Below are 57,671 nucleotides of genomic sequence, written 5' to 3'. Positions count from 1 at the left end.
CAGGTTTTCTAATAAAAATACCAGCTTTCGTAAAAACGACCATGCGGGAAAAAGAAAAAGCGATACCTTGGGATGATCCCGGCACCGCTTTTCCTGATTATGTATGTGCATAATTGCTTTCGCAGCTTTTTCAGCCGCCCGCCAACAACTGCTATCCATACAAATAATAGGATAACCAATGTCTGACGAAGCAGCATGGAAATTACCGTTGGATTACACCTCATTCGATGGCTTCAGTTCAACTACCAGGGGCAGAACGGAGAAATCGATGGCCTCTTGATCCTCTAGAACCGGCTGCGCATTACGCAAGTTCCGATTGCAGTAAATCAGGATGAAGTCAGCTGTCACTTAGACTATCATGAGCAGCACGACGTTCCCGGTAAACTCTTGGAGAGCTGCCGTATTTCCTTTTAAAGCAGCGATAAAAATACGGATAGCTGTCGAAGCCGCAGCTTTCGGCAATTTGCTCCAAAGTCAGCCAGCTGTATTCCATGCGCTCTAAGGCGATAGACAGCCGAACGTTCAGCGCATAACGTACTGGCGTTTCGCCAAACGCAGCCTTAAATAGTCTTGTCGCCCTGGAGGGGCTGAGCAGCGCATGGCGGGCCACTTCCTCGATGGACAGCATGCGTGTCGCATTCAACTCGATGTACCGCTTCATCTGATAAGCGGCAACCTGTTTATTCCCGCCAGCTCCCTTGCTCTTGCTGGAACTGCTCATCGCCAACGTAATGGCAGAACACAGCGCGCGAAGCAAGTAATCGACCAAGGCGCCATGATTCTCTCCGATTCGGCGCCTCTGTAGAATGATCAGCTTCCAGATATCGATGAGGTCTTCCATCGCATAAACCCGGCCACGCCGCTGCTGTAAGCTCACCCCCCACCATCGATCCAGCCACTCCCCGCGGCAAATAACATAATAGTCGCCGCTGCCCGGTTTGTTGGACTGCCCTTCGTCTACTATTAATTGATACCACTCACCCGGGGCAAGGATGAGCAGATCGCCCGCGACGAGCTGCTCGTCGCCTATGTCCAGTCGAATCCGGCTCTTGCCTTCCGTCTGCAATCGAATTAAGTAATGCTCCCCGCTGTTCCACTCGGTTCCCCGAAATGGCTTGTCATGATAAGAGTAGCCACAGTATAGAACCTCCGTTCCCACCTTCATCTCCTCACCTTCCGCCGAAAATAGATAGGTTTTATCCAAAATGACAATTCAAAGCAAGGCGTTTTCTCCTTACAATTAGCTCATGACTTCAAAAAAGGAGTGAGACGAGTGATTACCGCCAAAATCGGATTACAGCTCTATACATTACGCGAAGAATGCAGCAATGACCTGCTCGGTACGCTCCGCCGCGTAGCTGAGCTTGGCTACGAAGGCGTGGAATTTGCCGGTTATTTCGGCATTCCCTCGAATGAGCTGCGCAGCGTCCTGCAAGAGCTAGGACTGACCGCGATCGGAAGTCATGTTGGTTTACCCGCCCTATGGGACCGGCTTCCTCAGGAAATCCAATATTTGACGGACATCGCAGGCTCTTATCTGATATGCCCAGGCGTGCCGCCTCAGGAGCATGATTCCGAGAGCTGGAGGCGCAACATCCCTAAGTTAAGGGATACGGCACGTCTTGTCACGCAAGCTGGCCTTCGGTTCGCCTATCATAACCATGCCTACGAATTCGAAATTCAATTGGACGGAGCGCCGATTTTCGAAAGACTGTTTCCGCATGAATCGCTCCACCCGGAGCTCTTATCCGAGCTCGACACTTGTTGGGCAGCCTATGCCGGATACGACCCGTTAGCCACGCTGAAGCGAATGGTCGGGCATGTCCCGTTGCTGCACCTGAAGGACTACCGGATCACGAGCCTTGGCGCGCTAGAGACCGTACCGTTAGGCGATGGAAATTGCCCGCTTGACGCCATTATCGAGACGGCAAGCGACGCCGGCGTTCGCTGGCTGATCGTCGAACAGGATGACGCCCGCGAAGCGTCCCCCTTAGCTTGCGTCGAACGCAGCATGCAATGGTTAGTCGCCAATCGATACAAAACTTAAAACCATTATAGAGAGAAGGATCGTCATGAACAAACTTAAAGTGGCCATTATTGGCTGCGGCGCCATCACTTATCATCGTTATGCACCTGAATACGCATCCCATCCCCAAGCGGAGATCGTTGCTTTCGTCGATGTTGTCCCCGGACGCGCCGAAGAATTTACAAGCCGATACGGCGGTCGCGCATACTTTGATTATCTCAGAATGCTGGAGGAAATAAAGCCCGATCTCGTTACTGTTTGCACACCGAACGTCTATCACGCCGAAATGACGATTGCGGCCGCGAACGCAGGCGCTCATGTCCTGGTCGAGAAACCGATGGCCGCCTCCGCCGAAGAAGCCGAAGCTATGATCGCGGCCGCCCGCAGTAACGGAGTGCAGCTGATGGTTGGGCAAAGCCAACGTTTAATGCCTCCGCATTTGAAGGCCAAAGAGCTGCTCTCATCCGGTCGATTAGGGCGAGTGCTGACGTTCCGCTGCTCCGCCGGCCATAAAGGCCCGGAATCCTGGAGCGTGGACGGACGAGAGAGCTGGTTTTTCCGCAAGCAGGAAGCTATTATGGGCGCTGCCGGCGATCTTGGCATCCATAAGGCGGATCTCATTCGCTGGCTGTTGGAGGATGAAGTGGCGGAGGTATCCGCATACATCTCAAACCTGGACAAGGCCGGTTCGTACGTAGACGACAATCTCGTATGCAGCCTTCGCATGAATAGCGGTGCCATAGGTACGCTTGTGGCAAGCTGGACATACTATCAGGGCGAAGACAACACTTCCATATTTTGGTGCGAGCATGGCACTCTCAAGATCGGCACCGAACCCGATTTCCCTGTCATTATTCAACTAAGAGACGGAACCATAGAGAAATATAGCGTTCCGGGCATTGCCACCAATGACAATATGCATAGCAGCGGCGTAGTTGATGTATTCATCCATGGGATTCTGGAAGGAAAGCCGCCGTTCATCCCTGGCGAAGAAGGCTTCCGCTCTCTCAAGGTGATCTTAGCAGCCTTCGAATCCGCTGAATCCGGCAAAGCCGTCGCGGTTATTTAATATCGGCGGAGAGTAGTCATACTCTCCCCTTTTCAAATTTAACCCTGCTGCATCCAATTCCAACTGCACGCAATTCGCAAAATAAGAAAAGGTCCATATCAGTCGAAATTGTCCTTGTCGAGCATGGAGTCCTACTCGTATTTCACGATTACAACCATGAGGTCCCCGTAAAATCATTTTCGATAGATATAGCAATGGATATTGAATTGCCCCCGTCAAGTAGACGGATCCGCCTGAAGACGGAGCTTCATTTCATCCGTCAGATGGTTCAGACGCGTTAATTGATCCCATATAATGAAATCGATAAGATGCTGAAAAATCGATCTAATGATTAAGGGGATATTTTATGATGAAAAGTATGCGCAAAAAAAAGGATGTCGGTATTTATGGCTTAACTGCAAAGTGGTATGACAAGAATTCTCGCAAAAGTCGAATGACTCAAATGCTAGAATATGCGAATGAAGTTACATCTTTAGTCGGCAAAAGTACAACTATTTTAGAAGTTGCACCTGGTCCAGGTTATTTATCGATCGAACTCGCCAAGAAAGGGTTTAACGTTACTGGAGTCGAGATAAGCCCGGACTTTGTGAAGATCGAAAAAAACAATGCCAATGAAGCAAATGTTACGGTTGATTTTAAAGAAGGTAACGCATCCAACCTGCCCTGTGAAAATCTTTTTTTTGATTTTGTTATTTGCAGTGCTGCATTCAAGAACTTTAAGGATCCGGTAAAGGTTTTATGTGAAATGTATCGCGTCCTGAAAGAAGGCGGAACATCCCTAATCATTGATATGAATTACGAGGCAACATCTGAAGACATTGACAATGAGATTGTACAGACAGGAATGAAAGGATTTGACAAGCATTTTGTAAAATTTGCATTTAAAACTTTCCTAAAACAAGGCGCATACACAAAACAAGATTTTGAGTCCCTTTTAAAAGAAACACCGTTTAAAAACTATACGATCAAAAAAGAGGGTATTAGTTTATTTGTCTATCTTCATAAATAGAAGGAACAATATTCATATCTTTCCTCGCTTTGTCCTTAATGCTGGTTTCCAACATTAATTGGACAACGGCTATCCTTTTTTCTCTATTACCGCCAAAATGTCGTAACGTCTGCCTTGTCCAAAATATTGAACTCGATCATCTTCTCGAGTAATGAGAAATCAACCTGGGCATTCCATTTGATACGCACCAATTCCTTAGTATGATCATAGCCAGCTTGAACAATATCATCAGAAAAACGATTAATTCCTGCCTTCTCAGGGGCAACAGCCAAATGTTGTTTAGCTGCGCTAAATCCAATAATAAAAGTGCCGTGATCAGTAAACATAGGCTGATTCCAAGCAATTTTAGGCACTAAATGAGGATACTTCTCCGTTATCCAACCAAAAATCTCTTCCGCTCGTGCCCGATGCTGCGGGTTAGCAATACGATCCAAAAATTCTGCAAATACTTCCATGCTGCAGCCTCCTAATATATAAATGATGGTATTCGTTTTACTTGCCTATTCGTACCCCTATAATACTACATTCACAAGACTATTCCATTTTCATTTCTTTTTCTTTGTTGTATCGATCTATAGCTTCCTTTGCCAAATCACGCTTTGGCAATTTCGAGTTCATTCTAAGAAGGATTGAAATAATGATGAGCAGCAAAATGACGATTACAACATCCATCCGATTCATCTCCGCCTATATTGAATTGTATATCCCTCACTTATTTTACCATATTGTATTTCGGTTCCTCGCCTTAACTAAAGGGTACCGCGGATTCTAATCCACACTTTTTACAGGAAATCTTAAAACCGTTTTCATCTTCGACGTCTCGGTCTTGCGAGGGTCGGACAAATAAATTTCCCGATGAGTCTTGTCCGTGCGCACATATCCGTTTTCCTTGCAAAATACTTCCATCCTCGCAAAGCTTTCCGGTTCATCGTCAAAACTTCCGATATGCATCATTTGGCAGCTTAAGCCATCAGTCACTTTTTTGAATATTAATTGCTCGAGGTATGGATTTGTTTTTTTCTTTTTAATCTGCTCAACGAATTTCGCGAATAACTCATCGGTAAGAAAGTCTGGCTGGCGTAGCATCATGGTGTATTTCAGATTATTTTTTTCCGTTGCGGGCTTTGACTTATCGACCAAGTCCCAAATTCCCTCAAGCGGAAAAACGGTATATTCATAGTAACCGACCGGTACATCATCACTTTTATATGACATTTTTACTGCATAAGCTACGCTATACAATGCTTCTGTCACCCGAGCAAACTCCGCTCCATTAGGGTCGCCTGTGCCACTAACCATAATAAAGGGCATCTCGGTAATGTCAATCATATCCGGGCTCGTTTTGGGCACATAAAATGATTTGTAATCTTTTTTATATTCTATTTTCCGGCTCATAACTAATCTCTCCTCTATACGCAATTGATATAAGTATAGAACGAGTAAGTGGACAGCAATATGTCTAGTTTCCGCATCTCACCAGCTTTTTCATCCCATTCACCGTAATACATGACCTCGCCGGCAACTAGATGTCACGCTCCAGCAAATATCGACCCGTAAACTGATCCGTAATCAGTACGTTCGTATAGCCTCCACGCATTGCGCCATACATCCCGTTTACCTTTTTGGCTCCGCCTGCTACAAGAATCGACTGTTCCTTGCGCTTCAGCTCATCAAGACTGATGCCGATTGTACGTTCATTAAGCTCCTCTGAGCACAGTGCGCCTGTTGAGTCGATATAACGCGAGCAAATATCCCCAGCTGCCTTCGAGCGAATAACCTCCAAATCCGAATCCGTGAAATAATTGGCCCGGATCAACACCGAATCCTCCGTTGGCGCCCCTACAGTTACGACCGCGATATTGGAGAGCATCCCCAGCTCCAAAATGTTGCGAATATGTCGATCCGATTCGATCGTCCGCTTCACGACCTCATGATCGACCAGCGCCGGCAGCGGTATAAAATACGGAATCGTATGAAACGCTTTGCCGAATAAATGAACAATTTCATAGGCATACGTATTCGTTTCGGAATGGCTGACACCACCGTTTAACTGAACGACCTTTACATCGCGAACCGGCTTGTCCTTCAGCTGCGTCGCCATTTGAAACAGTGTCGTTCCCCATGTCGTCGCGATAATGTCGCCGTCCCTAACCGTGTCATAAAGATAGGCAGCAGCTGCCTCGCCAATGTAGCGCTTGACGATACTGTCCTCGTATTGGGGGACGGAGACGATAACGGCCTTTTTCAAACCGAATTTGGTTTGCAGCCGCTCGGCAAGCACAAAGTTGTTATCGTTAGGGTGCACGATCTTAATCTGTACGTAGCCCTCGTCCTTTGCCTGCTGAAGAAACCTTGATATGGTGGGACGGGATACTCCCAGCTTCTGCGCAATTTCCTCTTGATTGAAGTTTAATTCATAATAGAGCCTTGCTGCGTCAATCATCTTGCTAAGCTTCTCATCCATTCGGTCTTCCGCCATCCAAGCTCAACTCTTTCTGTGTATAACTCTATCCGCTCTCCTTATTTCCACACAAACTATAGCAAAGCAGCATGGAAAATACAATCATGCGATCCACCCTTCCTTCACAAGCGTAAACGGCTGAAGCCGTCCTCTGGCGGCTAAGCTTACGTTTCGCGTAGAAATATAGAGAAAGTTGGCGATATGATATACTTTCCTATATTTTAAAATAAAACGCCCCGTCCCACTATTTGAAGTGGAACGGGACGTACAGCTTTAGATCGAGTTTTCAATCCGCCTCTTGCTTATATAGCGCTCTGTTTATAATCGAGCGCTGCCAGCAAGAGCGTTACGACCTCTGCTCTCGTCGCGTTCGATTGCGGAGCAAAACGGTTGCCTCCCGTGCCTTCAACAAGGCCTGCGGTCTGAGCCGCTGCAATGTAAGGATGCGCCCATACCGGAATGCTGCTTACATCGGCAAACGTTGGCTTCGCATTGGCATCAACCTTTATGCCAAGAGCACGCACGAGAATGACGGTCATTTCCGTTCTAGTCAATGCGCTTCCCGGCCTTAATGTATTGTCCTCGTAGCCTGCAATGACTTTATCTTCTATGAGCTGAGCGAAGAATGAGCGAGCCCAAGCAGGAACCTGGCTTGCATCAGCGAAATTGAGCTGCCCTCCCGTTGCTTCCAGCTTAAATGCGCGACCGACCATTGTAATAAATTGCGCTCTAGTCGCTTCATCGCTTGGCCTGAAGGTACCGTCTCCGAACCCGTTAACGAAACCAAGCGTTACGGCCTCTTCGATCGCTTTCGCAGCCCAGTGGCTGCCCACATCGCTGAATTCCGATCCTTCGTTTCCGCCAGGCGTTGGCGTCGGCGTTGGTGTTGGCGTTGGCGTCGGCGTTGGCGACGTTGTTGGCGGCGTTGGCGTTGGAGCTGCTACGCTCACGTCAACGATGCGTCCCTCGACCGCAGCTTGTATCGTTCCGAGATTATTAATGTGCTCAATGAATACCTCATAATCAACGATGTTCAGCTCATGCTGGCGTCCTGCATCCTTCGCCTGCTTCATGGAGCGGTAGAAATCTCCGCCATTCGCCATAAACGAATTGGTAGCCACAAAATAATACGCTGCTTCATCGATCGGACTATAAGAACCGTCCGCGTTTTTAAGTTCCACCTTCGTAATGCGTTGTCCCGCTTGCGTCAGTTGACCGTTTGCGTCTAGTATCTCCGGCTGCTTCTTGCTGTCATAGTAGAAGCGCATGCCTGACACCTGCGGGAAGCGGCCTTGTCCTGTAGCTATTCCGCTCACGCCGTTTTCCAGCGCCGCTATAATTTCTTGTCCTGTCATCCGCAGCGCCGTCAGGTTGTTGCCGAATGACATAACCGAAAGCAGCTCGCCTAGCGTAATATCTCCGTCTTGCTTGCCTTCTCCGCTAATCTTAATCGATTGACGGATGCCTCCGCCATTCTGAATCCCCACAAAGCCTTTTACATCATACTGCTGCAATACCGGCGTGCTGGCCACGATACTCTTCACTTTTGCGACCATACCATCAGTCACTAGATTGCCCAGATTCGTTTCTTTGGCGCGTACAGACTCGCGTGCGCCGTCAAGCAGTACGTTCGTTTTTCCAATAACTTCACGTTGAATTTCGGCGACTCCGTCACTGAACGGCTCCAGCATTTCCGTCGCTTCCGGATCTGCAGCAGAAGTTGCAATATCCAGCAGCTTGCCGTTCCACTTCGTAAGCACGCCAGCTTCATTGAATTTCAAATCCAGTCGGCCCAAATATTTGTTATAATCCTCAGCCTGAACGACCAGCGTTGGCTCCGATTCGGCATGGAACACTTTAGGTGCATCGACCTTTGTATGGCTGTGACCGCCTACAATGACATCGATACCCAATACTTGCTCAGCCAGCACCAGGTCAAAGCTATGTCCTAGATGCGTTAAGGCTACAATCTTGTTGATACCCTTGTCTTGAAGCATGTTGACCGTTTCTTTCGCTTTGGCGATATAATTCTCGAAAATAATGTTCTCGCCTGGCGATGCAAGAAACTTCGTATCCTCGGTCGTTAAGCCGAATACGCCGATTTCCTCTCCGCCTTCTTCTAGAATGATAGCATCGTAAATCTTACCGTTCCCAGCCGTTTGTCCTACCGCTTGGTCAGCCAAGAATCCGCTAAGCTCCGGCTCCTTGCTGAAATCGATATTGGAGCTAACGAACGGAAATTCCGCATTTTTAATGAAATTAGCCAGCACGGAAGGACCTTTATCAAACTCATGATTGCCAAATACCATCGCGTCATAGCCAAGCTTATTCATAAACGCCAAGTCCGCTTGGCCCAAATATTTGTTGAAAAACAGCGTACCCGAGAACACGTCACCCGCATCAAGCAGGATCGAGTTAGCCGAAGTGCTGCGAACCTGTTTAACTGCCGTGAACCGTTTGGCAACATTGGCAAGGTTGGCATGCGAGTCATTGACATGCATAATCGTTACGGCTAGACCCGCTGTGAAATCCAGCTGCGCGAGCAGCGGATCATGATCGCTTACCCGGCCATGCTCGGCTGCAAAATCAGCATTCACATGAACGACATCGATAACAGCGTTATGGCCCGTGTCCTGATCTACTAAAATGTGATCCAGCGTTTGCGAGTTGCCGTCGTAAATATAGGAATAACGTTCGGAGACGTCCAGCTTATCAACCAGATTCGTTAGCTCCGAGCCTTTCAGCTTGTTTAACGTTTCCGAGAACTGAAAATCGTTAAAATCGCCTAATACGACGACGCTTGCTTCCGAATCCTTTGCTTTCAGCTCCTGAACAAAGCCATTTATCGTCTCTGCTTGTTTCGCGCGTTGAACCTCGCTGCTGCGGATTACCGGCTGAATATTCCCCCATGGCTTGCCGTCCCCGCCCTTGGAGTTCAAATGGTTCGCAATCGCGACTACCCGCTTCCCGTTAAAAAGAAATTCCGCAACGAGCGGCTTGCGCGACGCATTGAAGGTGGACGCGTCTGCGGAGCCGATCCGTCCTGGGTTTTGTGTCAAGGTTCCATCTGCGTCCACAGCTATGGCTGACGCAAAGTCACCTTTGGTTCCTGGAGCAAGCGTAACGCGATCGGCCTTATACAAGAAGCCTACGCGGATGTTGCCTCCTGGCGCGCCGCCGTCCTTGTTATTCTCTGGAGCGATATCCGTATAGGAGTACGTAGCCCCGCCTTTTTCTTTTATCGCATGGATAAGCGTTTGGAAGCTTTGGGAAGCGTCAGTTATGCCGGTATCCTTCTCGCCGTCATTGTCCTGAACCTCCATCAAACCGATAATATCCGGCTGCTTCATGTTCGTAACGATAATCGAAGCAATTTTGCCTGCTTTTACCGTATCCGCCGCGCTGAAATTTTCGACGTTAAACGTAGCAATCGTCAGCTTCTCACCATCAGGCTGGATAGTAGTAACTTTCTGAGCGTTCGTGCTGCGCGTAATTGCCGGCAATGCTTCCGTTGGTAACAGCTTGTACAAATCGCCTGCGTATTGAATGACGCCAACGATGCTGCCGTTGAATGCATCGCCTGTTTTAATCTCTTCACCTGCCGGCTTCGAGCCGCCGATGAACAGCTTCTGAGGATTAAGGCTGCTGTCCGTGCTGTCTAAACCATTGCCTTGAAGCACGAGGCCTCCGGCAGCCGTCCGAATAGCATTTTTCGCAAAAGCGCCGTTATCGATCGCCACTGGAATTACCGCGTTCGCATAAGGTCCCGTAATCGTCGGTTTTGTTACCTCAACAAGCATGCCTTCTAGGCTTTCGAAGAAGTCAATTGCGTCAACCTCAGGATTAAAAGCGCCAAAGCTGTCTGTATCGATCATGCTCGGTACGATGCGCTCTTTTGCCTTATCCTCATTTTTTCCTAATAAAGCCGCCATAGGGAGCACGTTGTTGCCGGATACCTTTTCAATTGCAGAAGCATTGATTTGAGTAACAGTGAGAGAGGGGCTGGCGCCGTACTCTTCTACCGTTCCCGCAACGGAAACAGAATCCTTCACCGCTAAACCATGCCCAGGCTTGTACACTTGAATGGCTTCCGATGTTTTCGGATTGTCATCCTGCTTCGCATCTGGTGTCTGCATGTAGAACGAGTTCGTGCTTACGGAAGTTATGATGCCTGTTACATTGGATACTTTCACATTATTATAAATGGATGAATGCGCTTCGCCTTGGATCGTGTGGATGGCGATGCCATCTGTATTCGCGAGCACCTTGTACGTAAAGACCGCAACTTCACTCGTCTCGCCGCTGGCCGTTACGACCGCTTTGATCACAGTATCCTCGTTCAAAACAATTGGTGCCGCATAAATCGTTCCGATCGTTGCAGAAGGTGTGGCTCCATCCGTTGTATAACGAATGACTCCGCCTGCAGCTAGCGTGTTCAGTTCAATAGATGCGCCTTCATTAATATTTCCAGAAGGAATGCTGGCTTGCACGGTCAGCCTCTTCTCGACAATGTCGAGCGGCGAGCGAGGCAGAACCTCAAGCCCCACGCTGGAGTGATAGGTCATGACGCCGGTTACCAGCTCGAATGTTTTCCCAGCGACAAACGCGGCATCTGAGGAATAGATGATTATTTTGCCGCCGCTAACCGTGTCCGTTGCCGTAACAACCCCGCCTGCCGCGCTTTCAACGGTTATGTTCTCAAGCTGTACGAGACGGCCCTCGAACTGGCTGCGGTTTTCGATCGTTTTGCCAAAGCTTGTAGAATCTGCGCTTGCCGGCGCAGGTAAAGCAGTGGAACCTGTAATCTTCGTATTTTCTACGGTCGCCTCCAATTGAAGCAGACCGGAAAATTCGGTCAGCTTGCCATAGGCTTCAATGAGATTGCCGGGCTTTGCCTCGGTGCTGCTTGGAACGCGAACGATAATCCCATTACTCGCATCCTGTACGAAAAGATTGACGAACGCGCCCGAGTCAGCCCGATGCGTAACGATTCCACTCAGCGTAGCATTCGTGCCTATTGCCGCTGCGCGAGCATCGGCGATCGTACCCAGGTTCGATATGCTGTATGCAAACTCGCGCAACGGACTGCTTGTCAGCCCTTCTTTTGTGGCGTAAGCATGAACCGTTGTCGGCTCCGTTACTTCGATCGCAGAGATGCCCGGCTGGTACCAAGTGAAATCCTCAGGATCAACCTGCGTATCACCTACTCCGTATACACTGTAGTACACGCTGGCCCCTATGGTCGGGGTAGATAGCTTAATGACCGTGCCTAGCTTTACGGCTCCCGGAGTGATATCCGTCTTAACCGCCTCGACTTCCTGCGCAACTACGCCGTAAGACGAATTGCGCGGCTCGGGTGTCGCGACTTCAAAGTCCGTGCTGTTGTTATCCGTATCGAGAGCTCTATCGCCAGGAAGAAGCGACTTGCGTATTGCCGCTTTTGTTGAACTTAGCGCTCCGGTTGGTGCTGACTCCAAGGTCTCAGGGACACTCACCGTCCCGTAGCCTACAGTATCTACTACTGCAGAAGAACTGTTATACAACCTAACCTTTCCATTTGATCCGCCCATTCCGATTGTACCAATCAAATCTGGTGAGGTTAAATCTGTTGTACCGCCGTTTCCTTTCTGAAGCTGTATTAAATAGTATTGGCCTGCGCCAATTTTTCCCGATAATTCAAGTGCATCTTTTTTTTCTGGATATGCCGCAGCATCTGCTGATGCATAAGCGATATACCAGCCCGTGAGCGTTATGTCAGATGATGTAGGGTTATACAATTCCACGAAATCATTTCTAATAACCGCTCCGCTGTTTCCCCCGCCGCCAAACACTTGCGAGATGACGATATTGCCATTCTCTGAAGCAGCCTGAACGGAACCTCCGATACCGCTCAGCGCGCTCCCGGCAACGAGAACAGCTGCAAGCAGCATGCACGCTTTCTTTTGTATTCGTTTAACAAGCTTCTGCATTTTATTTCTCCTCTCTCACTCCAGATTTCATACATTGCCCTTAATATTCCAATGTAAGCGTAAAGAAAATTTGTCATCGCAATATCAGTTTGAAATTAAGTTCTAGTAAAGATGCACATTTGTTCAAGAACGACAATAAAAATCCCCTTTCTTCAAAACATGCATGACATCCTTTAACAGACTATCGCATTAATGAAGGCTGGGGATTATCGCTTTGGGCCCAAAGCAGCTAGACTTGCTCAATTTAATGTAAAGTAAACTGACATTAAACTTATTGAAGAGTATACATTGGAACAATTTCCCTGTCAATTCGTAGAAGGATGTGATTTGATAGGTAGAAATACAGGGCTATAGTCATAAAAAAAAGCACCATTCACAAGACTATTTACGTCAAGTATATGGCACCTTTTACTCATTTCACTAGAATTAGTTCGTTAGTGCGATTGATTCCGCTCTTCAAGCCTCATTCGGCATCCCTGCTGTCTCCAGCATTGCCTTCTCGCCTTTCTGAAGCTGGTACATCTTATAATACCTGCCTTCAAGCGCCATTAACGCCTCATGGTTGCCGCGCTCCACAATCTCGCCCCGATGCAGCACGAGAATTTGATCAGCCTCGCGAATGGTAGACAGCCGATGCGCAATAACGAGCGTTGTCCGCCCCTCGCTGACAACGCGGAGCGCCTGTTGGATTAGCCCTTCCGTCTCGCTGTCTATGCTCGCAGTCGCTTCATCAAGTATAAGAATGGATGGATCGAAAGCAAGCGCCCTTGCGAAGGAAATCAACTGCCTCTGCCCCGAAGACAGCGTACTGCCGCGTTCTACCACAAGCTCATCGTAGCCGCTCGGCAGCTGCTCGACAAACGGCGCGGCGCCAACATCCTTCAGCACGCTTTTGACCCGTTCAATCGTGATGTCTTTATTGTAGAGGCTGACATTGAATTTAATGTCCCCCGCAAATAAATACGGATCCTGGAGCACGATCCCCATATGCTTGCGCAGCTCTTGCTTCGAATAACCCGATATGCTGCGTCCATCGATCGATATCGTCCCTTGGTCCGGTTCATAAAATCCGAGCAATAGGTTCATAATTGAGCTTTTGCCCGATCCCGTATGGCCGACCAGCGCCACGGTCTCCCCCTTGCGAGCATCGAATGAAATCCGTTTAAGCACGTTTTCGCCTTCTTTATAAGCGAAGGTCACGTTATCGAATTTGACGACGCCATCCGGTTTTTGCACCTGATGAACCTCTTCAACCTCCATCCCTTCCATATCCAGAATAGCGAATACTTTCTCTGCGGAAACGAAAGCACGCTGCGCATTCGTCAATTGATCGAATATACCGATAATCGGTTGAAAAATGCGCCCTAAATAATCAATAAACGCGTAGAATACGCCGTACATAATAGCCGTTTCGAGGGATTGGCGGCCAAAATACCAAATTACCATCGCTGTAACAAGAGCGCCAATCGTACCTACGATATTCCTTGAGGACAAGGAAAAGACACGGAACTGCTTAATCTGATTGACATATCTGTCCTCGTTAAGCACCTCGAATTCCTCAAGCGTCACCTTCTCGCGGCGAAAAGCCTGAATAATGGGCATAACGACGATTGATTCATTAATCATGGCATTCATATCGCTAAGTCTGGCACGCATAACCGTAATATATTTTTTGGAATATTTCAGATGCACGACCATAATGAGCGCGAATAGCGGCGGAAGCAGCAAGCAGAAAAGCGCTAAGCGCACATCCAATATAAACAACGCCGTGAAGATGCCTAACAGCTGCACAAAGCTCACAACGAAGGTAGCCATGAAGCTCATAAATAAATCACGTACAGCCTCCGTGTCGTTGGCGATTCTGGAAACGATTTGGCCGATTGGCGTATTGTCGAAGTATCGCAGCGGAATCCGCTGAATATGCCGCATCAAATCCATACGCATGTTCTGTATGATGCGCAGGGCGGTCGATTGCAAAATATAGGACTGCGAGAAATTTCCAATGCTCGCTACGAGCAGAAGCCCCATATAAAGCACAAGCAGCCATAGTACCGGCGCCAGCTCTTCGCCTCCCGTAGACAAATGCTTGTCAATAATCGTTTTTATAATAAAAGGACCGCCAAGCTCGGCTCCTACCGCGCAGCAAAGAATAAGCAGGGCGCCGATAATTCTAAATTTATAGACGAGAGCATATGCGAATAGTCTTCTCGCCGTCGATTGCTTTGGCATGCTAGAACCTCCTCATTCTTCCAAGCTTGCTTCCATTTGCTGCCTATCCCACTGTTCTTTATACCAGCCCCCGAACAGCATAAGCTCGTCATGCGTTCCCTCTTCGACGATACGTCCTTCGCTCAGAACGATAATCCAGTCCGCATGGCTGACGGCCGAGAGGCGGTGGGTCGCGATAAATGTCGTTTTCCCCTCGCGCTCCAGCCTGATGTGGTGAAGGATTCGGCTTTCGGTTCGGGCATCTACCGCGGACAACGAATCGTCCAACAGCAGAATTTCAGAGTCGACAAGCAAGGCGCGCGCAATGGCAAGCCGCTGCTTCTGCCCGCCAGAGAGCATGACGCCGTTCTCGCCGACGACCGTTTCCAGCCCTTGCGGCATTTGGGCAATATCCTCCGTGAATGAGGCCATCTCGACGGCGCGAGCAATGTCCGCTGCCGTCGCGGCCGGCTTCCCAAGAGCGATATTGTCGCGGATTGACTTCGAGAGCAGCAAATGCTCCTGCGGAACATATGCCACCCAGCGCCGTATCTGATCAATCGCGATTTGCTCGATTGGGAAACCGGCGATCATGAGCAGCTCTCGGTCCAACGGATATTGCCGCAGCAGCTGCTTCAGCAGCGTGCTCTTGCCGCTTCCGGTTTTGCCTACGATGCCAAGCGTCTGTCCGCGCTCCAGCTGGAGCGTGATATCTTCCAGAGCCGGCTTGCTTGCAGACGGATAAACAAAGGTCAGCTTCCGCATTTCGATCCTGCCCGGCACGTCAACGTGCGCCAGCTTATCCGCATCTTTAAGATCCGGCTGCTGGTTCAGAGCCGTATCCAGCCGATCGGCTGAAGCGCTTCCGCGCTGCAGTACATTAATAAACTCGCCAAAGGAAATCATCGGCCAAATCAGCATGCCCAAATAAATATTGAACGAAATCAGCTGCCCCAGCGAAATCTCATCCTGAAAAACAAGATACGAGCCATAGCCGATGCCGATGGAATAGCTGATTCCTACAATTAATGAAATAATCGGCTGGAACAGGGCGTTGAGTACCGATACCCTTTTGTTTTTGAGCATAACGTCATTCGTAACGCGATTGAATGCATGCAAATCGTCATTCTCCTGCACATAAGAGCGGATTACGCGAATGCCTGAGATCGACTCCAGCGCGTGGTCATTCATTTTGCCAAAGGAGGCCTGCGCGTCCAGAAAGCGGGTTCTTACCTTTTTGCCAAGCTTGCTGATCACGACCGCAAGCAGCGGAAGCGGTATGAGTGCCGCGATCATCAGCTTGTAGCTGACTAGCGAAACCATCATAATAACAACGACGGACGCGCCTACGAGCGTGTTGACAAGCGTCATGACGCCATAGCCTGCTGTTTGTCCGATTGCCAATATATCATTTGTTGCAAGCGCCATAAGCTGCCCCGTGCTGTTGCGTTGGAAGAATGCGGGCGTCATCCGCGTTAAATTCGCGAGCAATCGTCCCCTCAGCACCTTCTCTATAAGCGCCGAGTTGCCGAACAGCGTCGTTATCCATATGTAAACCATCACATAGAGCAGCACCGCTAGACCTATGAGCAGAAGAACCGTTTGCGTAAGTCCAGACGAGGTCAGCTCGCCTTCACGGATGTGATCGACCGTTCTTCCGATTAAATTAGGCGGTATCGTTGAGAGCAAGCTAACGAGCGCCATAATGCCTATTGCGAGCGCATAGCTCCCCCACCGATCTTTAAAAAACCACCGGAGCCGATTAACAAAAGACATGAGATCCCCCTTTTCCTAGTACCAGCTTTCAGTATAGCAGTATTCTGCAGACTAATTCACCTATTCATTTTCACTCGGCAAGCACAATTAGAAAAAGGAGCGTCGGCCTGCGCCCGCTCCCTCTCTGAATGATTGCAATAGTCTTCTAGGCGGCTTTGATAAACGATGGCAATCGGATATCGCTCATTACCTCCGCTACACCTGTTATTTTACCACTATTCAGGAGGTATAAGGAGAAGGGAGCGAGTCTATTTAAAACAATGATTGTTCTTTATAACGAATATGATATGATCATTTTATAGCCTATAAACGAACTTGCATTGAAATTCAATCCGCTCCGGAGGTGAAGCGCATGACTGTCTCCATTAGTGTTATCTTGCCCATATACAATGCCGAGAAGTGGATAAGAGACTGCTTAGACAGCATTATCAACCAGCCATTCCGTCATATCGAACTGCTGCTCATCAATGATGGATCCACCGACCAAAGCGGGGCGGTCTGTGAGGCATTTGCCGCGAGAGACTCACGAATTAGAGTCATGCACAAGCCTAACCGCGGAACGAGCAGCGCGAGAAATATCGGATTAAAGGCTGCTACGGGCAAATACATCTCATTTGTAGATGCGGACGATGTAATTGACGAACTGTTCTTCGTCAAGCTTTATGCGGCTGCGGAACAATTTGAATGCGAGACTGTTATTTGCGGATATGAGTCTTTGCAGAAAAGGGAAGAAAAGCCGCCGCAATTCACGCTTCATACCGTCATGAATGGCAAGGAGCTTGTGCTCAGCGCCGAACGAGCCCATTCCGGCAATGAGCTTTGCTTCGTGTGGCGCTGCCTGTTTCTCCGCAGCTTGATTGAAAAGAGGAATATCAGGTTTCAAGAGGGGTTAACCATCGGCGAGGATATGATCTTTTTACTTGAGGTTGTGCTGGCCGCCGATCGCGTATATGCGATTCCAGATCTTCTATACCGCTACAACACCCATAATAATGCAGATAGTCTTACGCGTTCCTCCTTTAGGCCTCATTTGGAGAAATGCTTGATTCTGCAATATGAGCTAAGGAAGCGTCTTTCCGACAAAACGGGTCTGCTGGTTAATGATAGGTATCGAAAGGATATGGCCTCCTATTATATTGGCGAGATCCGCTCCATGTTGATTACGAATATGAAGAGCAACCCGGAGGACATTACCAAAGCGGATATGAAGCGTATTCTTCATCTGAAGATGATGACGGACAGCACAATGCAGCTTGGCTTCGCTTACAAATGCGGCAGCCTGAAAGAGTATCTTTACTATATCGCATTTAAATACAAGCTAGCTACCCTGCTCTTTCACTTTGAATTCGGCAGGCGTTCCAAGCCTGCGAGACGTTTCAGCCTGTTCCCCGGCTTATTCGGTAGAAGCAAGAACGGCATATAGGTGAATCATTCAAACGAAACTTACGTTAAATCGAATACGCCGTTTCTCTTTGCAAGCCATGCTTGTCGCGCACGAGTATCCGATCCAGGATCAGCTTCTCGAAATGTACGAAATCATTGTCACGCTCGCGCGGACGATCCAGCGTAATCGCCACATAGAGTGCGATATGCCCGCTTTCAATCAAAATAACACGATCCGCCAGTGCAACAGCTTCACTGACATCATTTCAACAGCCATTGCTCAAGCAGCTTAGCAGCCGTATCTGACAGTTTACCGAGTACCGCGTATAGAATAATGGCCAGCACCACTACATCAAGCCGCATGAATTCACGGGCATTCATTGCCATATAACCGATTCCCCTTATCACTCACAGAAAGCTTGCTCGAAGCGCGAAACACCAGCACATCAAAAAGACTGTCTCGGTTGGCAAAAATGCCTTCTGAGACAGCCATATGATGTCATGTTTTCGGCTATCGTATTCTATCCGTTCCCGCCTGCGGCTAGCTGCTGCAGGGCTGCGCGCTTTGGCTGCGCATAACGGTCTGCCATTTGCGGTACAAATCCCACGCTGCGCCATTATCAAGCAGATCCTTGCAAATGTAAATGCCTTCCTCGATCGAGTCGACTTTCTCCGCCAATTGAAGCCTTACAGCTGCATTGAGAAGCACTTGATTAGCAAAGGCGAGATGGCCGCGCCCTTGCAGGATCGCTTCGGACTCCAGCACCTGCTCCGCCGGCGTCCAGTCTTTATCCGGGACCGCCGTCTCGAGCCCGTAAGCATCCGGATCAATAACGTTAAGCTGCGATTGTCCGTTCTCCACGAAATAAGTCCGAGTAGGGCGCTCGATAAACAGATCCTCCGACCCTTCTGTACCCTGAACAATCAGTGCCTTCTTATAGTTCAGATTATTCGCCAGCTTCGCCATCCGTTCAAAAACAGTGTTGTGGTACACGCCGAAAATGAGATACGGCGAATAGGAGTAATCAATGAGCTTCTCCGCCGTATTGAGCACCGTACGCATGCCAAGCTCAACCCGTATCGAACGCAGCGACTTTAACGGCGGACACCACTCCTCGACAGGCACGTACAGCACGCCAGTCTCCTTCGCCGCCTGAACGATACGGTCTCTTGAAAGCAGGTCAGCGTCAATGCCTGATTCCTTCAGCAGATCATGCAGCGTAATCCCCCATTTGGGCGGCAATGAGGCTGAGCCGTGCAGCGTGACCGGAAGTCCTGCGGCTGCCAGGACAAACGAGGTCGCGAAAGTGGCATAGAACGATTTCCTCCTGCCGTCATAAGGGCCCGCGCAATCAAGGCCTTGCTGAATCGGCGCACGATACGCATGCTTCCGGCAGACGTTAACGAAAGCTTCAATTTCCTCAACGCTTTCCATTTTAATTCGTTCAGCAACGAAAAAAGCGCCTATTTGCGCCGGGGTCGCCTTAAGCTCCAGAATGGCAGTTGCTGCCTGCAGTGACTCCTCATAACTGAGATCCCGTGCTCCCCTTTTACCCCGGCCAACTTCCTTTAACAGGTTGATCATCATCGCAAAGCCCCCTTATTTTTGATCCTGAAGGATTTGATAGACCTTAACGATAGATGTAGCCACATCCACCATGCGTTTCCGTTCATTCATGGCTTGCTTGCGCAGCACATCATAAGCTTCCGCTTCAGAAATATTTTTGATTTTGCATAAAATGCCTTTGGCCATATCGATCCACTTCCGCTCTTCAAGCCTGCTTTCGAGCTGCTTCCGCTCATTCATCCACTGCAGGCGCTCAAAGCATTGCTTGGAGCCGAAATGAAGAGCCCAGTGCAGCTCTTGCTCGCTCATGGAGGGTGTAAGTATGCCATCCACTTGAATGTCATCCTCGCAGAATGCCGCCGACTGGGATGCTGCCGCTGCACTGCACCACCAAAGCAACGGAACCGTTTTTTGCTTCAGCAGCCTTCTTCCCCATTGCTTTACTTCATTAAGAGGGACATGTAGAACGACTGCGTCTGCGGCGACCATTTGCAACTCAGCCTTCTTCTCATCCACTGCGCGAAGTACCTGATAGCCGTAATTCTCCAATAAATATTTCGGCGTTTCTTTCTTGGACAGCTGATCCAACTGAGGGTCCGCCATCGCCCCCTCGGTTTCCGTACGATGATCGACCACTAACAAAGAACGCATTTGGAAGCGCCCCCTCCTATTTCGACTTTTTGTGAACACAGCACAAGCCGATACCTTTGTGATTATATATAACATACAAAACGGCATATTGTCACTAAGCAAGTTTTTTCACCGATATCCATGTTAACTATCTTGACACGAAGCTGTAAGCCGTTGTATATTTACCATATCAAATTCATATCTTTCACGAGTACAACGGTGTATTCGTTATAAGCGGCAAAGAAGCCTGCTTTCGATTTCCAAGGGGACGTGCGTTTTCCCATGGATCGAGGCAGGCTTTTAATTCGTTTTCGCATAGACAGAGAGTGAGAGGAGAGAAATACAATGACTACAACGAAGAAAAAATTAGTACTCATCGGCAACGGAATGGCGGGGGTTCGCGCAATCGAGCATTTATTAAAACTTTCTCCGGAGGGCTATGACATCACGATCTTCGGCTCAGAACCTCATCCTAACTATAATCGAATTATGCTGTCTTCCGTTCTAGTAGGCGGTGCCGATTTGCAAGAAATCGTCATTAACGACTGGGAATGGTATAGAGAAAATAACATCACGCTCCATACTGGCCACAAAATAACCAAAATCGATACGGACCGCAAGAAGGTTATCTCACATCAGGGCATCGAAGCCGCTTACGATACACTCATTATTGCGACAGGCTCTAACCCGTTCATGCTTCCGCTTCCGGGGGCAGACAAGGAAGGCGTTATCGGTTTCCGTGATATCAAGGACTGCGAAATCATGATGGACACTGCGAAAAAGTATAAAAAAGCAGTCGTCATCGGGGGTGGCCTGCTTGGTCTTGAAGCTGCTCGCGGCTTGCTTCACCTCGGCATGGAAGTGCATGTTGTCCATATCCATAACCACTTGATGGATCGCCAGCTTGATGAGGCAGCTTCAAGAATGCTGCAACGTGACCTCGAAGCGCAAGGCATGCAATTTCTATTAAATAAACATACAGCAGCGATCAAAGGCAAACGCCGCGCAACAGGCCTTGCTTTCACTGACGGAACTGAGGTTGACGGTGATCTGGTCGTTATGGCGGTTGGCATACGTCCTAATGTCGAGCTTGCTAGAGCAGCCGGCATCGAGGTTAACCGCGGAATCGTAATTAACGACTTCATGCAAACGAGCGTGCCTGATATTTATGCAGTCGGTGAATGCGCCGAGCACAGAGGTATCTCTTACGGCCTCGTAGCTCCACTTTATGAACAAGGTGCCGTTATGATCAAGCATTTGGTCGGCGTAGAAACGGCAGGTTATGCTGGCTCGGTAACCTCGACGAAGCTGAAAGTTTCCGGCGTAAATGTATTCTCTGCTGGACGTTTCGCAGATACGCCAGGCACTCGTGCTCTGAAGATTCAGGACGATTTGGCTGGCACCTACAAAAAAATTGTTATCCAAGACGGCAAGCTCGTTGGCGCTGTCCTCTTCGGAGATACGGCTGACGGCGCAGAGTTGTTTGCTTCTATTAAAAGCGGCGAATCTATCGCAGGACGCGAAAAGGAAATTTTACTAGGCATTTCCTCCGATCTGCTCGGTCAATCCTCCAGCGGCAACAGCCGGCTTGAGTCCATGTCCGATGATGAGATCATTTGCGGCTGTAATGGCGTATCCAAAGGCGATATTGGCGATGCCGTTCTAAATAAAGGGTGCAATACGGTAGGAGCCATCAAAGCGTGTACGAAAGCATCCGCCTCCTGCGGCGGCTGTAAGCCTCTTGTCGAAGGGCTGCTTCACTTATATGCCGGCGATGCGGTTGGCGAGACGGTCAAAGAAGGTATTTGCGGCTGTACAACCCATTCGAGAGATGAAATCGTCGCAGAGATTACACGCATGAATCTGAACTCAACGAAAGAAGTCATGAACGTACTTGGATGGAGCAACCCTGAGGGGTGCACGAAATGCCGTCCAGCACTCAACTACTATCTGGGTATGATTAATCCAGAGGAATACGTGGATGAGAAGGAATCACGGATTACCAACGAACGCTTCCATGGCAATATCCAAAAAGACGGAACGTATTCGGTAGTACCGCGCATCTACGGCGGCGTCACCTCCCCGGCCGATTTGAAGAGGATCGCCGAGGTCGCAGAGAAATACGATGTGCCGATGGTGAAGTTCACGGGCGGCCAGCGTCTCGACTTGCTAGGTGTTAAGAAAGAGGATTTGCCGAAAATGTGGGCAGATCTCGATATGCCCTCCGGCCATGCTTACGGCAAAACGCTGAGAACGGTCAAAACCTGCGTCGGCTCCACCTTCTGCCGCTTCGGCACGCAGGATGCGATCGGTATGGGCATCAAGCTGGAGAAGGCGTTCGAAGGGCTGAACGCACCAGCTAAAGTGAAGCTTGCCGTATCCGGCTGCCCGCGGAATTGCGCGGAAGCAACGATCAAGGATTTCGGCGTAGTTGCTATTGACGGCGGCTGGGAGCTTCATGTAGGCGGCAACGGCGGCGTGAAGGTTCGCGAAACCGATCTTCTCTGCATCGTGAAAACAGAAGATGAGGTCATGGAATGGTCCTCCGCATTCCTGCAGCTTTACCGGGAAAATGCACAATGGAACGAGCGTACCGCACAGTGGATCGAACGCGTCGGTCTGGAATACGTCAAAAAAGGACTTGAAAATCCGGAAGACCGTCTCGCTCTCAAATCTCGTATCGATAAAACACTGAGCCTAACGACCGATCCTTGGAAGCAAATCGTTGAAACGGATGAACTCCGCAAAAACTTCGAGCAATTGAACAGCGCTCAGCCGGTACAGCTGTAATATATGTTGGATGCGTACGTTATCCAAGTCAGCATGGATCAACTAAACTTTCCAGGAGGGATATTCCCATGACTACAAAACTGCTAGTTGCAAATTTATCCGAAATCGACGTAAAAGGATCCCGCCGCATCAAGGTGCAGGATATTGAAATAGCCGTATTCCGCTTGACAGACGGCAGCGTGCTTGCTGTCGAGAACAAATGCCCGCATAAGGGCGGTCTTCTATCGGAAGGAATGGTGTGCGGCTCAGCCGTACACTGCCCTCTCCATGACTGGAAAATCGATTTGCGCAGCGGCAAAGTACATGAACCGGATGATGGCTGCATTACGACCTTCGAAACAGAAATCGACAGTGTGAGCGGCTCAATCTACGTTACGATTTGAGGATAATGCCCGAATGCTAGGAAGCAGTCTGCCTATCTTAGATTAATGGTTAGCTAGAGACATACCTCCATCGCTTTATTGCAGGATCCCAAAGCATTGGACACTAAAACGGCTTAAGAGCCGGAGGGAGCATCCTATGAGAAACAAAACGGCAGGCAAGGTTTATATAGTAGGTGCAGGTCCAGGCGATCCTGAGCTCATATCCGTAAAAGCGATGCGGCGTATTCAACAGGCTGACGTTATTCTCTATGATCGCCTTATTAGCAAAGAATTATTAGCCTATGCCGGTCCCCATACAGAACTTATCTATTGCGGCAAGGCACCCGGCTCCCATGCGATGCCCCAGCATCTTATCAATGAAGCATTGGTTCGCTTAGCGCAAGATGGCAAAACGGTCGTACGCCTCAAAGGCGGAGATCCTCTCGTCTTCGGAAGAGGCGCCGAGGAAGCGCTAGAACTGGCTACATGGGGAATCGAGTATGAGATCGTTCCCGGCATCACTTCAGCCATCGGCGCAGCTGCTGCTGCCGGAATTCCGGTTACCCACCGTGAATATGCCGCTTCCTTTGCTTGCGTAACAGGGAGCAGATGCCACGGAGACAAAACGCCTATCCGGTGGGATTTGCTTGCGCACGGCGTCGATACGCTTGCCATTTATATGGGAGTGAGCGAGCTTCCGGCTATTCGCGAAGAGCTGCTGAAGCATGGAAAGTCCGCAGCAACACCCGTAGCGTTAATTGAGCGCGGCACGACGAAAAGGCAGCGTACCATCGTTGGCACGCTTGCGGATATCCACACGCTCGCCATAACGATGAAGCTTGCGAATCCGGCCCTCATTATCATTGGCGAGGTTGTACGGGTCCGCGAACGGCTTATGCAAGCGGAGCAGCATGCGGTAGCACTCATTGGATAACAGCAAGTGGAGCTATAATTCGATACCATCCTTTACATGAAGGCGACAGCGGCAGCAATTGCCATTGTCGCCTTCTATTGCTTTTCGGCTTGGCCACTAAGCACGCTTCTTCCCTCCTTTTTCTTTGTCTGGTCTTCATTTTCCTGTATACTAGAAGCTTCAACTCGTTTTTATAAAGGATGCGACTCCACTTGGAAACAAGAAATGATGTACCGTTATATTTATATACTTATGGCTCAAGGTTGGAAGAAACGGAGCTCTGCTATTTGGAAATGCGTTCTTTTTTCGATAAGCAATCCGACTCTGGACTGTTGATGAGCGAAATTGCTGTCCATCCCGATCGAAGTCCTTTTATGAGAGAGCGAATTGAGGTACTCTACCAAGGCGAGCAGCTTGCGGATATCCTTGAGCAAGTCAAGCAAATTGAGCTTCGCGATGAGACGTTTAAGGTTATTTTTGTCAAAATGAGCGATCTTTCGCCCGAGGATAAAATCGATTTCGATCAGATGCGCCTAGTCGAGAGAGAGATAGGCATTTATATAGAAGGAGAAGCCGATATGCGGAATCCTGATCGCATCTTCGGCCTTGTTTATTGGGGTGGACGTTACTATTTCGGACATTATATTAAGAGCAAAGCGGTTTGGCTTACACAAATTCAGAAACCTCGCAGTTATTCCATTGCGCTTAGCACTCGGGTCGCAAGAGCCGCAGCCAATATTGCCGTGCCGTTCCCAAGCGGGAAGACCGCCATTGACCCGTGCTGCGGAATCGGTACCGTGCTGGTTGAAGCGCTATCGATGGGGATCGATATCGTCGGAAGAGACATTAACCACTTCGTTGTTCAGGGAACGCGCGAGAACTTAGCGCATTTCGGATTGGAGACATCGGTCATCTGTGGCGATATCGCAGATGTTACCGATCATTACGATGCGGCGATTCTAGATATGCCCTACAACCACTTCTCTACTACTACACCCGAGAAGCAGCATGAATTGCTCATACATGCCCGCCGCATCGCTAACAAGGTGATTGTCATCACTGCAGAAACGGTCGATGCGTTCATTGCAGAAGCAGGATTCACGATAGTTGATCGCTGCACGACAAGGAAAGGCAGTTTTGTCAGGCAAATCCTCGTTTGTGTCTAACCGATACGGGTGATTAACCTTGAAAGCCGTTCCATGCCAGCCATGAGGCGCAGGCAGTCGTCCATTCCTTCGTATGCGCCTCACTCTCAGCCAATCCCAAGCCATGATGGCCTTTCGCATATACATGCAGGTCAAAGAGCACGTTATGCTTTCGGAGAGCGGCCGCAAACATCAGGCTGTTCTCCACAGGCACGGCTGCATCATCCGACGTGTGCCATAAGAAAGTTGGTGGTGTATCCTCGGTGACTTGCAGCTCGCTGCTTAGCTGCCTTACTTTAAGCGGATCCGGCTCGGCCCCTAGCAGGTTCGATCTTGATCCTGCATGGGCAAACGGGTCCAGCAGCGTTATAACGGGATAGCAAAGCACGAGCAGATCGGGACGGGATGACTCGCGTTCAATGACATCCTCGGCATCTTTATTCCCGGCATCAAAGCTGGTTCCTGCATTAGAAACCAAATGACCGCCAGCGGAGAAGCCAAGCAGCCCCAGCTTATTCGGGTTGATTCGGTATTGCTCTGCTTTGAACCTCACGGTACGAATAGCCCTTTGCACGTCAAGCAGCGCGCACGGATATTCATAAGGCGCAACCCTGTATCGCAAGACAAACGCCGATATGCCTAAACTGTTCAGCCACTGCGCAATCGGTTCTCCTTCATGGTAAGCTCTAACGCCGTAACCGCCGCCTGGGCACACGATAACAGCCGGCGCTTGCTCTCCTTCGACGAGATAAGGCGTAATTGCTGGACAATCCTCATCTTCATTGCTGCGTGCGAACGGCGCTCCATGCATCCACAATAATTGCTCCGCCACTTGAATAACCCCCTAATTAATGGTATGTATCATCATCCCTGATTCATTATATACCTAACCAGGCAGACCAGCTATCTGATATTAGACAAAAAAGGCTTAAGCCTGGTGGCTTAAACCTGTGTTTTCGATAAAGGCTCATGATGAGGCCGAGACGTTACCTCCTGAAAGAAGTAATTCCTCCTATAAAGCCAAAAAGCGCGCCGAGCACCGACCCGGCAGCGACCTCACGCGGTTGATGACCAAGACTTTCCTTAAGCCGTTCGCGTCTACGCTTATGATAAATCCCCGGATGCTTTCCAGCTAGCCGTTCGACATCCTCATCCAAATCATTTACCTGCACCGCAATTTCGCCTGCATGCCTTCGAATATTCATTGCATCATACATTACTACAATGCTAAGCATCGCCGATATTGCAAATTCAGGCGTCCTCACACCGTATTTCGTAGCGGTATAGGCAGTTAACGCCGTAACGCCGCTTGAATGAGCGCTCGGCATGCCGCCTGATCCAATCGCTCTGCGCAAGTCCCAATGCCCCGTTTTCGCGTAATGCAGCGGAAGCTTTAGCAGCTGAGCTGCTCCAACCGCTGCAAGCGCAGTCAGCAGTCCTCTATTTGACACAGCCGTCACCTCCATTCCTTCTGCTTCATCATTTTGTCCTAATGAAGCAAAATCATGTGGTCAGGAATCGAGATGCTTTAATTAATACACAACCCGCAGGCAGCTTTCCGGCACCAATCCAGCATTCATTAAGCACTAATCCAACTGCAAACGCGATCCTACTTCATATAAATGAAACGCTCACCCGGCGCAAACATGTGGAACTTTTTCGCAGGATAATTGCGCTGAATATAATCAACAAAATAAGCCGGGTTCTCATCATTATGCGGGAATAAACCATAGTGCATCGGAACGAGCATATCCGCATTGATTTGCACAGCTATTTCTACAGCCTCGCGATAGTTGCAATTGCCGACAATGCCTTGTCCGCCGCGCACAAAATCTCTTCCGTTTATCGGAAGCAAAGCTATATGGACTTGCTTGCTCCGCAGCCATTCCACAAGCTCTGGAAATCCTACTGTATCACCGGCATGGTATAACGTTAGACTGCCTAATTGTGCTGCAAATCCAAGAAATTTATGCTCGCCCGCTTCATCCTGTTCGAATTGCTCATGCTTAGCGGCAAAAGCCTCTAACCGAACGCCTTCGGCAAGCTCCAGAGTTTGACCATGTGATATTCCGATTAACTGCTCGTCCTGCAAGCCCCATTCCTTTAATAAAGGCAGATGTGCTTTAGGAACGATGAAGCGCGTCTTCTCCGATTCGGCAATTACCTGCAGCGTCTGCTTGTCCATATGATCCTCATGATGATGGGAGCAGACCACAAAGTCAACGCCCAGGCAATCCGCAGGCTGCAGCGGCGATTCGAAAGCACGTGACCACGGCGGGCCGCTCAGCTCATACACCCAATTCGTCAAATACGGATCAAATAGAATGGTTGTCTCCTTCCATTTGACCAGGAAGCCCTCCTGCCCCAGCGCCCATAGCGAAAGCGCATGCTCAGGCAGCTCGGTCTCCATAATTTGCTTTACCAATGCGGCGCCGCTGTTATAGATCTTCACGACATTCATCATCCCTTCTCTTCCATAGGTTGTAGACGGAGTTCCTTTGTAAACCTCCGCTTATAGCTCAGCTAGCTCAGAATAATGCTCGTTATCGCAGCAGAGCTGGCGAAGGCGAATACGATTATGGTAGCGCACCGCTTCAACTGGGTCAGCTCCGGCGATGATCATGCCTGTCATCATGCCGGGCAGCTGGATAATCGCTGCGTGAACAAAGTCATTCTTCCGATCGCCGTTGCAGCCAAATGGTTTTGATCCGTTAACTTCATAATATAGTAACCATTTGGTCTGCAAAAGCGAACATTGCATTTCTCCAGAACGACTTTGTTCCCTCCGCCTGCGCAGCTCATCCCTTATTTCTTATTTCAACTTATTTAAACGATGAAACACTTCATAGCATCTAACTTTAAAATAGTTCCTTTTACAAAAGATGATGAATAAAAGTCATTATTTCAACTCTATCTCAAGGCGATAACTTTTACAATAAAAGGTACTGGAATGAGCGACATAATGGTCTATTTCACCTTGGCAAAAACACGGAAACAAAACAAAAGGAGAACCGCAAACATGCGGCTCCCCTTTGTCCAACTTAAACCAATTATCTTCCCGTTTATCTGAAAAAAAAGGTAATTCGATTAATGCAGCTAGCCGTAATCAACGATTTGCAACTACTTAGCTCAGGCCCGCTTTCGTCAATCCATACTGTACGTCAGCGGAACCAGGTACATACTTGAATGCTACGTTTACACGGTTCCAAGCATTAATCGCCATGACCGAGAAAGTCAAATCTGAAATTTCTTTTTCAGAAAATTGACCGCGTACTCGGTCATAAAGCTCATCCGGTACACCATGCTCAGGCAATTTGGTCAAAATCTCGGTCCATGCCAGCGCAGCCCGTTCGCGTGGAGAGAATAGCGTTGATTCGCGCCAAATCGAAATATGGTAGAGGCGTAGCTCCGTCTCGCCATGGATTTTAGCTTGCTTTACGTGCATGTCCAGACAGAATCCGCAGCCATTCATTTGCGATGCCCGAATATGAACAAGATGAAGAATTCCACCTTCAATCGAACTATCCTTTTCAGACATGCTGAATGCCATCATTCCTTTGAAAAGCTCCGGCGATTGCTGCATATAATTTAAGCGTTGTGTCATTGTTGTGTACCTCCTGATTTTTTTTGACACTAATAAAACGATCGATCACTTTAATCTGTGACATCGCATTTTATTATTTTCGCCGATCTTATATTTGCAATCCAAAAATGCTTATTCATCTTTTAGTGCATATCATTAAAGCAACTCAAATTTCCGCTTTATATTCTTGGATTATATCTATTTATAATTTGAAGATAGATTCGATACTTTCTCTATCGTAATCTAATATCCAGTGATTAAAATCAGAATACAGATGCTGGAGAGGCTCCTTTGTGTTTGAGACTATATCTAAGCCTCTGCTGTCATATAAATAAAAAATCGTATTTCGCGTTATATTTACGAAAAAGAATCTATATCGCGCGAAAAGAAACATGGCTGGTTTAATGTCCGTTACTTTGCAACGCAATACATAACACAAAGAAACCCAATCAACTTCCTCTTCGTCAGATCTCGTAATACGATTACAAATAAGGTTCTTTAAAGTCTCCCTCCTTTTTACCCCTTTTTTAAAAACATTTATCTTGTTTGGCTTACGATTTCTTTTAACGTTTAGTAATGAAACGATAAATATTTCATCACTTTCACTATGTGCATTTTTAAATAGTTGGGTAGTACGAAAGTGAAATTGTTCTCTGTATTTCTCATCAGAAACCAATGGATTCGGGTCGCCAATTTCAAATCGAATGCCTATATCTGCGTTATAAAACAGAGGAGATTCCAATTCCAGTCTTGGAAACTTGCTTATGAGATAACTATCAAGTGATGCTGACACGACTCCTCACCCATTTCTAAAAATGCTTCCCCATCTATCCTATACCGTTCAATCATTAGGTTTAACTTTCATGAAAAACAGATTTAAATCGTCATCCGCACACACAATGGCACCAGGGGTGACTGGTAGTTGTTGATACATCAACCCCCTGCCATCCGGTATATATCCCCGTTTTGCGTATAAACGCTGAGCATTGCCATAGCTTCGGTACAGCCCAACGCCAATTCCCACTTTTCCATATTTCTCAAATGCTATTTTCTCGATGGCTTCCATTAATTCATTTCCAATTCCGAGCTTTCGAAAGGGAGGAATAACATTAAAATCATTAATTTCCGGAATGCCATTTTCAGCAAAGTAAGGATAATCAGATGTAGCAAGAAGATGCAAGCTTCCCGTAAACTGACCTTGATAAAAGGCTAGCAGCGATATTCTTTCTCCTGCTACGTTCTGTTCCCAACACCTCAAAATATAATCCTTAGGTTTTTTAATATGATGTTCCGCGAAAACCCGAAATACAAGATCGACGTCCGATTCTGCCATTCGACGAACTTCAATTGAATGATTCATCATCTCACTCCAATGCTCAATAGCGTTTAAGCTTATTTTACCAAATGACCGGCTGTAGATGAATGCCATGTACAACTATAGATGAATTTTACTGCTCGTAACATCAACTGAAACCACCGACCGTGAGCACCGGTTTCTATTAACGTTAATCCCATACGAATCCGGGCAACCTTTTCTGGGGCATTGCGTTTATAATGAGATAAAGTGAATATATGGAAATTAGAGGAGGACCATCCATGCGTAGAAAAACGATACTTCGAACCACACTTGCAGCCTCTGCCTTGCTCGTTGCCTTACAAATCGGACAATCAGCGGACAATAGAGGTATTAGCCAAGTGTATGCCGAGAAGCCTGTTGTATCCTTTGGTACAGGAAACCCCGGGATTGAAACTCCGTTTGTCCAATCTACCTGGACCACAAAAATCGATAATGGGTATGGTTATAATTCTTCTTTTAACTTGACAACGACGGCTGAGGGTAAGGTTTTCACGTTAAGAGATCAGAAGTTAATTGCATTGAACGCTCAGACTGGAAAAACGATTTGGACTGTTAAAGATCATATGTATTCCATGATTTTCTATCATGATGGAGTTATTTATGGGAATTTAATTGGCGGGGGCCTCTTTGCCCTTTCTGCTTCAAGCGGGAAGAAGCTGTGGCAGTCGAGCGTAATGATTGAAAAAATAAATACTATGGAGGTTTTTGGCGATACGTTATTTGCCCTGATAGACAATTATACCTTTGCATTCCATGTAAAGACTGGAAAGCAGCTTTGGGTAAACACCGGGTCCCAAGTAGCTACCCAACCAAAAGAAGCCTATTATACCAGTTCAGGAATCATGGACGCAGGAGATATCGCATTACGCGCAATCCTATTAAATGAACCAACACAAACGACTCGTCAACTCCATGCCATCGAAAAGAAAACGGGAAAGACGCTTTGGAGCATGAACAACCAAGACGCTCCCTTCAAGATCGAAGGCGGGCTAGCTTACTCCATAAAGCATAATAACCAACCGATAGTTGATGATGCCGAGCGCAGCATGACCGTTACCGTCATTAATGTGAAAACGGGTGAAATAAAAGGCAGTCGCGATTACCGCTGGAATGTAAATGCAGATTCGTACAATGAATATGGCGGCAATGCGCCACACTACTTGGATGGAAATGATTTTTATATCCATCAGAATGGCATTATTGCGAGGTATGATTTTAAAAATTACAAATCAGGGGGCAAACCTCTACAAACTTACTATGAGCCTAGCTACGTTAAAGGGTCATACCCGCTTTATAAAGTTCACCGCGGTCGTATTTTGTTCCGTACGGTGGAGGATGGTTCTCTCTTCAGTATGAAAACAGTAAACGGACAAGAGTTGAGCTGGACTGGAGATAACCCGTCCGCATGGACTGCGATCTATGGAAAAGGTGTTTATCTTGCCCAAACGGATGGCATCCTGCACGTGATCGATTTTGATTCAGGCAAACCGCAGTTCCGGGTGAAAACAGGCGCGCGTCAATATGATCATTTACATAAAGAAGACGGATTCCTCATTATACAGACACCTGACAAACTGATTGGCGTTAAATTGCCTTCTGCTTTTAAGTAATTGAACAAGCTTTGCTGGGTGGGGTCTAGAGTGGACTGTTGATGTTCATGCTCACAACCACTTTCTTTCATTATTCTTTCATAGTGATTTGCTATACTTCGACAAGCAATAAAAAACGTGAAAGTATATGGAGGATCATGATGAAACGAACGTTAACGGGTTTCTTGGTTGTTGCATTGTTTTTGTCAATTTTGGGTGGATCAGGTTGGTTCTCAGTAGCCAATGCTGCAGATGCAGACGCTTCAGTGAGGTTTGAAGAAACGGATCTAGGCTGGGATGACCATGCTTTTACCTTTCCTAATGGCGGAGCGATTAGAAATGTATCGCAATTAGAGTCTAGTTCAGAGGATGATCTATTTGCCATAGCTCAATTGCCATATGGAGACAAATGGGATATCTTTCATTTCGACACAGATGGTACCTATCATGGAGCGTTAGTTGATCGAACGACTCTCGAACAGGACCTCATAGACGCCGGCGCTACTTGGTTATCGGGAGGGTTCGACTTCAAGCCAGAGAAGATTGTATTTTCTAGCGAGTCGGGCGTCGATTATTTGTACATTATACATAACCAGAATGATACGAATTATCCAATGATCAAATACAATCTGAATACAAAATCCATAACAAATCCGGAAGTGGTCATATTTACCCAGCCGGTAACCTCTATTCAGAAAGCATTTGACGGACTTCTTTATGCATCGACTAGAGAGACGAATATCTATTACACAATTGATCCGTCAGCCCCTGCAATAAGCCCCCAAACAACGAGCTGGGGTTTTGAAATTAACAGCATCGTTAAGCTGCAAAATGGAAAGTTTATGGCTAGTAATTATTTTTATCCGGACAAAGGGTATATTTGCGATACTAGTTGTAATCCGTTAGCGGGAAGCGAAAATTACTTTTCGGAGATTGGCGCATCTCCTGACGGAACCCAGGTTGTTGGCGTCGGTTCAAGTGATTCTTTTAATTCTATGGTGTATGTGAATGAAAGTCAGGCGATAGAGCTTGATGGATATGCCCGCTATGTTGAAATCAATAATCAGGGCACGATCTTTGTAGGTTCGTATTATCAACATCCCATACAGGTCATTGAATATAATGCATCTACTAATAAGTATGAAGTGGTTGGAACAATTGGCACAAGCAGAGAAACAACTTACGATAACAATAGCTACAGCTTTGTGCAAGATGAGAAAGGCCATGTATTTATATTAGATTCTAGCAACGGCACCATTGATGAATTCGATGAGCTAGGCTTGTATGTTCGAAGCAAGCATTTCGACGGAAGCCTTTATCAGTTCACGTATTACAATGGGCTGCTGTACGCTGCCGATGACGATAATGGCCGTGTTGTTGCCATCTCGACCGCTGATCTTAGCTATGTGGACACGCTTTGGAATGATGCCGTGTCTGTTCTCGCAACTCCGGGCGGAACCCTGCTCGTTGCACGGGAGAACCAACTGGAGCAATATGCAATCGACCCCCTTAATAACACAAGGACATTGATCCACACTTATCCATTTACAGGCTATAATTTAACCATGCAGTCAGACGATCGGGTATCCATAACTATGGGTATGACCTATAACGTGCGATTCATTAATTATAAAACCTTTGAAACGGAAGATAACGATTGGACTAGCTGGTATTCGTCGTGGTTTGATCCGTCGGGGCTTATTGCGGTAAATACAGGAAAGTATTGGAGTATTGTTGATCCAGCAACATCCAGCACCCTATATACGTCTTCTGATCGCAATTATGGATCCAGCAGTTTTTATAAGGGCAATGGGCAAAGAATGGTTCTAAAAACGTTCTTTGACTCCAGCTTGCGCACGGTGCGGACGATTCCCGTAGGAATTACCATCGCTGCGCCATCGCTATCTGATACGCCTGCTTTTTTGACGAACGAAGAGGAATTGGAGCAGATCGCAGGAAATCTAGTAACGTCCAATTCGATTAACTTAGGCATAGATTTTCCAATGAACGGCGTTATCGTGAATGAGCTTACCCTAAATGGGGATGAGCTTCTCTTTAACGGGGTTCGCGAGACAAAACTTGAACTGAAATCAATGCCGAGTACGATATACCAAGCAGTTATTGGAGATATTGGGAAGCGCAAAGCTATTCTTCAGTTCAATAATCTGGATAACGATTGGAATTCCGGAACTCTCCAAATGATTTTCTCGGAAGAGACGGGTGAAATTCAAATACAGGTCGACAAAAATCAAGGAAACAGTAATACGATGGAGGACTTAATATTGTGGGAGGTTGATTACTTTAATTCTGGCGCAACGGGTTCACATCTATCAGTAGGTACGGGTGATGTTGTGAAACTATTCCCTTACCGCACTTATTTCAACGTTTCCCAGGGCGCTAAGTATGAGCCCATATTTTTGAGCTCCGCTTCGTCGCCTGTTGAGCCAGTTTTGCAATCGCCAGCTTTTGGTACGAGATTTTATCCGGATTCACCGGAAGTCATCTTTGAATGGGACAATTCGAACGTTCCGGGAAGTTACGACCAAACCAGGCTGCTGCTGTCCACGGATCCCTCGTACAGAAATGTGATTCGAACAGTAATATTAACAAACGAAGAATCATATGCCATGGATACAAGTGAACTGTATGCAGGCATCCCTTACTACTGGAAGGTCATCGTTGCAGATACGGCGAATACGGCGTATGCCTACTCAACAAATGGCGCTTTCAGCATTAATAATTGGTCGGTATCTCTTGAGCTGGATAACGCGGATGTAACGGCAAATTCGGCTCAAGCCATCTACGAAATCATGTCAAGCGATAGGGATCAATATACGAAGAGTGGAATAGCGCTCAGCACATCGATGAATCCTACCGTTTCGAATTCCGTTTATTCTACTGAAACTCATCCAACAGGAGAACAACATATTGCATTAACAGAACTGCTGCCAAGCACAACCTATCATGCGCGTGCTTATGCGGTAACGGATCAAACTACGCGTTATAGTTCCAACATAACCTTTACGACAGGAGCGGGACCGACGACCCCGCCAACAACGCCACCAACCCCATCTACACCACCGCCAGTTGTTGGTCCGGGGCCTGATCTTCCAGAAGCAGCTTGTCCGTTCACGGATCTTGAGAACCATTGGTCCAAATCGAATATTTGCGAAGCGGCAAGCTTAGCTATCGTGGAGGGCATGGACGTTAATCGCTTTGCACCGAACATGGAAATAACAAGGGCTGAATTCGCCGTCATGTTGGCACGCGTCCTTCAGGTTACTGCCATTGAAGGTGAAGCCTCCCCGTCATTCCGTGATGAGGAGAGCATTCCGGCATGGGCACGGCCTATGGTTCAAGCAGCGCTTGCAGAAGGAATCATTAATGGTTACCCAGACGGGACGTTCCGTCCGCAGCAGACGATTACGCGGATAGAAATGGCTGCAATGCTATCAAAAGCAATGAAGTGGGAATCAAGCGGCGAGCAGGAGCTCTCCTTCGCGGATCTTGCTAGTATTCCAGCATGGGCAATGCCCTATGTGACCATAGTGAGCGAGCGGGGACTTGTACAAGGCCGGGGAGATCACTTATTCGTTCCGCGCGGCAAAACAACAAGAGCCGAAGCAGGCGTTCTCTTGCTGAGGCTTTGGCATATCCTGCATTAAAAATAAAACGGTCTACCCTATTTTACTAGGCGTAGACCGTTTTTTGATTGGATGGTTGTTTATTATCGTTTCTATACTCTAAAATAACGCCAGGCTGGCAATTCAAGGCTTTGTTAATCGCCTCTAAAGTTCGACCGTAAAATCAATATCAACAATTCCACTAAGCGAACACCCTTCGTTTGCAGCGGGACTAGCGGCGTAAGCAGCATTAGTAAGTGCACCTAGCAGCATAAGACTTATCGCAAAAGTAAGTCATTTTCTCAAACTATGAACCTCCTCTGCTATTCATTTCACTACAAACGATCAAACCCTAAACCATCCAATAAATGTAACTTTACCAATTGTCGGAAAGTTGCGCTGCACTATCCATTAGAATCAATGCCCATCAGGGTCACTTGTCTATCTCTTCTATTTTTGGACAAACTGTTTCCCCATGATCATATTTATTCAGAATGCCTCCTGCGTTATTTCTTAACAATAGCTTTCTGCATAGATCGGATGTTCTAATCGCGAGCGAATTTAAGCAAAACTAAAGCATGAGTCCGGTACAGTACCGAACTCATGCTTAACAAATTGACTATATAATAAACTGTCTATCTTTGGTGATGTCATTTTTGAAGTGCATCCATTAGAAAAGATGGGCACACCATCAATGATAATGCTTTTGATTATTCATACAAATTATCTAAAAGTTCATTAAATGAACTACTCACGAAACTTATACTTGATTCTTCATGAATACTTGCTTTTTCATGATCCCAAAATACGATCACTGGGGCTTTACCTTCTCTATAATCAAAGCATAGGTAGTTACCGAATGGATCATCAGCAAAAGGGTATATTTTTTTTGGAAGACGGAGCTTTAAATTGTTATAAACATCAACAATATTTCTACTCTCCCCAATATTTAAATGAATTAGAGAATTAAAAACTGCTCCCGTACGTTCTTGAAAATTAAATGTATCAGGAACTGGTTGTCCACCATTATTCTGCATAACGCAATCCACATAATCAGTCGGAAAAGAAATGTCTAACTCACTTTCTACATGAGACACTACTTCACGAGAAAGTTTTCCTTTCTTTAGAATCCACATTAATTCATTTGATTGATCCATTTAGCAAACCTCCCAAGAATTTATCTATTTTCTGATCCGCCACCCCATATAGACCTTCCACCAGTGTGTGCAGTGCTTTCATGAAGGGAACGATCAACAAGTTGCATAACCCCAGGCTCCTCACTGTGATGCCAAACATATCCTTCGGGAACCTTTCCATAATTGATTTGCTCAATTTGTCTATCATTAAATTTCGCTTTCGAATCTGGATTATTATTAACCTCTTCTTGTAATGATTGTGTAGCTGCTTTAAATTGTTTAGCATCTGACTCCAAATATAACGATTCATCTAATTTCATTTCGTACTCAACTGGAAATTCGGGGAAAACGCCAGAAAATGTACCATCAGTAGTCTGAATGGTTTTTTCCTGAAAACATACATTTGTTTCAGGATGGTTTCCACCAGCCAAACTCTCATTTCTAGTTTTTATATACAGTGGTTCATTTGCCTCGTCAAAATTCGAAATGGTGTCTGACTTCAAATCTTTTGCGAAATTAGGAACATCAGAAGAAACTTTGTTTATCCCTTCTCTCATTAAATCAAAGTTCCCACTAATGGGCGAAAGAGTTTCTAGCATACGTTAGCCTCCCCTTTCTTAGACTCTTCAACCCATAAATAATAGAAATCTCTAAAACCCTCGTCCTCTTGTGCTTTATCCTGAAGCAAACATTGCATAAGGGCAAACTCGTATTCTTCCCGAAATGCGAATGTAATATATTTCCTAATACCTTCTGTATATCTTTTGTTCCACTCTTCTAAATTCATAGCATTTTTAGCGTATTGAATTAATCCCATACTTTGAGGAAGCAAAGCAGAAACGATTTTCGATAGCTCAACAAAGTTTTTTTGTTCCCATAGCTGCATTTTAGAATTCGAGTCAAAATAATTTAAGTCCTGAATGATCGGTTGTTTAATGGAATGACTTATTGGAGCACCTAAAAGCCATTTCTTCAAATGATCCGATTCAAACGAGCTTAACTTATTCCTGCTGTTCTCGGAAACTCTATCCATTAGCAATAATTCTAATAACTTACTCAACATGACTTTATTTTCAGGCATCAACTTTGTTCTTGCCTTACTTTCAAAATTGTATCGCTGATAGTTTGTGAAATTATTGACTTCGCATAGTACAGGCTGTAACCAATTATTTTGGTATATTGCAGCAACACCTGTGCGCAGCTTAGGAAGCTCATTTATTTGATTTTCATTTAAATTAGCTGTTTTCCCTACTTCTGATCGATCTAATTCATCTGGTAACCTTAAAATGATTTTCGTGTTTGTATTCCGAATTACTGATCGATCCAATAAATTAGGAGCTTGGTCAGCTATAATGAATCCTTCTCCATAGGTTCTCATTTCAGCAATTGCATTTGCAATCATTTCAACTGATTTACCTTGCAAATTAGACCCTTCTTGACTCTGCTCAGAAGATACTCTACGTAATAAATGATGTGCCTCTTCGAGAACAGTTACATGTTTCAAATCAATGTTTAAGTTATTATCACTGGACATTCGATACTCTTGAAGTCTCGTAAAAAGGATCCCCATAATAAGTGATTTAGTCTCAATGGAGCCGACTCGACTCAAATCAATTATGCAATTTTTATCAAATAGGATTTCATTCTCGATTTCATCATCGGTGAATATCTTACCAAACAATCCATTTGTCAAAGATTTAACCCTAGTAACAAGTGCACCAATGTAATTGCTTTTTACTTCTTCTGAATAGGCAGATTCTTTAATAACAACCGGAAGGATATTTAGTAAATCATGAAATGTAGGATATCGAATATCTTCACCAATATAAAAAGACTCTTCAATATCCCAACCAATTGAAACGTACGTTCTCTCAATTGCTTCTTTCAAAACTGCCGGCATTGCCGCGTACATCGACCAACATGCATTAAATATTTCAATGATTCGATCTATATGTTCAAGTACATGTACTTGATTAGGGAAACGGAAAGGATTTATTTGAAGCAAATCTGTATAATTTAAATTAGTGCCAAACACATGTACATCTTTTCGGCCACCAAATATGTTTTTATATTCTCCCTTTGCCGGTTCTATAACAAGGAAATGAATATTTTTTCTAATTAGCTCATTCAGCATCTGATAAATAGTATTTGATTTACCCGAACCAGTCGAACCTGTAATAAACGTATGCATAGCCAAACTCTTAATATCAATTTCCACACTTGTGTTTTCCGACTTACCCATGTGAAAAACGTTACCTAGTTTAATGGAAGCTCTTGATTCTAATACTTCATCATATGTGACAACATCTCTTCCGAATTCTGCTGTTTCTATTACCGGAAGCCCGCTAATCGATTTCTGAGGTAACCCCAACTGAATGGCAAGTTCTTTTCCATTAATTAATGATCCCGGAGAAACATGTGGCAAATTCAGACCCATAATTACTTCCATTTCAATTAATGGATGATTTAATTTCTTTAAGTACTTTCCGACTTCTAACAAATTAACTTTATTATTATTGTCCCATGTATTGATAAATGAATTTTCAATTGCAGAGTTTTCTCCACGCATTATTGCTTTGAATGTACTAGCAGCCACTCGTGAAGTTTGTACACTAGGTGCAATAAAGTAACATGCACAGCTCCACATGCCAAAATCCTCAGAACTTTTTAAACGAACTAATTGTTCTTCAATCTTTTGCAACAGATTAGTTACGGTTTTGTTCTCAAATTGTATCTGCAAGTTTCTTGAGTTACCAATGGTTTGTGTCTCCGAATTACTTTCTTGTGAAGAAGTTGAGTCAGACCTTCCACGCGTCTCTGACTCACCGTCAGTTTTCGACTGATTTGTTGTATTCGAATGACTTTGTGTTGATCCATCTGTGGAGCTACCTATTAATGAACCAACCGCACCAGCGCCCCCCCCTACTAAGATAGCCCCAACTGGACCACCCACCAAGAAACCTCCTGCTGCTCCCACTCCAGCGAGTGCAGCTCCTATATTCGTTGTTTTAGAATGGGTTTTACTATGACTTTCGGTTTCAGATGATCCTTGGGTATAACTTTGAGTTTTTGTTAGACTCTCGTTAATTGTTTCAGTTACTCCCTTGCTAATTCCTTCTGTAATTGCAAGACTGTCACTGGAATTGAAGCTCAAATCACACTTAGCAAATGGCACTAATTGTGAATACAGATTTTCGTAACCGAGTTTTATTTCTTCAATATTTTTATACGAAACCGGATCCGCTATAAATATGGCAGAGAATTCCTCCCCTTTCATAGCTTCTACGAGTTTCTCTAAACCCTGAACAAATTTAGTTTTATCTTGATCTTTAAGTGACGGCACTCCTGAAACAGATGAAACACTTTTTTCATTTTGCGATAGTTCTGATGTAAATACGGAGGATATCACTTTTTCAATTTCTGTATTAGTTAAATTTTCAATGTCACTTCCTGGGAAGTTTCCTTCGAAACTCTTCCTTAACGCTTCTTTCGAAGAGTTTACATCTTGCTCTTTTGAATTAGTACGAGTACCCAAATATAAATCAGTACGGTTCCCATCACTATTAATAATCATGACAAGAGAACCATTAACATTCCCGAGAGTATTATATATACTCATTAGCTTATCCAGATTATTCTCATTTTTGTCAAAAACCAATTTGTTCATTCGGAATAATCGGATGTTGTTCCTTGTGGAAAGTTCATTGATATGCTTAGGAATAGGAACAACGTTGCGAAGAGAAAGCTCATTTAAATAATTCTTTTGCACGAAATCAATAGATGCTTCGAAAGCTTCATCTAGATCTTTGAAATCTCTTCCGTCTATTTCAACCATATCGGATATATTGTTCATTCGATTCCCCTTCTACTTTAGAGTACGTCTTGATTTTTTCTTTTGACCATTGTAATCGCGTATAAAAGGATTCTTATTAATATGCTTTTGAATTTTATCCTTTATGCCTTCAGTCTTTTCAAATTGGACATTACTAGAAAGCTCGGAAACCTTCTTTTGTACATATGACGCATTATTATGAATCTTTTCAACCTTTGGTATTGAATTATCAGCGTTGTTGTTACCACCGGTATTGCTAATCCCCCCAACTTCGCTTTCACTTTCTATTTCCTGTTCGACTTTCAATATATTATTCTGTTCGGTAGTTTCTACTTTTGATTTTGAGTTATCAATATTATAGCTATCGCTAGTATCACTAGCCCTCCCAGTCCCGCTATCACTAGCCATTTTGTGTTCGACTTTCCCGTATCAACTACTTGCTCAGGTATCGGATCTTGCCTTGATACGGTTGGCTTAGGAGTTGAATGCGGAGCCGTACTTCGCAATGGTTGTTCAAATGTCTGAGAGGGACTTATTTTCCCTTTATATGGTCTAACTTTTTTCCCCACTTCAATAATAAACATAAATCTTTCCTTAGAAAAATTATATCTCAAGTCGCTTTTCAATTGCCCTAGATAATCTGTTGTCCACTTCATTGAATCCTTTTCAATAAACATGTCGTCATGTTGTACCCAAAGCTGTTCAGACAATCGACTCTCAGAATACTCCGCTGCATGGATGACTTCATTTTGCTCATTTGTTGGATTCTTTGAAAGATACGTGCTAAGAGCAACTCTCACCTGTTCAATATCGTTTTTGCTCACTGCTTCCAGCAAGAAATTTTGTGGTTGAAACATCCTACAATTCACGCCCTTTCTTATATCTCTATTATTCGATCTAAACGTATAACAAAATCCTGAAGCCATTTTCTTTTTTCAAGATCTTCATTTATTTTTGATGATAGGATTTCATTATCACCCGACAGTTTTTCTATTTCGTTGACTTTTAACAAGAGTAGGTTCTCTAAACGATCAATCTCGGCGTTAAAAAACGTTTTAAGCTTAAGCACTTCATTATCAAGGAATTTTTGAGCTTTATTAACATTATCGAGCAAGTCTTTTTTTGTTGGATTAATAACCTCTTCAGCAATTTTATTAACATCTACAAAGGTCTTTGTTGTGTATGTGGTTTCGTAATAACCGTCACCCCACGAGAACGGATTCCACCAAGACGAAGTTTTCACCCATTTTTCCCCATCAGCAACCTTTTTTGAATATTTCAAATTGTCCACTAATGATTCAGCGGCAGGTAAATCCGCCGCAAATATTTGAAACTCATCTTTTTTGATGCCATTTCCGCTGATTTCGATTAAATCCTTAACATAACTGCGATATTCATCTAATAACTGCTCAGCATCATTTTGCATTGTAGCTAGAATAATTAGCTCTAAGTCAGTTTTAATATCACTTTGCAAGGAAGATATGTCTTCTTTAAGTTTCGCAATAATTTTTTTCGCTTTACTTTCTTCAATACTTCCTTCGTTATTAAAAACAGCGGCAAAATCATCGATCTTCGTATGAACCTTACCTTCAACACGTCTCATTACAGATCGCACATCATACTTTTTCCTGTTTATTCGCTCTTTGAAAGCACTTGCTTTTTGTCCCTTGGAGATTTCCTCCTGGATACGTTTCATTTGTAAATTAATATTTTTTCTCAGTTCCTCATTGTCGGACATTTCGTTTTGCAACTTCTGTTCCATTTTCTTTCCTTCTACAACATCCTTAAAAGAATTTACGGCAGCTGTTATTTTTGCCGTCACGGCATACTTGTCCAAATATTCGTTTATTGCTTCTTCAATGGCTGGGATTCCAGAATGTATCAAGGCCTCAGCGTACGAATCATTCTCTCTCCTGGCTTTTTCAATATTATTTACGAGACTCTGTTTTTTCGAATAACTTAAAGGTGCATATTTCACGAGATGAAGCTGTGGTTCTTTAATAAAATATTTATGAGCTTCCAAAGTCTGTATTTTTCTCGGAGTAAGTCCTTCTCCGTTTTGGTGCATTCTAATTACTTTTGCAATCTCAGCAGAGACTGGAAAGATATTTGGGTTATTAATTCCTTTATCCTGCAAATAATCTCTGACATCTTTCAACGTATCATCAATGGTTTCTTCTTCAGGATCGAAGAGATCGATTTTATTTACTGCAAAGATAAAACGGTCCTTCGATTGCTTACCTCCACTTTTCATTTGCTCAGCGACTATTGATAGTAAATTATTATCATCATCTGTACTCAGTTGTGTTGAGTTTAATACATAAAGAACGACTGGTTTCGATTCATTTTTCAGCACTCTATATGTATGATCTTTGTGGGCACTGTTTCTTGAATTATTTGGTCCTGGTGTATCTACTAAGATGAGATTCATACGCTTTGAAGAGATGTAAGGAATACTTCCTTCAATCTCAATATGTGAAACTTCTTCGTTTTTATTAAATTCCTTCATTCTTTCGCCATCTAACGGCTGGAGTGGCTCAATTTCCAAACCCTCTTTATCGTAGCAGCGTCCAGTAAATTCATCCCGTCCCGGAACATTTCTAATGCTTGCAATAGTAGCTGTGCAAGCTGCATGCTTAGAAGGCATCAATTCTTTCCCTAATAAGGAATTAATCAATGTTGATTTTCCCGAACTCATTGTTGCAATAACAGCGATCTCAAAATCAGAACTCAAGGCTTTTTCAAAATTCTTTCTAATTCCATCACTGCGAAGTTCCTCGAATGGTCCGCGTTGCATTTCATCGACTAATTGGGTTAGCTCACTTATTTTATCTTCTTTCCCTTCAGCAGGGATATGAACTAGTTGAATCTTAGCCCTCTTACTTTGATTATATTTCAAACATTCTTCAGAAACATCATCATAATCGGGGAGGGTTCCCTGAAATAATAATTTGAACTCTGACTCGTTAAGTTCGTCTATTAATATATCAATAAGCTGATCCAGCCATACCTGCAATCTCTCGTTTTTATACTTAGCTAATTGACTGTCTTGATTAATTTCCTCATTATCATAGAGTATCGTTGTTTCAACTTTATAAGGATTATAGCGGATAAAAACTTCTGTCATGAGAATCACCTTCCAATTTGAGATATACTTGATATTTGCAGTAATAATCGCTCTAAAATATGAATGCCAGTTTTTTTCATTGCTTCATATATGACTTTTGAACTTAATAATTCAGAGTCTATCTGTATATTTTTATGGGATCTTACATTAATCGCGGACTGCGGCAAAGACTTAATTAAACTTTTATCGATATATCTATTCATATCGTACTTAGGGGACTGAAATAATCGAAATAATGCAAGAGCATCTCTTTTTTCTCTATTCGTTAGAGACCCTCCGTCGAGAATATATCTAAACAAACCAGCTGCGTACGTAGATATAGGGATAATTGTTGGTGAAATTACTCCATGTTCCATAACATAAGCACGTGCTATTCTTAAGGAATCAGTGATATCGTCATCTGCATCCAAATCCATTTGATCCGTTTTATTTAGCAAAAATATGATTTGTTGATTTCCTAATTCTTTAACGACTTCTTTTAACAGCTGACTATCATCATCTGCAGCGAGATTAGTTGCGTTAAGTATATACAATATTACATTGCTATTCCTTTGGTGAAGTATTTTTCGTGTTATAACACCATGCTGATTATCCCTGGAGTTATTCGTTCCGGGAGTATCAATGAAGGAAATCTTGGCTTTCTTTAACATTGAATAAGAGTTCATCATACCCTCAAGCTCAATTCGATCTATTTCAGCATCTCGATTCCAACTTCTAATTTCATCATACGAAATGTTCCATCTGCTATCTAAATGTTCGCCCGAAGCAAACCCTAATTCTCTTGATAGTTTTGGATTATTCTTAAATTCCAAATACTTCGATGTACAAGCTTTATTTTCCGAAGGAAATTTTTTTTTCCCTATCAATGCATTCAATAATGTTGATTTACCAGAGCTCATCGTGGCTATCACTGTAACATTGATGGTATCTGTCGCCTCATGCTTCCTATAATCCTTCATACAATCAAAGAAATATTTAAAAGACTCATTTTTTTTCAACTTTAATAGATCTTTAACGTCTTCATTTGAAACCATCTTGATCAGAAGAGCTTTAATATGTTCTACAAAAATAATTGGAATCTCAAAATACTCCGCATACAACCGAACTATTATATTATTAAAGAAGTCACCAGACTCGTTTAAATCAAAGAGCAGCATCTCACCTAAAAGCAATTTACTGCAATATGAATGATTGAACTTCATTTTTCTTTCCGAAATATCAGTAAAGCCTAATAGCCGAAGTATTCGAATAAAAACATCGCTTCCATGTTTATTATCAATATTTAATAGTTCATTGAAGTCAGTGACCTTAATATCAAAAATATGGATGTAGGTGGTCAATATGTCATTAACCTGAAGTTCATTTCTTTTTCCAAACCGCAAAGCAGCGGCTAAGAATGATACATAAGCTAACCTCGTTGTATAATTCTGATTTAATATAGGATGTTTATTGAAATTTAATTTACCTATAATTTTCTCTATTTTATAGTTCGAATTGCTCATCCCCATAAATATGCCTACCCTCCACTTTTCAAAAAAATCACGCACACTAATATATTCCAAATTTAGAACTACCAACATTAAATTAGTTACGATTAATCCTCTGCTATTTCCATTTAATACGACAATATTCTTGTTGAATCGACTATACTTTTCCTGTATCCTGCTTTTATAGTAAAAAGAACCTGTACTTTTTTGGGGTTAGTAACAGCTTCTAAAAGCTCGCTATGCACTGAAACCTTTGTTGATAAAATAACTATACAAGGTTCACACGACATCATGCTGTCACAAAACAAATGTTCTCATATCGCAATTGCCAAAGAAAAAGTTGATCAACTAACCAAGCTTTTTCTTTGCTGTTTCTTGACTAACTCCATTCAATAAAATGATTATTCCCTTCGAAGCTCCTTTGCTGCATCTATAATCCACCACGCGATGCCCCGTTTTACGAACTTGGTCTCGTTCATCAAGCCTTCCATCTGAATAAATTCATCCACCTTTTCACGAGTCTGGAATTGTAGCCTCTCGAAAGCAACATTATTTCCATTGATGCCAAGCAGACTGGCCGTATCCTCTAATTTCTTACGATCCGCGATAGATGTAAACAATTCAGAGAAGATCATGATCTCCATTCGATGCACATAAAACAGTGGCCTTCCGCTTGGAAACGAACACCTGTCTAGGTGTGCAATAAGTCCGACTTCAGCAGCTTTATTTATGACGCGAAAGTCCAAAGCTTCCTGTTTTCGAAGCATTAGCAATTTACGTACTTTTTCTCTCGTAACCGAATCTTGCAGAAACGTTTCGAGATTTCCTTTAAATACTTTAGCAGTCCCTTCAGCAGAAACGGCATTTGCCTCTAACTCTGTCCAATACTTATAAAATTGCGATATCTCGGCAGAGCCATCCCACGCTTGAATGTCTTGATGCAGTCGCTGTAATGTTTGTGCTGCCAGTGGCTCGATGTGAACGTATTCCGGCTTACTCATATCCTTCTTAAGCAAATGATACGCTCGACGCAATAAGAGATTGATATCGATTGGGTTGGGCATGTCTTCAAGCCTCCATTAGTATAGTCTGTAGTCGGTGTTGCCCGTGAATCAAAGCTTCAGGACCAAATTGGCATTCAACCGCTTAGCTTCCCTCTCTACGGATGAGAATTCTTTTTCTTCCCAGATAGCAAGCTACCGAACCGTCCCCTTAGTCAAATAGTTTCACAGCAGTTGCGAACAGAAAGACGCATATTCACTTCTCGCTACGGGAAGGAATATACGTCATGGTAAGACAGTTTATTAGTATTTAAGACTCATAATTATATGATTCTCAAGACTTAATTCTAGTCTGTCTACAGTTCATATCTACTAGTATTCGTCAAATATATTCTTTTTCCTTCAAAACCATATATTTCTTATTACTTACATTATCCCCTTCTTCCAGTCCACTGGTTTAACATATACATTAACAAATCCATACCTACCGCACTTCCATTGTCTTCTGGAAATAGCTGCAAAAACGATCCGCAGCCCGTTTCCATTACAGGTTCACTTGATTCATGGCCAGGATACACACAAACGACATTATGAACCGGAGTTCTAGAATAAGTTAGAATTCCATTCTGTGAATGAACATGACGAATCATGAAGTATTTGGACATCTGTAACATCGTTTCCGTGCAGCCTATGTCCGAATAAATATTCCTTATCGGCCGATACTTCACTTCTAGAATGAATGATGACATATACTGCTTTTTTTCCAATGATCCAGCTTCGTACAAATCCATCCTAATATCTGGCCGCCTATTAAGATCCGTGCTAAAGAAGCCCGTTTGCTTCTCTAACGATGCTTGTTCATGGTTATCAATAAGCCCGTCATATGTCAACTCGATTATGCGCTTCTCTTTCCGAAGAGTGATCTTAGTTCCTTCCTGAAGCCCACTGAGGTGAAAATTTCTCCGCAGTTGTTCAGCAATTGTATCATCTAATGGCTCATAACCAAGACGTCGCAAGCACTCAATTGTAGTAAAAAGAACATAATACTCGTACAACAGCGCTGTCGGTTTTACGATGGGAACAAGCCGTTCTTCTGATCGACCATGGCCCGCCCCCTGCCACAAGGCCGATCCCTTCCAGACCCTGAAAACGATATCATACGCGTGATGCCGACCGATCGCCATCCGACGAGGAACCTGATCGGAGACGCTTTTCCAAAACGATGAATAGAGCGTCTTTCTTAATAAACTCTGGTCACACCGGCATTTCCGCTCAAAGTCTTGAAGCGCAAGGAGCTGCCTTCTCGTCTTTATTAAGCTTTGTTTCCGGCCGTAGATGGAATTGTAGGATTGATCCAAATAGCTTTTCGCCACCGTTTTCAACTGACTCATCGCCTGGTGCTTGTTCTCATCATACTCAATCCCGTTTTCCATACGATCATACTGTTGAGCGAGTTCTTCGTAATCATGCTGCAAATAGGCCAGTGCCCGATCCAATGTTTCAAGAATGGATCGCAGCCAATGCTTAATAAGACGGTTCGGCTCTGAATCCGAATGGAGCTCCATTCGCCGATTCAAAGACTTCGTCCCCTCATATCTCATACCGTTCCCTGCGGCACTCCACCTTACACTCTTAAGCGTTTGTCTTCGTTCAGTTGCCTCAACTGTATGCGTTATTTTTAATTCAGAATCGTAATTCAACTCAATCGCTTTAATAGCCTGAAGAAGCTCGTGCTCTGCCCCCCTATACCAATTTAAATATCTCCATGAAGCAAATTGCTCCAGTCCTTCCAATTCTGACACGGCCCGTTTTGTTATCAAAGCGTCTTCCACTAGGCCTTCCAATGTATGATTCAACGTATCGTGAATCGTTTCTAGCTGGCGACCCGTGAAGTTTCGTGGGACAACCTCAAATGTCCCGTAGTAAGTAGTTCCCATAAAAATAATCCGATATTGGTACAGACCGCAACGCCACGGATATTCTTCTTTACCACGAGCAAGGACATGACGATTGCATTCTACCGAGAGGGCGATTGGTTGTTCTGTATATGTTTCGTCCCGTTCGAAAAGTTGATCCCATATGAGAATTACGCCTGTCTCTTCCTCACAAGTGTTCAACTCCACAATAAGCTGGTAATTTTCTGTAATGCGCAACGGTGCTGAAGGTTCTCTACTCAGCGAATAATTGTTCAAGGGAATCCGTTCGAATGAAGCTCCCTCTCCATGCAGCAGATAAATCAAGAAGCGCTGGTTGGACTCAGTTGGCATAGCCATGTGTCGTCAACTCTTTCGCCTTTTTCTTCAGTAATTCGATTGACTGCTCAAAACTCGATATTCGCTGACTATGAGCAAATTGAAGAATTCCTGTCAGAGTACCTTCTTCGTAATTTTCACCGTGAAATATGCCTACAAGTGTCCCAATCGTTGCCTCCATTCCGGAAAGTTTTGAAAGAACACGTTGTTTTAATTGAATATCCCATGCGTCTCCTCGGCTAATTACTGTCGAACCATCCAATAAGCAAGGTATGTTGTTTATATAATTAGCGATTGCACGTATGACACGAAAGGATATACCTTGCTGGCTATCGGTCTTCTGTAGTGCTTCATGGAGAAGATCCATAAGCGCTGCCTCTTCCTCCCTCAGATCAGAAATTTCTCCGGCTGAGCTGTTCATCCACACCTCACGAAAAACCGACTTTGAAATCCGTGTCGTCTCATATCGTCCTGAAACTTGGTTTTGCTGCATGTTCCACACCTCACTGAAGCTCAATTTCCGTGGTGTTATAACATTCGCACGATCAAGAAGGCGCTGTGAAAAGGACTTCGTCGTCTCATCAAAATTGACGGTACCAACAAAGATTATATTATCTCCTATATCAACCTCGGACGGATACGCATATTCGCATTGAACAGATGGATGATACAACTGGAGAAGGCGCTTGTTCTTCTCAAGCTCGAGCAGCGAGATGAACGGACTGAACCAGTGTTCGACCTGAGCAAGATTCATCTCATCGAATATGACCATATATAGCTGCTCAGGATTGGATTCTGCTTCTACAAGGAGTCCGGTCAGCCCCGCATCACTCTCTTGATAAATACCTGTAGCCGGATTCATAAACCCTAATATATCCCCAGGCTCATGATACGATGGTGAAATAGGTATCAGTTTCAAATGTTTCCCGTACTCAAGTCCGAGTGTCTCTCCGTAAAGGAGCGCAAGATGCGATTTTCCCGTTCCCGACATGCCGCCGATAACAGTCAGCATGTTCGTTTTGATGCTGGTATATGAACATTTACGATATCCGTTTGATCGAAATACAAGCCCTTTGCTCCTGCATTTTCCATTAAAAGAGACAGAAATGCCGCCTCAGCAACTTCAGTTAATTTCTCCTTGGCAAATGTCTCTTCACTCGCAATAAGCGGAATGGGCTGCTCGTCATTCTGGCTAATTGCTGCCACGGCGGTTTTAACGAGCGAATTCTTTCTATTCCGTTCGTCTTGCCGAGCCTTCGATTCTTGCAAAGAAAAGCCTTCCGCTCTCAGATTGTTTATCATTCTGTGGTAAACGGTTGAAGCGACAACATAAATATGATCGCCATGCCTCAGCTTGATGTTGTCAAAAAAATCAGAATCAATCTCCATACAGCGAACTTCTTCTTGCTCCTGAAGGTAGTATGTCGCAGCATTGCCAGACGTCTTCAGCTTTAACTGGCTATACAAAACCTTATCGAAGTAAACAAGCCTTGAAGAAAGGAATAAATCCGGATGATGCGGTAGAACAAAAGGTCGGCCCTGCTTCATTCGATCCTCAAATTCTCCTCTACGCTCTTTCATATTCAACTGAGGACCTGGGATGATTTCATATTTTTCTTCAAAACCATGGTCTTTAGTGTCTTCTATTTTTATAATGTCCAGAAATAGGTTCGCGTTGTTTGCATACAAGGAGAACAATACTAATTTGTTTTCAAGCTGCTGCTGCAATACGTTCCTTTGATCTTCTGGCCTCAGCTTGTCAAAATTCGGATCCAGTTGCCATTTGATCTTCTGTATATTATTTGCGCTGCGCGTGCTGCCACGAAAGATTCTGTTCTGATATAAAAAATATTGGGCAAGTTCATCCGGAATATCCGATAAGCATTTAATATGAAAAACGATAAATTCCTGATTATCTTCCTTAACCGGCTCGAGCATTGAATAAGTAAGTTCTTCATCTGTGGTTAATCTCCCAACAAATACAGCTTTCTTCAGACGCGTCTCAATATCATTAGTTAGTTCACGGGTTAATTTCATGTAAAATAGCTCCTTCTAGATAATAAATTAACTGCCTCGTTACCGCTGAGAAGTCTCCGCTCACGGATTTGTAAGGAATCTGAAACATTGCAGCGAACTCATCCAGCTCAAATTGTTCTTTTGTCGAAAACCGATCGGAATGGATAAACAAGTATTGAGTGCCTGGCATAAGCTGTGCGCCATGTAAACGTTCAATATTCTCAACCGAAAAGATCTGATTTATGGGAATCATGCCTGCAAATTCTTCTGGATTAAAACGGGTTAATAGTATAAAATCACTCTCTGTGAGCAGAAGAGGCACTTCCTGAACAAGTGCAGCCGCGGCTTCCTCTTCTAAAGCTTGCCATTGTTTGAGGGCGTTGATCTCCGCCTGAAGCTCAGCAATTGTTCTCTCATAGTGCTGGTTATTATCCAACAATTTCTTTTCTTGCTCCACAGCCTGTGCCTTCCGCACCGCCTCTAATTCTTCTCTTTCTGCACTCTGCTTCTCAAGCTTTTTTAACCTTCTCCCCTTTGCCTTATCTTCCTTATCCTGCTCATTCTTTTCTTTGAGAAGATCGTCTATCATCTTCCATAGCACTTTCTGACTGTCATGGAAGGCCATTTGTAGAAAAGCTGCCTTTTCACCTTCAGGCCACTTGCTTATTTCGTCCATTCGAGTAGAAGCGACATAAGCCAATTCACCCATTTCAACTGCTTGCTTTTTCTGGATCCATTCTTTGACGCTGCCTTCGATGACTGGAAGGGATTGCAGAAGCTTCTCTATCAACATACTGTAGCTTTCCGCAGACATAGAATCCTCCCATGCCAGCGCTTTAACCTGCAGCTCTTTCTTCAGTGTAAGCTTTTTAATGCTCAAATTTTCTAATGGATGCTTAGAGGCCGACAAATTTTTCTGTATGCTGTCTTTATGTGCATTGAACATTTCAGGATACAAAATACCCGTTAACGCAACGGATTCAGCGGGTGTAACGCCTTCGCCGAATTTAATCTTATGGCAGAATTGCTCAAACTCTATATTGGATTCTTTCACTTTAGAAACAGTCGGCTCGTACCATTTCTTCATCCAATTCATAATGTTTTTATTTTGCCTTAGCTGCTCTATCGTTTTTTTACGGAGCAGCTTCGGATGAGCTTTCACCGTATTTTTAGTCGTAAAACCTTGTATTTTCGGTTGTACCACCGTCGCAATTTTACGTATTTCAATATCATTCAACAATTGATACAGCATCTCAATCCACGTTTCTTGATCCAATAATGCGTCTTTGCTTTCCGTCGCTTTCGCAGCCATCTAATTTCTCCTTTAGACTTTCACAGGTTAATATGAGAATAATACTATGTTCACTCGACAACTCCATGTCATAAAACATATGTTCTATATCATTTTCAGATTGTTTAATTACCATCTGTTATTCGTATTTCTCTTAGCGAGCACATCAAACAAATAAAGGCACCCCTAACAATTAGAGGCGCCTGAACAAATATAATAGAATGTTCTCACATTTTGATCGAATCGATCATTCCTTTTAACTCTTCCTCAGCTGATTGCTCATCCTCATAATGAATAGAATAGACCTTCAACTTCTTTCCCGGTTCCCCTTCCAAATACCATGACTCCAATTGCACGCCGCTTGCATTTATTCCCTCATGATAGGGATAAAGAAGTACGACTTCACTTACATCTTTATAACGGGTCAAGTATGCGTACATTTGGAAGAAATCTTCGCGTTTCACGCCATGTCTGGAACGATCTGAATGAATCATTTTCCACTTCGTATCAATAATGATTTGTTTCCCTTGCCGATTAATGACCAGAATATCCGGTTCAAGTTGAAAGACACCTCTTTCGGAGCCTTCCTTGATCAGCAGCTTGCAGCTTCGGTCATGTACCGTGACATCATGCCAGTTCTTACGAACCAAATAGGCCATGTAAGCCTCGAACAACTCATTCATTTTGAATAAAATCGAACTATTAGTGCTGCCTCCCTGTGAAAATAACGGAGAGGATCGGTTAATCAAAAGTTTTGCAAGCTGAAAACTGTGCTGATACCTGCGATTAGTACGATCAAATCCGATTAGGTCTAGTTGCTCTATTGCAATTAGAACTGAATCCACTTCATCCATGATCGTAAGGCTGCTCATCGCTTTCTTTTTTGTTGATGAATTCATGCTTCGTGATCTGACGATTTGTAATCCAGCCTTTAAAACTTGATTGAGTGGATTGTTGACTTCGAATTCATCGTAGACACAACTAACCCCTGGTTGCATCATAGATTCTCGTCGAACCTGGCGCTGGATGTCTATCTTTCCTTTAACCAACTGTAAATCTCCATGTTCTCGCCTATAGGACCTTACTAGTCCTTTACGCAGTTCAACTGACAATTTCGACGTAAATAGATAAGCGATAATTTCGAAGAGATTCATCTTCTCGATCGTCAGGCGACTAATTTGACTTTCGTGGATATCCAAAAAACCAGAGCGCTGCAGCATACGCAACAGCACCCTTCTCGACTGCACCGGATCATTTCCACTGACCTTTGGCAATATCTCAATTGAACAAGAACGTAGCTGTATAAACCCTACGTAATTGATGAAAACAATTTCTTGTCGGGAAACAATGATATTGTCCCCATCCAGCCGATGCTTTCGCACATAACCAACGAGTTCATCAGCCTCGACTGCTGTCAGACATCCCTTGGACATGATATCAGAAATCGGAATGGAGTCGAAACATTCAGTTACGACGATATGCTTCATACCTGAATACCAGAATCCACCAAGTTAGACATTCGATCATATACGCGCTTGAACGCTTTCAACGTCGGCCGCGGCTGGACGATATAGCTAGTCTTGTGTGGCTCAAGTGACGTCGTTCTCCCCCTAGCAAACAAAAGATTCGCTTGCACCGTTTCTTTATTAAGAAAATAGGATGTATCGCCAAAGCTACCTGCTCCGCCTAGTACGAGCTCGATTTGTTCCCAATCATCATAGAAATATTCCTGAAGGAGCGGAATGATCTTGTTATTCATAACTGCTGTATAGTCTTCGAGGTCAGGTTTGTCCATTACGAAGTAAGCATGTCCAATCACATGATCGCGATCATACAAATATGCGATACGCTGATTGATCGTTTCAAGAAGGAGACTAATATTCACCCCTTGCACGTCTGTTGGCAGCAAAGTGTAGTCAGGCAGCATTTCCATAAATTCGAAACGTCTCCTGAGTGCGGTATCGAGCAAAGCAATTGAACGATCTGCCGTATTCATGGTCCCAATAATATGGACATTGGAAGGAACACGCAGACGATCGCCGGAGTAAGGCAGCGTGACGGAGAGTTCATTTCTCTGGCCCATTCGCTTATCTGCTTCAATTAAGGTAATTAATTCGCCAAAAATCTTTGAAATATTTCCGCGATTGATTTCGTCGATAATCAATACATATTGCTGTTCCTGGCCGCTATCATCTAGATCTCCGACAATTAATTCCTGAATGCTTTCGAGGTTCAGCTCACTGTTCTTCAGCATATAGATCGTTTGCTGAGAGAATACCTTCTCGCGTAAAATACTTTGTACAGGCAGCATAGCCTCATTATCTTCATACAGCCATTGAACACTACGAAACTGATAATACGAAATCGAAGTATCCGATTGATAGAAATAATTACTCGTAATTTTCCCGATCGCTCTGGCTTTTTTATTCCCATGGGATATAACAACAATATCACCGACCCGCATCCAATGCTTGAACCGCTCTACAAATTCTGCCCCATAAGAATTGTCATTCGGAAGCTGAGATGCATATTCATCGCGAATATCTTGTTTATCTTGACAGTCAGAGAAGTCAACGTCATCTCCCCAGCCAAGCGCAATGACATTGTTCGAGATACAATAGTCATAAACCTCATCTTCTTCAATATTATTCGTATTTCCAAGGGACATTTTGAAAAATTGTGTTTTTTGAGGGTCGAAATCATAGGTTTCTCGTCGTTCCGCCGAAACTGCCCGTGCAGCGTTACATAGCCGTTTGAATACGCCGTCCTGAACCTCGTAGTGCTTTTTTTCTTCACTGAACCGAATTCCTTCCACAAACTCCTCATAACTGAACGATTGGTGAAAGGTGCAGAAGGTAATATGATTGCTGTCCACATGCCGGTTGAACAGTTCTACCGCCTCGTCACGACGAAGAGGATTTTCTTGCAAATCAGGATCAAATGAGGGATCCAGAATGGATAACGCCTCATATATAGCGTTGTATGTTTTCCCTGTACCCGGAGGACCATATAGAATTTTATTAATCGGTTGACTTGCTGTCATAGTTATTAATCCGCCTCCTGTTTCTTCCGCAAATTGTTGAGCCAAATATACCACATGGTAGGCATCGTTTAAGTCTTGAACGTTATGGCCGTTCTTCCTCGCACGTTCAAGAACCAAGTGGGCCGTCTGATTGTATAGCGTATACCGCTCCACAGGATCGTGCGGAGCAATAAGGCCGAGCTTATCCACATAAGGCCCAAAACTGTCAGGTTTATACCACACATACTCATCTGGACTGTATGATGCAAGCAGCATAGCCAAGAGGTGGACGGGACTTTCAATTTTTTTCTTAGTATCATTGAATTTGCCCGTATTAAACAGAGACTGATAGTGCTCGCTGAGGCTAACTCGTATAGCTTCCGTAATGCCTTCATCAAATAATTCACCTATAAAGCTGCAGATGACAGGCAGTTCCGCATGACGCAAGAAAACAAGAAAATCTTCTACCCAGACAATGCCTTTAAACAATCGCTGCAAATGCTTTCGGGTACGCCCACTGTCATCACTGCCGGATAACAAAAGAATCAATAGATCAATCGCAAATTGCGGTTTCGTGTTCAACTCGACAAAAATTTGGCCAATTTCTGCTGCGATTTCATCTTTGAACCCTCGCTCATTCGCTTGATATTCTTTTTCGTGATTTGCCCTGTACGCATCGAATCTTCTTAAGGAGTCGTCTAAAAATGTAGCATTCAAATGAATAGCCGTACTATTGCGTTCTATCTCTAACAAATGTTTTACCACTTTATAGCTATCCTTTTGCCATACTACCCCATTAGGTCGGTCATCTTTGTAATGAACCATGGTCATTTCGTCTAAGTCCACTGTCGGTAGATGCTTAAGCAGCAAGCGGATGCCCTCTTTTTTGGCAGCACCCAATCCTCTCTCAATTGAAGTTGCCGCAATTTCCTCGTAATTATCCAGTACTTTCACCTGATAGTTCGGCCTATCCAGATTAATCGTTAAGATATAATAACGCGTTTCTTTTCCAGATATATAACTGCGGTTCGCAATACTCTCTTTGGCACGTTGAATTATCATTTCTGACTCGATAATATTCACTCCTTAGTTATTTTACATCAATGATTAACATTTGAAAGAGCTCATTCTTCTTGGAGCCGAGTATTTTGAAAGGCTTCCAATCTAGCCGATAGTGACCATTAATCATGATCTTCTCTTCACGGTTATGTATGGTACCGCCGGATGCATTCTTCCAGCTAAGCTGTCCATGTATGATTCGGCCTTGATGAATTCGAAAGTCTTCATCTACAGAAGATAACCTTTTTGACTTCTCCCAATAATTGCGATCATTCGTTAACAGGATAGCATACCCCTTCGCACCTGGACGTTGGGCTACTACCATTTCTAGCTTTTCAACATCTTTGAGAAAATCATAACGAGAAATATCTTGTGCCGCATGTCTTTTCAAATGGACTGACTGACCACTGAATATAGTGTTAAGCTCCGCTGTTTTGTAACGAACTTCTATAGCGTACTGAGCGTTCCCATTCTCTGTCCAAATATCGACTTTCGACTTTCCAACGTCGCGATTTATTTGAGTTCTATATCCTGCTGCCAATAGGTTAGCATTCAACTTATCCCTTACGTCGGCTTGAGAGATTGGGATATTCGGGATTAATTGCAACATTGATTCAATCATAACTGGGTTCTCATTGACTGCCAACGTATTAACAAGCTCCGGTTTCGGTTGTGGATCAACCTCTTTTGTACGCTTTAGACTTTCTTCCGTAACAGGAATGATAAGAGAACGTATCGTTCCCATAGATAAGTCGTTTAATCGACTGTATGCTCCCCAGCTCATAATATATGATCCGTTTATGACAATCGATTCTTCCCTCCCCTTCATCGTGCCTGTTCCCGTTTTATCACTCCAACTCAACGACCCCATTATTCGGCGTCCTTCATGAACACGAAAATCCCGATCAACTGTCAATTTCTCAATTCCCGGGTCCAAAAAATAAGAAGAATCATTCGTAAGGTAGATCAGATATCCTTCGTCAACCCATTTCTGTTCAACCATCCGTTCCAGCCGTTGCAAGTCTTTCAATATATCGTAGCGACCAATATCTTGAGCCCCTTGATTCAACAGAGAGAAGGATTCTCCCTCAAATGTGTATTCAACAGCTCGCATTTTGTATTTCAGTTCAATCGCAATTCTTCGACCATCCATCTCCAACAAGATATCCAAATAGGTTCGACGACCCGAATCGATATCTATTCTCTGTTCTAACCTAACTTTACAGTTGTAAATCTCTTTAAGCTCCCATGCCAATGCGTGCTGGAAATCAGCCTCGTTATGGAAGATGGGGCGTTTCAGAGCAAGTGACTTGAGTGCATGACTTATATTCATTTAACTCCCCCATGTCTAAATAATTTCTCACTATAACTGAAACTCTTGCTTGATGATGCCCACCATTTACTCATTCCCTTCCGAAAACTCCGGCTCTATTTCCCATTGTGTATATGCTGTTTGGTTCATATACTTTTTCAATGACCGCAGCATATGGAATGGATAGGGCTGCGCTGTATGAGTTCCGAATGTAATTCCAATGTCTCGTAGATCTTGAACAAGCAAAGCAGCTAGATCCCTCTCTCTTTCATCTGTAAATCCTAGTGGGATGTATTCTGTATTTTTGGGCTGGCGGAAAAACTCGCTTGGATTAGCATATTTGGTCTTTGTTTTCTTAATTTGAATGGTATCCATTTTCCTACCTACTCCATAGTAGATACCTCCTTCATCTTTGAATACCCCCGAAGCATAAGCAATCGGATCAAACAGATAGGAGGGAACTTCGTCAGACGTATTAATTCTTATAAAAAATGCATTCGAGCTCTCCTTAATCCATGGAAGAATATTAGGTTTACGGTCAGGGTGGATTTCTCCGTTTTGTAGTGATTTTATATAAGGATTGACCTTGCCCCGAATAGATGGACACGAAGAAAACCTCTATAATAAATCATGGAGGGGTTCATATGGGACAACGGAAGAAATTCGACAAGGCATT

42 protein-coding genes and 3 pseudogenes are annotated in these 57,671 nt (G+C 44.5%); 10 read left to right on the top strand and 35 right to left on the bottom strand.

Going from position 1 to position 57,671, the window contains the following annotated elements; all coding sequences use genetic code 11:
• Positions 1-337: 337 nt before the first annotated feature.
• Entirely contained in the window at positions 338-1,159 is an 822-nt protein-coding gene (locus tag FHS16_RS25355) for an AraC family transcriptional regulator (RefSeq protein ID WP_183569430.1), read from the bottom strand.
• Between the two features lie 114 nt (positions 1,160-1,273).
• On the opposite strand from FHS16_RS25355, the gene FHS16_RS25350 reads away from it, so the two are divergent.
• From FHS16_RS25350 to FHS16_RS25340, 3 genes are all read left to right on the top strand, one after another.
• Positions 1,274-2,047 carry a sugar phosphate isomerase/epimerase family protein gene (locus tag FHS16_RS25350; protein ID WP_312891088.1) on the top strand — a complete coding sequence of 258 codons (774 nt, stop codon included), beginning with the start codon at positions 1,274-1,276 and terminating at the stop codon, positions 2,045-2,047.
• A 25-nt stretch (positions 2,048-2,072) separates the two neighbouring features.
• Positions 2,073-3,095, top strand: a complete 1,023-nt coding sequence (locus tag FHS16_RS25345; protein ID WP_183569426.1) for a Gfo/Idh/MocA family protein — start codon at positions 2,073-2,075, stop codon at positions 3,093-3,095.
• A gap of 346 nt (positions 3,096-3,441) precedes the next feature.
• Entirely contained in the window at positions 3,442-4,104 is a 663-nt protein-coding gene (locus FHS16_RS25340; protein WP_183569424.1) for a class I SAM-dependent methyltransferase, read from the top strand.
• Positions 4,105-4,190: 86 nt separating this feature from the next.
• Here FHS16_RS25340 and FHS16_RS25335 read toward each other — a convergent pair whose 3' ends face one another.
• The 7 genes from FHS16_RS25335 to FHS16_RS25305 form a co-directional block, all read right to left on the bottom strand.
• Positions 4,191-4,559, bottom strand: a complete 369-nt coding sequence (locus tag FHS16_RS25335; RefSeq protein WP_183569422.1) for an iron chaperone — start codon at positions 4,557-4,559, stop codon at positions 4,191-4,193.
• A gap of 79 nt (positions 4,560-4,638) precedes the next feature.
• Complete coding sequence (locus FHS16_RS25330) at positions 4,639-4,776, bottom strand: hypothetical protein (RefSeq protein ID WP_183569420.1); 138 nt, start codon at positions 4,774-4,776, stop codon at positions 4,639-4,641.
• A gap of 96 nt (positions 4,777-4,872) precedes the next feature.
• Positions 4,873-5,499 carry a GyrI-like domain-containing protein gene (locus FHS16_RS25325; RefSeq protein ID WP_183569418.1) on the bottom strand — a complete coding sequence of 209 codons (627 nt, stop codon included), beginning with the start codon at positions 5,497-5,499 and terminating at the stop codon, positions 4,873-4,875.
• Positions 5,500-5,626: 127 nt separating this feature from the next.
• On the bottom strand, positions 5,627-6,583 hold the full coding sequence (gene deoR, locus FHS16_RS25320) for a DNA-binding transcriptional repressor DeoR (RefSeq protein ID WP_246431957.1): 957 nt from the start codon (positions 6,581-6,583) through the stop codon (positions 5,627-5,629).
• 284 nt (positions 6,584-6,867) lie between these two features.
• Positions 6,868-12,534: an S-layer homology domain-containing protein gene (locus FHS16_RS25315; RefSeq protein ID WP_183569416.1), complete on the bottom strand. Its 5,667-nt coding sequence runs from the start codon at positions 12,532-12,534 to the stop codon at positions 6,868-6,870.
• A 456-nt stretch (positions 12,535-12,990) separates the two neighbouring features.
• Positions 12,991-14,763, bottom strand: coding sequence for an ABC transporter ATP-binding protein (locus FHS16_RS25310; RefSeq protein WP_183569414.1), 1,773 nt, complete (start codon positions 14,761-14,763; stop codon positions 12,991-12,993).
• 12 nt (positions 14,764-14,775) lie between these two features.
• Positions 14,776-16,518, bottom strand: coding sequence for an ABC transporter ATP-binding protein (locus FHS16_RS25305; protein ID WP_183569412.1), 1,743 nt, complete (start codon positions 16,516-16,518; stop codon positions 14,776-14,778).
• 352 nt (positions 16,519-16,870) lie between these two features.
• Between FHS16_RS25305 and FHS16_RS25300 the strand changes: the two genes are divergently transcribed.
• Positions 16,871-17,941, top strand: coding sequence for a glycosyltransferase (locus FHS16_RS25300; RefSeq protein WP_183569405.1), 1,071 nt, complete (start codon positions 16,871-16,873; stop codon positions 17,939-17,941).
• Positions 17,942-17,966: 25 nt separating this feature from the next.
• Here FHS16_RS25300 and ssuB read toward each other — a convergent pair.
• From ssuB to FHS16_RS25280, 4 genes and pseudogenes are all read right to left on the bottom strand, one after another.
• Positions 17,967-18,167, bottom strand: a pseudogene (ssuB, locus tag FHS16_RS25295) (aliphatic sulfonate ABC transporter ATP-binding protein); the annotation flags it as partial.
• Positions 18,163-18,300, bottom strand: a pseudogene (gene ssuC, locus FHS16_RS25290) (aliphatic sulfonate ABC transporter permease SsuC); the annotation flags it as partial. The pseudogenes ssuB and ssuC, both read right to left, overlap by 5 nt.
• 142 nt (positions 18,301-18,442) lie before the next feature.
• On the bottom strand, positions 18,443-19,486 hold the full coding sequence (locus tag FHS16_RS25285) for an anthranilate phosphoribosyltransferase (RefSeq protein WP_183569543.1): 1,044 nt from the start codon (positions 19,484-19,486) through the stop codon (positions 18,443-18,445).
• A gap of 15 nt (positions 19,487-19,501) precedes the next feature.
• Complete coding sequence (locus FHS16_RS25280; protein WP_183569403.1) at positions 19,502-20,119, bottom strand: ANTAR domain-containing response regulator; 618 nt, start codon at positions 20,117-20,119, stop codon at positions 19,502-19,504.
• 324 nt (positions 20,120-20,443) lie between these two features.
• Between FHS16_RS25280 and nirB the strand changes: the two genes are divergently transcribed.
• From nirB to FHS16_RS25260, 4 genes are all read left to right on the top strand, one after another.
• A complete protein-coding gene (gene nirB / locus FHS16_RS25275; RefSeq protein ID WP_183569401.1) occupies positions 20,444-22,888 on the top strand; it encodes a nitrite reductase large subunit NirB in 2,445 nt (814 codons plus the stop codon).
• Between the two features lie 68 nt (positions 22,889-22,956).
• Positions 22,957-23,271 (top strand): nitrite reductase small subunit NirD, encoded by a 315-nt coding sequence (nirD, locus tag FHS16_RS25270; protein WP_183569399.1) that lies wholly within the window; start codon positions 22,957-22,959, stop codon positions 23,269-23,271.
• A 136-nt stretch (positions 23,272-23,407) separates the two neighbouring features.
• A complete protein-coding gene (gene cobA / locus FHS16_RS25265) occupies positions 23,408-24,184 on the top strand; it encodes a uroporphyrinogen-III C-methyltransferase (protein WP_183569397.1) in 777 nt (258 codons plus the stop codon).
• 191 nt (positions 24,185-24,375) lie between these two features.
• Positions 24,376-25,329 (top strand): TRM11 family SAM-dependent methyltransferase, encoded by a 954-nt coding sequence (locus tag FHS16_RS25260; RefSeq protein WP_246431956.1) that lies wholly within the window; start codon positions 24,376-24,378, stop codon positions 25,327-25,329.
• Between the two features lie 13 nt (positions 25,330-25,342).
• Here FHS16_RS25260 and FHS16_RS25255 read toward each other — a convergent pair whose 3' ends face one another.
• The 7 genes and pseudogenes from FHS16_RS25255 to FHS16_RS25225 form a co-directional block, all read right to left on the bottom strand.
• A complete protein-coding gene (locus tag FHS16_RS25255; RefSeq protein ID WP_183569541.1) occupies positions 25,343-26,119 on the bottom strand; it encodes an alpha/beta hydrolase in 777 nt (258 codons plus the stop codon).
• Positions 26,120-26,294: 175 nt separating this feature from the next.
• On the bottom strand, positions 26,295-26,759 hold the full coding sequence (locus FHS16_RS25250; RefSeq protein WP_312891086.1) for a divergent PAP2 family protein: 465 nt from the start codon (positions 26,757-26,759) through the stop codon (positions 26,295-26,297).
• A 158-nt stretch (positions 26,760-26,917) separates the two neighbouring features.
• Complete coding sequence (locus FHS16_RS25245) at positions 26,918-27,772, bottom strand: MBL fold metallo-hydrolase (RefSeq protein WP_183569384.1); 855 nt, start codon at positions 27,770-27,772, stop codon at positions 26,918-26,920.
• A 59-nt stretch (positions 27,773-27,831) separates the two neighbouring features.
• A pseudogene (locus FHS16_RS25240) lies at positions 27,832-27,961 on the bottom strand (ABC transporter permease); the annotation flags it as partial.
• 471 nt (positions 27,962-28,432) lie between these two features.
• Positions 28,433-28,912: a carboxymuconolactone decarboxylase family protein gene (locus tag FHS16_RS25235; protein ID WP_183569382.1), complete on the bottom strand. Its 480-nt coding sequence runs from the start codon at positions 28,910-28,912 to the stop codon at positions 28,433-28,435.
• A 181-nt stretch (positions 28,913-29,093) separates the two neighbouring features.
• Positions 29,094-29,684, bottom strand: coding sequence for a DUF3885 domain-containing protein (locus FHS16_RS32505; protein WP_183569380.1), 591 nt, complete (start codon positions 29,682-29,684; stop codon positions 29,094-29,096).
• Positions 29,685-29,732: 48 nt separating this feature from the next.
• Entirely contained in the window at positions 29,733-30,251 is a 519-nt protein-coding gene (locus FHS16_RS25225) for a GNAT family N-acetyltransferase (protein ID WP_221226471.1), read from the bottom strand.
• A 335-nt stretch (positions 30,252-30,586) separates the two neighbouring features.
• Here FHS16_RS25225 and FHS16_RS25220 point away from each other — a divergent pair, with 335 nt between their 5' ends.
• Positions 30,587-31,858: an outer membrane protein assembly factor BamB family protein gene (locus FHS16_RS25220; protein ID WP_183569376.1), complete on the top strand. Its 1,272-nt coding sequence runs from the start codon at positions 30,587-30,589 to the stop codon at positions 31,856-31,858.
• A gap of 137 nt (positions 31,859-31,995) precedes the next feature.
• The gene (locus tag FHS16_RS25215) at positions 31,996-35,502 is read left to right on the top strand and encodes an S-layer homology domain-containing protein (RefSeq protein ID WP_183569374.1); all 3,507 of its coding nucleotides are present in this window, start codon (positions 31,996-31,998) and stop codon (positions 35,500-35,502) included.
• Positions 35,503-36,170: 668 nt separating this feature from the next.
• Here FHS16_RS25215 and FHS16_RS25210 read toward each other — a convergent pair.
• The 16 genes from FHS16_RS25210 to FHS16_RS25135 form a co-directional block, all read right to left on the bottom strand.
• Positions 36,171-36,617: an SMI1/KNR4 family protein gene (locus FHS16_RS25210; RefSeq protein WP_183569371.1), complete on the bottom strand. Its 447-nt coding sequence runs from the start codon at positions 36,615-36,617 to the stop codon at positions 36,171-36,173.
• A gap of 20 nt (positions 36,618-36,637) precedes the next feature.
• Positions 36,638-37,195, bottom strand: coding sequence for an HNH endonuclease (locus FHS16_RS25205; RefSeq protein ID WP_183569369.1), 558 nt, complete (start codon positions 37,193-37,195; stop codon positions 36,638-36,640).
• On the bottom strand, positions 37,189-40,449 hold the full coding sequence (locus tag FHS16_RS25200) for an ATP-binding protein (RefSeq protein WP_246431954.1): 3,261 nt from the start codon (positions 40,447-40,449) through the stop codon (positions 37,189-37,191). The genes FHS16_RS25205 and FHS16_RS25200 overlap by 7 nt, the downstream gene beginning before the upstream one ends.
• Before the next feature lie 12 nt (positions 40,450-40,461).
• On the bottom strand, positions 40,462-40,734 hold the full coding sequence (locus FHS16_RS25195; RefSeq protein ID WP_183569367.1) for a hypothetical protein: 273 nt from the start codon (positions 40,732-40,734) through the stop codon (positions 40,462-40,464).
• Between the two features lie 23 nt (positions 40,735-40,757).
• Entirely contained in the window at positions 40,758-41,285 is a 528-nt protein-coding gene (locus FHS16_RS25190) for a hypothetical protein (protein ID WP_183569365.1), read from the bottom strand.
• Positions 41,286-41,305: 20 nt separating this feature from the next.
• Positions 41,306-43,555, bottom strand: a complete 2,250-nt coding sequence (locus FHS16_RS25185; RefSeq protein WP_183569363.1) for a dynamin family protein — start codon at positions 43,553-43,555, stop codon at positions 41,306-41,308.
• 5 nt (positions 43,556-43,560) lie between these two features.
• Positions 43,561-45,063 (bottom strand): dynamin family protein, encoded by a 1,503-nt coding sequence (locus FHS16_RS25180; RefSeq protein WP_183569361.1) that lies wholly within the window; start codon positions 45,061-45,063, stop codon positions 43,561-43,563.
• Between the two features lie 380 nt (positions 45,064-45,443).
• A complete protein-coding gene (locus FHS16_RS25175) occupies positions 45,444-46,106 on the bottom strand; it encodes a hypothetical protein (protein ID WP_183569359.1) in 663 nt (220 codons plus the stop codon).
• A gap of 368 nt (positions 46,107-46,474) precedes the next feature.
• The gene (locus FHS16_RS25170; RefSeq protein ID WP_183569357.1) at positions 46,475-48,316 is read right to left on the bottom strand and encodes a hypothetical protein; all 1,842 of its coding nucleotides are present in this window, start codon (positions 48,314-48,316) and stop codon (positions 46,475-46,477) included.
• On the bottom strand, positions 48,300-49,157 hold the full coding sequence (locus FHS16_RS25165; RefSeq protein ID WP_183569355.1) for a DUF8727 domain-containing protein: 858 nt from the start codon (positions 49,155-49,157) through the stop codon (positions 48,300-48,302). Before FHS16_RS25165 ends, FHS16_RS25170 begins: the two co-directional genes overlap by 17 nt.
• Positions 49,158-49,300: 143 nt before the next feature.
• Complete coding sequence (locus FHS16_RS25160) at positions 49,301-50,332, bottom strand: hypothetical protein (RefSeq protein ID WP_183569353.1); 1,032 nt, start codon at positions 50,330-50,332, stop codon at positions 49,301-49,303.
• The gene (locus tag FHS16_RS25155) at positions 50,316-51,623 is read right to left on the bottom strand and encodes a hypothetical protein (RefSeq protein WP_183569351.1); all 1,308 of its coding nucleotides are present in this window, start codon (positions 51,621-51,623) and stop codon (positions 50,316-50,318) included. The genes FHS16_RS25160 and FHS16_RS25155 overlap by 17 nt, the downstream gene beginning before the upstream one ends.
• Positions 51,624-51,829: 206 nt before the next feature.
• Positions 51,830-53,089, bottom strand: a complete 1,260-nt coding sequence (locus tag FHS16_RS25150; protein WP_183569349.1) for an McrC family protein — start codon at positions 53,087-53,089, stop codon at positions 51,830-51,832.
• Positions 53,086-55,686 carry a DUF8426 domain-containing protein gene (locus FHS16_RS25145; RefSeq protein WP_183569347.1) on the bottom strand — a complete coding sequence of 867 codons (2,601 nt, stop codon included), beginning with the start codon at positions 55,684-55,686 and terminating at the stop codon, positions 53,086-53,088. The genes FHS16_RS25150 and FHS16_RS25145 overlap by 4 nt, the downstream gene beginning before the upstream one ends.
• 28 nt (positions 55,687-55,714) lie before the next feature.
• The gene (locus FHS16_RS25140; RefSeq protein WP_183569345.1) at positions 55,715-57,016 is read right to left on the bottom strand and encodes a hypothetical protein; all 1,302 of its coding nucleotides are present in this window, start codon (positions 57,014-57,016) and stop codon (positions 55,715-55,717) included.
• Positions 57,017-57,082: 66 nt separating this feature from the next.
• Positions 57,083-57,568, bottom strand: a complete 486-nt coding sequence (locus FHS16_RS25135) for an RNaseH domain-containing protein (protein WP_376769704.1) — start codon at positions 57,566-57,568, stop codon at positions 57,083-57,085.
• Between the last annotated feature and the right edge of the window lie 103 nt (positions 57,569-57,671).

Origin of the sequence: Paenibacillus endophyticus (assembly GCF_014192395.1) — a bacterium.
GTDB classification, from domain to species: domain Bacteria; phylum Bacillota; class Bacilli; order Paenibacillales; family Paenibacillaceae; genus Pristimantibacillus; species Pristimantibacillus endophyticus.
The sequence above is the reverse complement of the archived record's forward strand: the minus strand, read 5'-3'. Positions and strand labels throughout refer to the sequence as shown.

What these genes read in the sequence shown, in the direction of transcription:
- FHS16_RS25175 (WP_183569359.1), bottom strand. Translation starts at nt 46,106, where the DNA reads ATGCCCAACCCAATCGATATCAATCTCTTATTGCGTCGAGCGTATCAT.
- FHS16_RS25160 (WP_183569353.1), bottom strand. Translation starts at nt 50,332, where the DNA reads ATGAAATTAACCCGTGAACTAACTAATGATATTGAGACGCGTCTGAAG.
- FHS16_RS25170 (WP_183569357.1), bottom strand. Translation starts at nt 48,316, where the DNA reads ATGGCTATGCCAACTGAGTCCAACCAGCGCTTCTTGATTTATCTGCTG.
- FHS16_RS25315 (WP_183569416.1), bottom strand. Translation starts at nt 12,534, where the DNA reads ATGCAGAAGCTTGTTAAACGAATACAAAAGAAAGCGTGCATGCTGCTT.
- FHS16_RS25245 (WP_183569384.1), bottom strand. Translation starts at nt 27,772, where the DNA reads ATGATGAATGTCGTGAAGATCTATAACAGCGGCGCCGCATTGGTAAAG.
- FHS16_RS25225 (WP_221226471.1), bottom strand. Translation starts at nt 30,251, where the DNA reads ATGAATCATTCAATTGAAGTTCGTCGAATGGCAGAATCGGACGTCGAT.
- FHS16_RS25215 (WP_183569374.1), top strand. Translation starts at nt 31,996, where the DNA reads ATGATGAAACGAACGTTAACGGGTTTCTTGGTTGTTGCATTGTTTTTG.
- FHS16_RS25330 (WP_183569420.1), bottom strand. Translation starts at nt 4,776, where the DNA reads ATGGATGTTGTAATCGTCATTTTGCTGCTCATCATTATTTCAATCCTT.
- FHS16_RS25190 (WP_183569365.1), bottom strand. Translation starts at nt 41,285, where the DNA reads ATGTTTCAACCACAAAATTTCTTGCTGGAAGCAGTGAGCAAAAACGAT.
- FHS16_RS25235 (WP_183569382.1), bottom strand. Translation starts at nt 28,912, where the DNA reads ATGACACAACGCTTAAATTATATGCAGCAATCGCCGGAGCTTTTCAAA.
- FHS16_RS25180 (WP_183569361.1), bottom strand. Translation starts at nt 45,063, where the DNA reads ATGGGGATGAGCAATTCGAACTATAAAATAGAGAAAATTATAGGTAAA.
- cobA (WP_183569397.1), top strand. Translation starts at nt 23,408, where the DNA reads ATGAGAAACAAAACGGCAGGCAAGGTTTATATAGTAGGTGCAGGTCCA.
- FHS16_RS25155 (WP_183569351.1), bottom strand. Translation starts at nt 51,623, where the DNA reads ATGGCTGCGAAAGCGACGGAAAGCAAAGACGCATTATTGGATCAAGAA.
- FHS16_RS25325 (WP_183569418.1), bottom strand. Translation starts at nt 5,499, where the DNA reads ATGAGCCGGAAAATAGAATATAAAAAAGATTACAAATCATTTTATGTG.
- FHS16_RS25150 (WP_183569349.1), bottom strand. Translation starts at nt 53,089, where the DNA reads ATGAAGCATATCGTCGTAACTGAATGTTTCGACTCCATTCCGATTTCT.
- FHS16_RS25200 (WP_246431954.1), bottom strand. Translation starts at nt 40,449, where the DNA reads ATGAACAATATATCCGATATGGTTGAAATAGACGGAAGAGATTTCAAA.
- FHS16_RS25185 (WP_183569363.1), bottom strand. Translation starts at nt 43,555, where the DNA reads ATGACAGAAGTTTTTATCCGCTATAATCCTTATAAAGTTGAAACAACG.
- FHS16_RS25140 (WP_183569345.1), bottom strand. Translation starts at nt 57,016, where the DNA reads ATGAATATAAGTCATGCACTCAAGTCACTTGCTCTGAAACGCCCCATC.
- FHS16_RS25210 (WP_183569371.1), bottom strand. Translation starts at nt 36,617, where the DNA reads ATGGATCAATCAAATGAATTAATGTGGATTCTAAAGAAAGGAAAACTT.
- FHS16_RS25205 (WP_183569369.1), bottom strand. Translation starts at nt 37,195, where the DNA reads ATGCTAGAAACTCTTTCGCCCATTAGTGGGAACTTTGATTTAATGAGA.
- FHS16_RS25255 (WP_183569541.1), bottom strand. Translation starts at nt 26,119, where the DNA reads ATGCATGGAGCGCCGTTCGCACGCAGCAATGAAGATGAGGATTGTCCA.
- nirB (WP_183569401.1), top strand. Translation starts at nt 20,444, where the DNA reads ATGACTACAACGAAGAAAAAATTAGTACTCATCGGCAACGGAATGGCG.
- FHS16_RS25340 (WP_183569424.1), top strand. Translation starts at nt 3,442, where the DNA reads ATGATGAAAAGTATGCGCAAAAAAAAGGATGTCGGTATTTATGGCTTA.
- FHS16_RS25300 (WP_183569405.1), top strand. Translation starts at nt 16,871, where the DNA reads ATGACTGTCTCCATTAGTGTTATCTTGCCCATATACAATGCCGAGAAG.
- FHS16_RS25345 (WP_183569426.1), top strand. Translation starts at nt 2,073, where the DNA reads ATGAACAAACTTAAAGTGGCCATTATTGGCTGCGGCGCCATCACTTAT.
- FHS16_RS25165 (WP_183569355.1), bottom strand. Translation starts at nt 49,157, where the DNA reads ATGAATCCGGCTACAGGTATTTATCAAGAGAGTGATGCGGGGCTGACC.
- FHS16_RS25305 (WP_183569412.1), bottom strand. Translation starts at nt 16,518, where the DNA reads ATGTCTTTTGTTAATCGGCTCCGGTGGTTTTTTAAAGATCGGTGGGGG.
- FHS16_RS25310 (WP_183569414.1), bottom strand. Translation starts at nt 14,763, where the DNA reads ATGCCAAAGCAATCGACGGCGAGAAGACTATTCGCATATGCTCTCGTC.
- FHS16_RS25335 (WP_183569422.1), bottom strand. Translation starts at nt 4,559, where the DNA reads ATGGAAGTATTTGCAGAATTTTTGGATCGTATTGCTAACCCGCAGCAT.
- FHS16_RS25145 (WP_183569347.1), bottom strand. Translation starts at nt 55,686, where the DNA reads ATGATAATTCAACGTGCCAAAGAGAGTATTGCGAACCGCAGTTATATA.
- FHS16_RS25280 (WP_183569403.1), bottom strand. Translation starts at nt 20,119, where the DNA reads ATGCGTTCTTTGTTAGTGGTCGATCATCGTACGGAAACCGAGGGGGCG.
- deoR (WP_246431957.1), bottom strand. Translation starts at nt 6,583, where the DNA reads ATGGCGGAAGACCGAATGGATGAGAAGCTTAGCAAGATGATTGACGCA.
- FHS16_RS25285 (WP_183569543.1), bottom strand. Translation starts at nt 19,486, where the DNA reads ATGATCAACCTGTTAAAGGAAGTTGGCCGGGGTAAAAGGGGAGCACGG.
- nirD (WP_183569399.1), top strand. Translation starts at nt 22,957, where the DNA reads ATGACTACAAAACTGCTAGTTGCAAATTTATCCGAAATCGACGTAAAA.